General features: G+C 61.8%; 34 protein-coding genes, 1 pseudogene and 2 riboswitches. Of the genes and pseudogenes, 15 read left to right on the top strand and 20 right to left on the bottom strand.

The annotated features are described in order from the left end of the window. The 5 genes from AC3WJM_RS10080 to glyA form a co-directional block, all read left to right on the top strand. A partial coding sequence (locus tag AC3WJM_RS10080) for an AMP-binding enzyme (protein WP_492271824.1) occupies window positions 1–704 on the top strand: 704 nt, incomplete at its 5' end. Window positions 705–748: 44 nt separating this feature from the next. Beyond that, window positions 749–843, top strand: a riboswitch (glycine riboswitch). 1 nt (window position 844) lies between these two features. Further along, window positions 845–962: riboswitch (glycine riboswitch) on the top strand. 42 nt (window positions 963–1,004) lie between these two features. Further along, window positions 1,005–3,908 (top strand): aminomethyl-transferring glycine dehydrogenase, encoded by a 2,904-nt coding sequence (gcvP, locus tag AC3WJM_RS10075; protein ID WP_492271823.1) that lies wholly within the window; start codon window positions 1,005–1,007, stop codon window positions 3,906–3,908. Between the two features lie 11 nt (window positions 3,909–3,919). Further along, window positions 3,920–5,041, top strand: a complete 1,122-nt coding sequence (gene gcvT / locus AC3WJM_RS10070; protein ID WP_492271822.1) for a glycine cleavage system aminomethyltransferase GcvT — start codon at window positions 3,920–3,922, stop codon at window positions 5,039–5,041. A 54-nt stretch (window positions 5,042–5,095) separates the two neighbouring features. Continuing rightward, window positions 5,096–5,479, top strand: coding sequence for a glycine cleavage system protein GcvH (gene gcvH, locus AC3WJM_RS10065; RefSeq protein WP_492271821.1), 384 nt, complete (start codon window positions 5,096–5,098; stop codon window positions 5,477–5,479). A gap of 20 nt (window positions 5,480–5,499) precedes the next feature. Continuing rightward, window positions 5,500–6,798 carry a serine hydroxymethyltransferase gene (gene glyA / locus AC3WJM_RS10060; protein WP_492271820.1) on the top strand — a complete coding sequence of 433 codons (1,299 nt, stop codon included), beginning with the start codon at window positions 5,500–5,502 and terminating at the stop codon, window positions 6,796–6,798. A 1,273-nt stretch (window positions 6,799–8,071) separates the two neighbouring features. Here glyA and AC3WJM_RS10055 read toward each other — a convergent pair. Then, complete coding sequence (locus AC3WJM_RS10055) at window positions 8,072–9,040, bottom strand: TauD/TfdA family dioxygenase (protein WP_492271819.1); 969 nt, start codon at window positions 9,038–9,040, stop codon at window positions 8,072–8,074. Between the two features lie 410 nt (window positions 9,041–9,450). On the opposite strand from AC3WJM_RS10055, the gene AC3WJM_RS10050 reads away from it, so the two are divergent. Both AC3WJM_RS10050 and AC3WJM_RS10045 read left to right on the top strand, forming a co-directional pair. Further along, complete coding sequence (locus AC3WJM_RS10050) at window positions 9,451–10,230, top strand: HpcH/HpaI aldolase family protein (RefSeq protein ID WP_492271818.1); 780 nt, start codon at window positions 9,451–9,453, stop codon at window positions 10,228–10,230. 255 nt (window positions 10,231–10,485) lie between these two features. Further along, a complete protein-coding gene (locus AC3WJM_RS10045; RefSeq protein WP_492271817.1) occupies window positions 10,486–11,580 on the top strand; it encodes an alpha/beta fold hydrolase in 1,095 nt (364 codons plus the stop codon). Between the two features lie 515 nt (window positions 11,581–12,095). Here the strand turns inward: AC3WJM_RS10045 and AC3WJM_RS10040 are convergent. From AC3WJM_RS10040 to AC3WJM_RS10015, 6 genes are all read right to left on the bottom strand, one after another. Beyond that, window positions 12,096–12,875 carry an HpcH/HpaI aldolase family protein gene (locus AC3WJM_RS10040; protein WP_492271816.1) on the bottom strand — a complete coding sequence of 260 codons (780 nt, stop codon included), beginning with the start codon at window positions 12,873–12,875 and terminating at the stop codon, window positions 12,096–12,098. 12 nt (window positions 12,876–12,887) lie between these two features. Beyond that, complete coding sequence (locus AC3WJM_RS10035) at window positions 12,888–13,982, bottom strand: ABC transporter ATP-binding protein (RefSeq protein WP_492271815.1); 1,095 nt, start codon at window positions 13,980–13,982, stop codon at window positions 12,888–12,890. A gap of 19 nt (window positions 13,983–14,001) precedes the next feature. Continuing rightward, window positions 14,002–15,285, bottom strand: a complete 1,284-nt coding sequence (locus AC3WJM_RS10030) for an ABC transporter substrate-binding protein (protein ID WP_492271814.1) — start codon at window positions 15,283–15,285, stop codon at window positions 14,002–14,004. 39 nt (window positions 15,286–15,324) lie between these two features. Continuing rightward, entirely contained in the window at window positions 15,325–16,080 is a 756-nt protein-coding gene (locus AC3WJM_RS10025; protein WP_492271813.1) for a carbohydrate ABC transporter permease, read from the bottom strand. 149 nt (window positions 16,081–16,229) lie between these two features. Continuing rightward, on the bottom strand, window positions 16,230–17,162 hold the full coding sequence (locus tag AC3WJM_RS10020) for a carbohydrate ABC transporter permease (protein WP_492271812.1): 933 nt from the start codon (window positions 17,160–17,162) through the stop codon (window positions 16,230–16,232). A gap of 72 nt (window positions 17,163–17,234) precedes the next feature. After that, window positions 17,235–18,362: an aminotransferase class I/II-fold pyridoxal phosphate-dependent enzyme gene (locus AC3WJM_RS10015; protein ID WP_492271811.1), complete on the bottom strand. Its 1,128-nt coding sequence runs from the start codon at window positions 18,360–18,362 to the stop codon at window positions 17,235–17,237. A 326-nt stretch (window positions 18,363–18,688) separates the two neighbouring features. On the opposite strand from AC3WJM_RS10015, the gene AC3WJM_RS10010 reads away from it, so the two are divergent. Beyond that, the gene (locus AC3WJM_RS10010) at window positions 18,689–19,573 is read left to right on the top strand and encodes a MurR/RpiR family transcriptional regulator (RefSeq protein WP_492271810.1); all 885 of its coding nucleotides are present in this window, start codon (window positions 18,689–18,691) and stop codon (window positions 19,571–19,573) included. Window positions 19,574–19,584: 11 nt separating this feature from the next. Then, window positions 19,585–20,253, top strand: coding sequence for an HAD family hydrolase (locus AC3WJM_RS10005; RefSeq protein WP_492271809.1), 669 nt, complete (start codon window positions 19,585–19,587; stop codon window positions 20,251–20,253). A gap of 643 nt (window positions 20,254–20,896) precedes the next feature. Here AC3WJM_RS10005 and AC3WJM_RS10000 read toward each other — a convergent pair. Continuing rightward, the gene (locus AC3WJM_RS10000; RefSeq protein ID WP_492271808.1) at window positions 20,897–21,952 is read right to left on the bottom strand and encodes a PDDEXK nuclease domain-containing protein; all 1,056 of its coding nucleotides are present in this window, start codon (window positions 21,950–21,952) and stop codon (window positions 20,897–20,899) included. A gap of 772 nt (window positions 21,953–22,724) precedes the next feature. Here AC3WJM_RS10000 and AC3WJM_RS09995 point away from each other — a divergent pair. Continuing rightward, a complete protein-coding gene (locus tag AC3WJM_RS09995) occupies window positions 22,725–24,647 on the top strand; it encodes an AAA family ATPase (RefSeq protein ID WP_492271807.1) in 1,923 nt (640 codons plus the stop codon). Window positions 24,648–24,773: 126 nt separating this feature from the next. Here the strand turns inward: AC3WJM_RS09995 and AC3WJM_RS09990 are convergent, their stop codons facing one another. From AC3WJM_RS09990 to AC3WJM_RS09975, 4 genes are all read right to left on the bottom strand, one after another. Then, on the bottom strand, window positions 24,774–25,937 hold the full coding sequence (locus AC3WJM_RS09990) for a HEPN-associated N-terminal domain-containing protein (RefSeq protein WP_492271806.1): 1,164 nt from the start codon (window positions 25,935–25,937) through the stop codon (window positions 24,774–24,776). A 231-nt stretch (window positions 25,938–26,168) separates the two neighbouring features. Continuing rightward, complete coding sequence (locus AC3WJM_RS09985; protein WP_492271805.1) at window positions 26,169–26,441, bottom strand: IS1096 element passenger TnpR family protein; 273 nt, start codon at window positions 26,439–26,441, stop codon at window positions 26,169–26,171. 18 nt (window positions 26,442–26,459) lie between these two features. Beyond that, a complete protein-coding gene (locus tag AC3WJM_RS09980) occupies window positions 26,460–26,600 on the bottom strand; it encodes a hypothetical protein (RefSeq protein WP_492271804.1) in 141 nt (46 codons plus the stop codon). A 270-nt stretch (window positions 26,601–26,870) separates the two neighbouring features. Continuing rightward, the gene (locus tag AC3WJM_RS09975; protein ID WP_492271803.1) at window positions 26,871–27,122 is read right to left on the bottom strand and encodes a hypothetical protein; all 252 of its coding nucleotides are present in this window, start codon (window positions 27,120–27,122) and stop codon (window positions 26,871–26,873) included. 369 nt (window positions 27,123–27,491) lie between these two features. On the opposite strand from AC3WJM_RS09975, the gene AC3WJM_RS09970 reads away from it, so the two are divergent. The 3 genes and pseudogenes from AC3WJM_RS09970 to AC3WJM_RS09960 form a co-directional block, all read left to right on the top strand. Then, window positions 27,492–27,767, top strand: a complete 276-nt coding sequence (locus tag AC3WJM_RS09970) for a type II toxin-antitoxin system Phd/YefM family antitoxin (protein ID WP_492271802.1) — start codon at window positions 27,492–27,494, stop codon at window positions 27,765–27,767. Next, entirely contained in the window at window positions 27,764–28,057 is a 294-nt protein-coding gene (locus AC3WJM_RS09965) for a type II toxin-antitoxin system RelE family toxin (RefSeq protein WP_492271801.1), read from the top strand. Before AC3WJM_RS09970 ends, AC3WJM_RS09965 begins: the two co-directional genes overlap by 4 nt. A gap of 140 nt (window positions 28,058–28,197) precedes the next feature. After that, a pseudogene (locus tag AC3WJM_RS09960) lies at window positions 28,198–28,392 on the top strand (transposase); the annotation flags it as partial. A 141-nt stretch (window positions 28,393–28,533) separates the two neighbouring features. Here AC3WJM_RS09960 and AC3WJM_RS09955 read toward each other — a convergent pair. Beyond that, entirely contained in the window at window positions 28,534–29,400 is an 867-nt protein-coding gene (locus tag AC3WJM_RS09955) for a hypothetical protein (RefSeq protein WP_492271800.1), read from the bottom strand. A gap of 109 nt (window positions 29,401–29,509) precedes the next feature. Here AC3WJM_RS09955 and AC3WJM_RS09950 point away from each other — a divergent pair, with 109 nt between their 5' ends. Further along, a complete protein-coding gene (locus AC3WJM_RS09950) occupies window positions 29,510–30,436 on the top strand; it encodes an ABC transporter ATP-binding protein (RefSeq protein ID WP_492271799.1) in 927 nt (308 codons plus the stop codon). Window position 30,437: 1 nt separating this feature from the next. Further along, on the top strand, window positions 30,438–31,706 hold the full coding sequence (locus AC3WJM_RS09945) for an ABC transporter permease (RefSeq protein WP_492271798.1): 1,269 nt from the start codon (window positions 30,438–30,440) through the stop codon (window positions 31,704–31,706). 241 nt (window positions 31,707–31,947) lie between these two features. Here the strand turns inward: AC3WJM_RS09945 and AC3WJM_RS09940 are convergent, their stop codons facing one another. The 7 genes from AC3WJM_RS09940 to AC3WJM_RS09910 all read right to left on the bottom strand — a co-directional run bounded on the left by AC3WJM_RS09940 (window position 31,948) and on the right by AC3WJM_RS09910 (window position 40,288). Further along, window positions 31,948–32,913 carry a hypothetical protein gene (locus AC3WJM_RS09940; protein ID WP_492271797.1) on the bottom strand — a complete coding sequence of 322 codons (966 nt, stop codon included), beginning with the start codon at window positions 32,911–32,913 and terminating at the stop codon, window positions 31,948–31,950. A 519-nt stretch (window positions 32,914–33,432) separates the two neighbouring features. Further along, entirely contained in the window at window positions 33,433–34,275 is an 843-nt protein-coding gene (locus AC3WJM_RS09935) for a zeta toxin family protein (RefSeq protein ID WP_492271796.1), read from the bottom strand. After that, window positions 34,232–34,702 (bottom strand): hypothetical protein, encoded by a 471-nt coding sequence (locus tag AC3WJM_RS09930; RefSeq protein ID WP_492271795.1) that lies wholly within the window; start codon window positions 34,700–34,702, stop codon window positions 34,232–34,234. Before AC3WJM_RS09930 ends, AC3WJM_RS09935 begins: the two co-directional genes overlap by 44 nt. Before the next feature lie 545 nt (window positions 34,703–35,247). Then, entirely contained in the window at window positions 35,248–36,609 is a 1,362-nt protein-coding gene (locus AC3WJM_RS09925) for a M20 family metallopeptidase (protein ID WP_492271794.1), read from the bottom strand. A 53-nt stretch (window positions 36,610–36,662) separates the two neighbouring features. Continuing rightward, window positions 36,663–37,958 (bottom strand): fumarylacetoacetase, encoded by a 1,296-nt coding sequence (gene fahA, locus AC3WJM_RS09920; RefSeq protein WP_492271793.1) that lies wholly within the window; start codon window positions 37,956–37,958, stop codon window positions 36,663–36,665. 129 nt (window positions 37,959–38,087) lie between these two features. After that, window positions 38,088–38,957, bottom strand: coding sequence for an SDR family NAD(P)-dependent oxidoreductase (locus tag AC3WJM_RS09915; RefSeq protein ID WP_492271792.1), 870 nt, complete (start codon window positions 38,955–38,957; stop codon window positions 38,088–38,090). After that, complete coding sequence (locus AC3WJM_RS09910) at window positions 38,954–40,288, bottom strand: aspartate aminotransferase family protein (protein WP_492271791.1); 1,335 nt, start codon at window positions 40,286–40,288, stop codon at window positions 38,954–38,956. Before AC3WJM_RS09910 ends, AC3WJM_RS09915 begins: the two co-directional genes overlap by 4 nt. Between the last annotated feature and the right edge of the window lie 88 nt (window positions 40,289–40,376).

Genomic DNA, 40,376 nt, shown 5'->3' with positions numbered 1-40,376 from the left:
TCGTGGACGAGGCCGGCGAGTCCGTCCCGGACGGGCACGGCGGCTACCTCGTGGTCCGCGAACCCTGGCCCGCGATGTTGCGCGGCATCTGGGGGGACCCGGAACGGTTCAAGGACACCTACTGGTCCCGCTTCGAGGGCATGTACTTCGCCGGGGACGGGGCCAAGAAGGACGAAGACGGCGACGTGTGGCTCCTGGGCCGGGTGGATGACGTCATGAACGTCTCCGGGCACCGGCTCTCCACCACCGAAATCGAATCCGCGCTCGTGTCCCACCCCTGGGTGGCGGAAGCCGCCGTCGTCGGGGCCGCCGACGAAACCACCGGCCAGTCCGTGGTCGCGTTCGTCATCCTGCGTGAATCCGCCCCGTCGGGACAGGACAGCGGCGACGCCACCGTCGCCGAGCTGCGCAACCACGTGGGCAAGGAAATCGGCCCCATCGCCAAACCCAGGCACATCCTCGTGGTCCCCGAACTGCCCAAAACCCGATCGGGCAAGATCATGCGCCGCCTCCTGCAGGACTTGGTGGAAGGCCGCGACACCGGGGACTCCACCACCCTCTCGGATCCCGGCATCATACAGCGGATCGGTATGGAGCTTCCGAATCAAACGAGCTCAATCTACGAAGGTCAAACCCCATCTAGCTTGAGCGAAAGGAATCCTCATGTGCAGCTAACAAGCGGCGCGTCGGCACGTAGCCGGTAGGCCGCCCTTGCTGATTCGTAAATATGTAACATGAATACTGCCATTAAGCCGCAGCGGGAGAGTTCAGCACACCCAGGCTGACGCCGTAGGAGCAAATCCTCCCCAGGAATCTCTCAGGCCCATGTACCGCTGCAGCACGGCAACTCTGGAAAGCAGCACCCGCCCTCTCGCCTGAGATGAATGGTGCTCACCGACGGTGCAAGGGACTTCTAACACGGACGTCCCGGAAACTCTCAGGTCCAATACAGAGCGGGGAGGACCCCAAATCCAGGCCGCCCTGCTCAGGGATAGGCCGCTACCTTGGAGTTCTCTGTGACCATTCAATCCCACACATCCGTCTTCGTTGACCGGCATATCGGCGCCCGCCGCCAGGCCGACATTGACATCATGCTCAAGGCAGTCGGCTACGACTCCGTTGACGGCCTGGTGGATGTCGCCGTCCCCGATTCCATCCGCCAGGAAAAGTCGCTCAGCCTGGACAGCGCCCTCAGCGAGGTGGAGGTCCTGGCCGAGCTGCGCAAGCTGGCGGCCAAGAACAAGACGGCCGTGCAGATGATCGGGCAGGGCTACTACGACACCGTCACTCCGCCGGTGATCCGCCGCAACATCCTCGAATCCCCGGCCTGGTACACGGCGTACACGCCGTACCAGCCGGAAATTTCCCAGGGCCGCCTCGAGGCGCTGCTGAACTTCCAGACCATGGTCCAGGACCTCGTGGGCCTGCCGATCGCCAACGCGTCCCTGCTGGACGAAGCGACCGCCGTCGCCGAAGCGGTCCTGATGATGCGCCGGGCGAACAAGAACAAGACGGCCCATGACGGCAAGACCGTCCTCGACGCCGATTGCCTGCCGCAGACCATCGCGATCGTGAAGGGCCGCGCCGAGGCGCTGGGCTTCGAGGTGGAGATAGCGGACCTGTCCGCCGGCCTGCCCGAGGGCGAGATCAACGGCATCGTGCTGCAGCAGCCGGGCGTTTCCGGCCGGGTGTTCGACCACTCCGCCGTGATCGCCGCCGCCAAGGAACGCGGCGCCCTCGTTACCGTCGCCGCGGACCTCCTGGCCCTGACGCTGATCACGCCTCCGGGGGAGCAGGGTGCCGACATCGCGGTCGGCTCCACCCAGCGCTTCGGCGTTCCGTTGTTCTTCGGCGGCCCGCACGCCGCGTACATGGCCGTCCAGAAGGGCCTTGAGCGTTCCATGCCTGGCCGTCTGGTGGGCGTTTCCAAGGACGACGCCGGCACTCCCGCCTACCGCCTGGCGCTGCAGACCCGTGAGCAGCACATCCGCCGCGAGAAGGCGACGTCCAACATCTGCACCGCGCAGGCCCTGCTGGCCATCGTTTCCTCGATGTACGCCGTCTACCACGGCCCCGACGGCCTGAAGGCGATTGCCGAGACCGCCCACAACCACGCCCGCACCCTGGCAGCGTCCCTCAAGGCCGCGGGCCTTGAGGTCCTGCACGGCAGCTTCTTCGACACCGTCACCGTCCGCGTCACGGGCAAGGCTGCCGAGATCGTTGCAGCCGCCGAGGCCAAGGGCATCAACCTGCGCGGCATCGACGCCGACACTGTTGGCGTCTCCGTTGACGAGACCACAACAAAAGAAATCGTCGGCGGCGTCCTTGACGCTTTTGGTGTCGTCGCGGTGTTTGATGCTGAGCCACTTGAGTCCGGTGAGGGGTTCGCGCTGGACGCCGCCGTCGAGCGTTCTTCGGACTACCTGCAGCACCCGGTGTTCAACACCCACCGTTCCGAGACCCAGCTGCTGCGCTACATCCGCAAGCTTTCGGACCGCGACCTGGCGCTGGACCGCACCATGATCCCGCTGGGTTCGTGCACCATGAAGCTGAACGCCACCGCCGAGATGGAAGCCATCTCCTGGCCGGAATTCGCCTCGATCCACCCCTTCGCCCCGGATTCCCAGACCGAGGGCTGGCGCGAACTGATCGAAGATCTGGAAGCTGACCTGACGGAGATCACCGGGTACGACCAGGTCTCCATCCAGCCCAACGCCGGTTCCCAGGGCGAGCTCGCGGGCCTGCTGGCCATCCGCGGTTACCACCACTCCCGCGGGGACCTCCAGCGCAACGTCTGCCTCATCCCGGCTTCCGCCCACGGCACCAACGCCGCCTCGGCGGTGCTGGCCGGCATGAAAGTGGTCGTGGTGGCCACCGCGGCCGACGGCACGATCGACCACGCGGACCTGCAGGCCAAGATCGACGCCAACAAGGATGTCCTTTCGGCCATCATGATCACCTACCCGTCCACGCACGGCGTGTACGACGCCGACGTGCGCGAGATCTGCGACTCGGTGCACGCAGCCGGCGGCCAGGTGTACGTTGACGGCGCCAACCTCAACGCGCTCGTGGGCCTGGCCCAGCCGGGCAAGTTCGGGGGCGATGTCTCCCACCTGAACCTGCACAAGACCTTCTGCATCCCGCACGGCGGCGGCGGACCGGGCGTGGGCCCGGTCGCGGCCAAAGCACACCTGGCACCCTTCATGCCGGGCGATGCCAACAAGGCAGCGCACGAAGACGGTCATGGCGTGGCGATTTCCGCTTCGCGTTACGGCTCCGCGGGTGTGTTGCCGATTTCCTGGGCCTACGTGAAGCTCATGGGCGGCGAAGGCCTCACCGAGGCCACGAAGTCCGCGCTGCTCGCTGCGAACTACATCGCTTCGCGCCTGAACGAGTACTTCCCGGTCCTCTACACCGGGGAAGGCGGACTCGTGGCCCACGAGTGCATCCTTGACCTGCGCGAACTGACGGCCAAGACCGGCGTCACCGCCGAGGATGTTGCCAAGCGCCTCATCGACTACGGCTTCCACGCACCCACCCTGGCGTTCCCGGTAGCGGGCACACTGATGGTGGAGCCCACGGAGTCCGAGGACCTTGGGGAGATCGACCGCTTCATCGAAGCCATGATCACCATCCGCAAGGAAATCGACCAGGTCGCGGACGGCGACTTCACGGTGGAGAACAGCCCGCTGCGCCACGCACCGCACACCGCGGCCGCCGTCGTCTCCTCGGACTGGAACCGTGAATACTCCCGCGAGCAGGCCGTCTTCCCGGTCCACCACCTCAAGCAGGACAAGTACTTCCCGCCCGTAGGCCGCATCGACGGCGCCGCAGGCGACCGCAACCTGGTCTGCTCCTGCCCTCCCCTCGAAGAGTTCGAGGAAACCACCGAAACGTTCGAAATCTAAGGACTGACGCAATGACTGAGAACTACACAGCTCTTTACGAGCAGCACAAAATCGCCGGGGCGTCCTTCACGGACTTCGGTGGCTGGCAGATGCCCCTGAAATACGACTCGGAACTCGCCGAACACCACGCAGTACGTAACGCCGCCGGCTTGTTCGACCTTTCCCACATGGGCGAAGTCTGGGTCACCGGTCCGGAAGCCGCGGCTTTCCTGGACTACGCACTGGTCGGGAAGCTGTCGGCGATCGCGGTAGGCAAGGCCAAGTACTCGCTGATCTGCAACCCCGACGGCGGAATCATCGACGACCTCATCTCCTACCGCCGAGCCGAAGACACGTACCTCGTTGTGCCCAACGCCGGCAACGCCAACACCGTCGTCCAGGAACTCGCCCAGCGGGCCGCCAACTTCAACGTCACGGTGCAGGACGCATCCGCCATCACATCCCTGATCGCCCTCCAGGGCCCCAAAGCGGAAGAAATCCTCCTCCGCTTAGTCCCGGCCGAACAGCACTCCCTCGTCACCGGGCTGAAGTACTACGCGGCCGTTGAGGTCGAGATCAACGGCCAGGAGCTCCTCTTGGCCCGCACCGGGTACACCGGTGAAGACGGCTTCGAGATCTACGTTCCCAATGAAGACGCGGCAGGACTCTGGGACGCACTCCTGGAATCCGGCGAAGGCCACGGCCTCATCCCCGCCGGCCTCGCGTCCCGGGATTCCCTCCGCCTGGAGGCGGGCATGCCGCTCTACGGCAACGAACTCTCCCGCTACGGGAACGCCTACGCCGCCGGCCTGGGTCCCGTTGTCTCTCTCGCCAAGGAAAGCGACTTTGTAGGCAAGGACGCGCTGACGGCGATCAAGGCCGCGGGCGTTGGAACGACCATCGGCCAAAGACTCGTGGGACTCAAAGGACTGGGCCGCCGTGCCGCCCGCGCCCACTATTCGGTGCTCAAGAACGGGACGCTGATCGGCGAAGTCACCTCGGGCCAGCCAAGCCCTACGCTCGGTTACCCGATCGCTATGGCGTATGTGGACGTCGAGCACGCCAAACCAGGCGCAATTGTCGACGTCGACCTGCGCGGGAAACTGGAAACCTTTGAAGTCGTTGCACTGCCTTTCTACAAGCGCGCCAGATAGCCCGGCGCCGCGCCGCCGATCACCACAGATTTTCACAACGTAAAGGACAAAAAGATGAGCAAAGTAGCTGTCGAGTTGAAGTATTCGGCTGAACACGAGTGGGTTGCCTCGGATGGGGCAGGGCCTGCCGGGATTGGGATTTCCGCGGTTGCTGCGGATGCCCTTGGCGACATCGTGTATGTTGATCTGCCGGAGGTCGGTTCCGCTGTGACTGCGGGGGAGACCTGCGGCGAGGTTGAGTCCACCAAGTCCGTCTCGGACCTGTACTCCCCGGTGACGGGCGAGGTCACGGAAGTGAACTCCGCCGTCGTCGATGATCCTGCCTTGATCAACATCGATCCGTACGGTGCGGGCTGGCTCTTCAAGGTCGCCGTGATCGAACATGGCCCGCTGCTTTCCGCGGAGGAATACGCTTCCAAGAACGGTGGCGAGCTGTGAGCGCCGCGAATGGAACCGCTGTGTTCGAGCAGGTAGTTTCGCCGTCCCTGGACACCGTGTTGTCCGAGCTGGATCCGGAGATCGCGGCGAAGATCGACGATGAGCTGAACCGTCAGCGTTCGGGCCTGGAAATGATCGCGTCCGAGAACCACACCGCCGTGGCCGTGATGCAGGCCCAGGGCTCGGTCCTGACCAACAAGTATGCCGAAGGCTACCCGGGCAAGCGCTACTACGGCGGCTGCGAGCACGTGGACGTCATCGAGCAGCTCGCGATCGACCGCGTGAAGGCCCTCTTCGGCGCAGAGTACGCGAACGTGCAGCCGCACTCCGGTGCCCAGGCCAACGCCTCGGTGATGCACGCCCTCATCAAGCCCGGCGACACCATCATGGGCCTGAACCTGGCCCACGGCGGGCACCTGACCCATGGCATGCGGATCAACTTCTCGGGCCGCCTGTACAACGTGATCCCGTACCAGGTCCGCGAAGAGGACCACCGGATCGACATGGCCGAGGTCGAGCGCCTGGCACTCGAGCACAAGCCGGCGCTGATCGTGGCCGGCTGGTCCGCCTATGCCCGCCAGCTGGACTTCGCCGAGTTCCGCCGCATCGCCGACCTCGTGGGCGCCTACCTCATGGTGGACATGGCGCACTTCGCCGGCCTCGTGGCCGCCGGCCTGCACCCGTCCCCAGTCCCGCACGCGCACGTCACGACGTCCACGACGCACAAGACCCTCGCCGGTCCGCGCGGCGGCATCATCCTGAGCAACGACGCCGACATCGCCAAGAAGATCAACTCCGCGGTCTTCCCGGGCCAGCAGGGCGGCCCGTTGGAGCACGTGATCGCCGGCAAGGCCGTGGCCTTCAAGATCGCCGGCTCGGAAGAGTTCAAGGAACGCCAGGAACGCGTGCTGGCCGGTGCCCGGATCCTGGCCGAGCGCCTCGTCCAGCCCGACGTCACCGCCAAGGGGATCAACGTGATTTCCGGCGGCACCGACGTGCACCTGGTGCTCGTGGACCTGCGCAACTGCGAACTCGACGGCCAGCAGGCCGAGGACCGCCTCGCCGCGATCGACATCACCGTCAACCGCAACGCCGTCCCGTTCGACCCGCGCCCGCCGATGGTGACCTCCGGCCTGCGGATCGGCACCCCGGCCCTGGCAACCCGCGGTTTCGGTGAAGCGGCGTTCCGTGAAGTTGCGGACATCATCGCCGAAGCACTGATCGCCGACGCCGACGCGGACCTCTCCGGCCTGCGTCACCGCGTGGAGGCACTCGCCGCCGCGCACCCGCTCTACCCGGGCGTCGCGAACCTCGCCTAGGAGAAACCAATAACATCAGATAGGCAGGAGCCGGGCATCCGCGACGAGCAGCCGCCCGCCCCACAACAACGGCAGCACCCACTGCGAATCATGGACGCCTGCCCGGTGAGGAGCGGCAGTAAATCCGGCTCGCCTACTCGGGCATCGACGTCGCCGACCTCCGCGATGGCCTCGGCCGCCCGCACCGGTCGATGAGGGCATGGGCCACGTCGTCGTCACGGGCCGTGTGCCCGACGCCGCCATCTTGAAGCTTCGCGCCGGTCACGAGGTCAATGCCTGGACCGTCCCGGATCGATTTGTCACATGGAGCTCCTACGCCGACCAGCACACGGCAGCGCGCACCCTGGTGCTGTTCGAGGTGCTGTCAGGGCTCCACATCCCTTCGGAGGCCACGGCGGGCAGCTCATCTTCTGCGAGCTGTTGTTGGGCATCGGCGCAATCACCATGTGCTGCTGCAGACCTTTGCCAACTGCGGCCTTTGCACGAGTACCCTTCTTTCCTCTCCTGGGCCGGAAGAGTAGTAGCATCCTGGCGGGCAGTCAGCCGCGGCGGGCGTCTCGCCGGATGCCAGAGGCTAGCTGCCGGGAGATCTGTGGCGCCAGACGCCTCCGATGACAGGACGTATCCGACTTCCTCAAACCTGCGCCGGGCTGCGAGCTCCTGGACGGGGTATACCCTATAGGGAAGGAGTTTGGGCCGGCGTTAACCTTGGAGACAGCGGTGTAGTTGGCAACAACGCCCCCGAGGTCGTCCGTGACCTCCGATAGCGCTTGTAGGTGACAGCCGAAAACACTCTTGGGAGAACCACGTCGATATTCGTGAGACCCGAGAGCACTCGCTGATGTGACACCGACCGAGCCGGACTGTGCGGGAGCAGAGCCATTATGGAAGTCACTGGAGTCTGAGTCGACCCGGGGGACCGGAGACCGGTTTGTGCTCCCTTGGAGCCCGTAATGCGCTGCTTTGGACTTCCTGCAGCCTCTCGGCTGGGATTCGAGACAATTTCGGAGCATCCTCTCCAGGTTGCGCTTGACGCGCCCTCCGGCGTTGACGGCAAGAGCGGATTCCCGGCGGTGGCTCTGGCTTAAGGGTGGATGTCCGGAGATGGGTCCTGCTGTCCAGCCTTGACCTTTGGCATTCTCCGAGTCCTCGAAATCACACCATTACTTCAGGAAGTCGGTCTCGACTTAAGATAACCGCGTCGGGACCGACTTCCTTTTGCCCAGTCAAGGTTGGGCCCCCGCGTCCCTACACGGTCTCTGGGCGAGCAAGGTCACCAGGATGCGCTTGCAACAGGTGTCGGGGCGAGGGTTGTGAGGTTGCCGGCGTAGAGCCGGCGCATGTGGCGCGTCGCATTAGGGCCGATCGCGGTTCTACCGTGGAGGACCAGGCTGTTGTCGTTGAGGAGGATGTCCCCGGTTTCGAGGCGCAAGGCAACCTGGACCGCGGTGCTGTGAATGGCTTCCTCGAAAACACCGAGGGCCTCGGCATGGGCCGGCGATGGTTCGATTGTTTTCGTTGATGCTCCGCGGCCGTCGCGGAGCGCCTTGCTACGGTAACGTACTCCGATGCGCCCGTCACGGCGGTGGAAGAGGATGGAGGTCGCCGTGGGTACCTTCCCGCTGTCGCGCGGCAGGTTCAGCGCCGGGTATACCTCGTCGAAAAGGAGCTGGGTGGTCTCCTGACCGGCCTTGCCGTCGATGTAGCCGGTCACGTCGTCGACGTGTGCGAGGGTGCTCTCTCCACCGCCGGCCGGGTCGGTGTTGAAGACACAGCCAAGGACGAGGTAGTCGGGTTGCCGGCTGTTGGTGCTGAAGTCGGTGTGCAGGTCGAGGGATTCACGGCTGTAGCCGACGGGGGTCTCGCCGGTGAAGTTCACGGCAGGTTTGAGTTCGTCGACCAGGTCCATCTCCTTGCGCCCCTTGACTACTGGTCCAAGAATGCTGCTGAGGACGACCATCATGCTGGGCGACTGGCAGGGTGCGGACCGCAGCACCGCCACGCCTGTGGCATAGACGGCATCGCGAGCCTGAACGAGCAGTTTGTCCAGACCATCAGTCTCGTCCAGGACGGTCTCGAGTGCTTCTGCTTGCACCGAGGCGTCGCGGAGCTCGTCCTGTGTGTATTTCTGATCCAGCATGGTGCCTAGTTCGGCGAGCGGGGCGGCGTGGGGGGCAAGGTCGACGGTAACGGGACCTTGCTCGCGGAGGGATCCCTCGGGCAGGGCTGATGTCTTCGTCATGGTTCGGTTCCTTTCACGGAGCGGAATGTCAGGCTTTGATGCGATCCACGCGCCCACCAGGCGGGCGTCGTCCGCAGTTTCTTCGGCCGCCGGAGTGTAGGCCACCCACGGCCACGCGCGGCCGGCATCGCAGCCGGTTGGACCATCACACACGGCGAAGTTGAACTGGAAGCAAAGCGTGGATTAACAATCCAGACTCAATGCAACTTACTGGATAGATTTCCCTGGGAGACTTGCGATGGAATATCCCAAACATTAGTCTCAACTGGAACGGACATCCCGAAGTGCCTCCCAAACGCATTTTCCAGTTCGGACGCGCAGTGGAAGAAACGCATCCCAGACTTGCGGCTTGAGCCTCCAGCCACATCTGAACTGGAAGCTCAGGGCGCACCATGACGGCAAGGAACGACATGAAGAAACGTATCTACGAGAAGTACCGGCAAGGCCAGACTGCGTTCGGGATCTGGGTGACCCAAGCTTGCCCTGCGATCACCGAAATCGCTGCTGAACTGCAGCTTGACTGGATCTGTGTCGACATGGAACACGGCCACCTGGACTATTCGGACATCGCGGAGCACCTGCGCGCTGCCCGTGGAAGTGATCTTACCGTCCTCGTCAGAGTCGCCACCCTCGCCGAGGAGCCAATCAAGCGCGTTCTCGACCTCGGTGTGGACGGCATCCTGCTCCCCAGGATCAGATCACGGCGCGAGCTCGAAAGTGTAAAGGAAATGGCGCTGTACCCGCCCGAGGGGCATCGGGGCATCGGCGGCGAACGGGCGCAGGGCTGGGGACTCACGCTCGAGCGATATGTGGCCGAGGCCAATCGCGAGATCATGATCATTCCGCTGATTGAAACCGCAGAGGCAGTAGAGGAAATAGCCGAAATCCTCGACCTCGACGGCATCGGGCCGATTTTCTTCGGCCCGGCGGACCTCTCCGCAAGCTATGGCTACTTGGGAGAATGGGAAGGCGGTGACACGGCCAAGAAGATCCTTGAGATCCAGGCAATGGCCTCGGATCGCGGAATACCATCAGGAGTTATGGCTACAGGCACCCCCGATGCCATACGCAGACGCGATCAGGGCTTCGCCATGGTGGGCATCGGCTCCGATATGGGCCTGCTCATCCGCCAGCTCGGGGAAACCAAAAAGGCGCTATTCGGCGACTCGCCGGACCACCGATGGTTTTAGACTACGGCCAGGAAGCCCCGGAGACTTCTTCTGCCAACTAAGAGCGCCAGTAGCTCGTTTCTGGCCGGTTAGTTGGCTGCCCGCGGCTTAAGCTTCAGGGCCGCACGGGCTACGGTTCTGTCTGTGAGGGATTGATGCTCGTCCGGCGGATGCACAGCGCCAAAGTACTCAGTTGGACGTCCCTCGCAAGCTCAATTGGTGAGCCGTCAGTTGCCTCAACCGATTGCTTCATACGACAGAAAGACATCGCCGGCAATGTCAATGCGCCCATCGGATTCAAAGGCTCAGCAGTGGGTGGAGGGTGAGTCGCTCGAGAGTTGGGAGGGGTTGCCAGTCCTGACGTATTTGCGTGTTGGCGATCCCGCCAAACCCCTCGTCCTCTTTTTGCCAGGTGGTGGTCATCTGGCCCGGATCGCTTACGGGCACCCCGGGGCCCGCGGGGACGACTTTCTCGCCCATTGGTTGGGGGAACGGGGATTCAGCGTGCTCGCCTTGTCGTATCCGTCGGACCACCCGGTGTTTCCGGCAGCGCACGCGGAACTTACTGTCGACCAATGGGCTGAAACAGCGGTGGTGCTTACCAAGCGGATCGTCGCTGAGCATCGAGTCCAGGCCGGAGTTGTTCTCTGCGGCTGGAGCATGGCCGGCCGGGTGGTCCAACCGTTCGCCCAGACTGCACGAAGAGTTGATCTCGACTTGCGCTGCTTCATTTCGCTCGCTGCCACGGCAGCGCTGCCCGGACTGATGCCGATCCTTCCGGGAGGGGAACCGCTGACCATCGATGGGCTGTGGGAGCCCCTGCGGCATCCACCAACACGGCTGCAGGACTGGTACGAACAGATCAGGGCTCAAACGGAACCGGGCCGGCCGATCATGTCGCTGGACGAATACACACGACACTACTTGTGCCGCCACTCGGTCGCTCTACGAGGTGAGGCCCAGCATTGGGACGGCCAAGCCAGTGTACACAAGGTTGAAGCGGCGATCCGGGAGACGGGATCCGGGCGGTGGGCAGAATTCCCGATATGCACAGCCATCGTTCCAGAGGGCGCTCACGACGCCCGACACGCCCTGTCCGATCACCTCACGTGGCCCGCCATCACCGCTTACGCTCTGGCATGGCGGCTTTCAGACGCGCCATCACTACCAGAAGGAGCCTGGGCGCACCTGCAAGCGTGCACACGCCAGCTTTCGACAGAACTTGTCCGTTTCACCCCCGGCAACCATTTCTTCTTCCTGGGCCACTCAGGAGCACGGCGCACGGCGGGCCATATCGAGGAACTCTGGCAAGCGGCAGAAAGCCTCCGTGCTGAGGTGACCGCTGCTGACACTGGAATCGTATTCAAATAACCGCCCACACCCATGCTCCGCCTCACCCCGAGCAGTCCACAAATGGGGCACGTCGAGGTGAGCTCCTGCACGTTTGCACGTCGCTTAGAGCCCGGCGGTGTGCGATGGAATTCTTGTTGGGTGCGGCTGCCGCGCGGTGCTCGAAGATCACGGATACCTGGTCAACGGTGACATCCGTTACCGAATGGGCCCGGGACAGTCCGACCGGACCAGCCCTCGAGGCGCCAGCGATATCCAACGCCAAGTCTTTGACTTCACCGTTGTGCCCCTGCCTCGTTGAGTGAATTAGCTAGATTCTGCCCCCGAAACCTGCGAAATCCCCGCCAGTGCGGGGATTTCGCAGGGGACCTCGGATGTAACTGCGGACTCGTGGACGTCTCTCGCCCGGCTGAGAGACATCAAGCCAGCCAAAGCCGGCAAGAGAGCCCGGCAACCATGCATCGAAGGATGCAGGAGACTGTTCCGGGCCTTCAGAACAATTCGCAGTGGCCATCCATTTTAATGATCTTGCTTCATCAGACCCCGAGCTCCGCCCGGGTTCGTGCGACAGCGTCAATCATGAGGGGAGCGGGAAGGAACTGAAGGACCCGCACGCCGGCCTCCACATAGTCGGCAGCCCATTCAGCACTGCGGGAGCCGCAGGAGATACCGGCGGCCTTTCCCTCGGCCCTGACTTCCTTGATGCCTTTACGTAGAGCGTTGCGGAGCTCGGGGTGGGTCGTGTCGCCGGGTTGCCCGATGGCCGCTGAAAGGTCGTTCGGGCCGAAAGTGATGACGTCGACACCTGGCACGGCCGCGATCTCGGCGATGTTCGAAAGGCCGATCGGATCCTCGATCAGGCAGACGACCAGGGTTTCACGATTCGCGAACTCGAATGCTTCTTGTGAGTCGAGTCCGAGGGCCCAGCGGGCGTGCATGCCGTGTCCGGACGGTGAGGTGAAGGTACGGTCACCTTCGGGTGCGAATTTCACGTTCCGTACAGCGGCCGCTGCGTCTTCTGCTGTTTGTGTGTGGGGGAAAGTGAGTCCGCTGACGCCGCGGTTCAGAAGCTGTGTGACGAGTTCTGGCTTAATGCCGGAGAGCCGAGCGGTGGGAATAATGTCGGCTGCTTCGGCCGAACGGACGGCGTGCTCGATGCTTTCAAGGGTGTAAGGGCCCTGTTCGCAGTCGAACCGCACGAAGTCCAGCCCCGCCAGGGCTGCATATTCGACCATCATTGGATCAGGTGAATCCAGGCCCAATCCGAAGACCATCTCGTCGCGGAGTATTTTTTCCTTCATGGTGTTCTTTTTCATTTGTGCTTCTTCCTAGGGCGTGAGGAGGGACCATGCTGCTGTCGGCATGATTGCTTCTTGGTTGGGGTTCAGCTCAATGCGTCTTCCTTCGGTGTCGAACAGATGCAGACGTTCGATGTCGACCGAGAGGCGAATGGCGTCCTCTCTGACGGTTCCAACCGGTAGCCGGGCCTTGATTTTGTGCCCGTTGGTGAGGGTGACGTGGGCGAGCTCCTCGCTGCCGAGCATCTCGAGAAGGCTGACCCGGCCGGTGAGTGTGAGCTGCGGGCAGACCGTGCCTGAGTCTTCCAGCCGAAGTTCCTCCGGTCGGATGCCTATGCATGCGGTCGCGTCCGCCGCTGACGAACGAAGCTCGAGGATCGGTGTCCCGTCGGACGTTCGGAAGTATCCGTTCTGCACCGTACCGTCGAGAAGATTCATGGCTCCCAGGAACGAAGCGGTGAACCGGTTAGCTGGTCGGCTGTAAACCTCGTGGGGAGTAGCCTGTTGCTGCAGCCGTCCCTCGTTCAGGACGGCTACCTGGTCGCCGAGAGTGAGTGCTTCGGTCTGGTCGTGGGTGACGTAGACGACGGTGGCGCCCAGCCGTTGAAATAGCTCGTGCAATTCGGTGCGCATATCAACGCGCAGCGCGGCATCGAGGTTCGAAAGAGGCTCATCCATCAGGAGCACCGATGGCCGCCGGATCAGGGCCCGGCCGATGCCGACGCGCTGCCTCTGCCCGCCGGAGAGCTGGGCTGGTTTTTTGTCCAGATGCGGAGTCAACCGCAGCAATCGAGCGATCTCGGTGATCCGTTCGGCGCGCTCTCGTCGAGGCACCTTGGCCATTGCGAGTGGAAACTCGAGGTTGGCCGCTACCGTCTTTGCCGGGTACAAGGCGTAGTTCTGGAATACCATGGCCGTGTTCCGGCGCTGCGGGGCTGCATGTGTCACGTCTTGGCCGTTGATCCGGATCACCCCGCCGCTGGGATTTTCCAGCCCGGCGATGCAGCGTAGCAGTGTGGTCTTTCCGCAGCCGCTGGGACCGACCAGCGTCAGGGTCTGCCCTGCCCCGCACGTAACGCTCACTCCGCGCAGGACCTGATCATCCTGCCCGAAAGTTTTGGTCACATCGACGCACTTGACTCCCTCAGCCATGGTTCTTCAGAATCGCGTTGGTCGCACTCTCCGCTTCGGTGAGAGCTTGCGTGGGAGTCTTACTGCCGTTGAGCGCCTGGACGACGTTCTTCTCGATCGCATCATTGACTTCGACGTCGCGGGCGCCGGGGTAGGTCTGCCACTGGCTGAGATTCGGAATAGCATCCTGGGGGGTCCGCCGGTTGGGTTGTTCGCTGAGGTACTTCTTCAACTCCTGACTATCCACGGCGGTCGAATTGACGGGCAGAAAGCCGGTCGCCAGCGTCAATTCGGTACTTGCCTTCTGGCTGACCAACTGCTGAATGACTTTGAGGGCTGCCGCCTGTCGTTGAGGGTCTTTTGTCAGCAGCACGATGGCCGCGCCGGACGCCGGAGCGCTCCGTGTCCCACCGTCTTCGATCGGTACCTGGCCGGTGACCACATGGAATTTCGCGCTGCTGTTGATGGTGCCGAGGTTGCCGTTGGACTGGATCAACATTGCCGCGTCGCCGTTGACGAATGCCTGGACGTTGGGGCTCGTGTCCGCCGTACGTGCACGCAAGGGCATGATGCCATCCTTGACCAAGCCGCGCCAGTAGTCGAGAACGCTTACGCCCTGGGGGCTGTTGAAGGCCGCTGCGGATTCGTTGGAGTTGAGCATCGCGCCCCCAGCGCTCGTTAGTTGCTGCTGGAAGTCCAGGTTATTGGTGACGGTCCAGTCCATCGCGATGCCGGACTTGCCCGTGGCCGGGTTCGTCAGCTTCGAAGCAACCGTCCGCAGCTCACTCCAGGTGGTCGGAAGGTGGGCAGGATCAAGGCCTGCTGCCGTGAACATGTCTGCATTGGCGTACAGGATCCTTGTCGCAACACCATAGGGGATCCCATATTGCTTTCCATCGTATTTAGTGAGTCCCAGAAACTTCGGATCGATGTCCCGGGTGCTCATGCTGCCATCGGCAATGGCGGCATCCAGCGGTTGGGCGATGCCTAGATCGACCAGCCCCCGGAGGTTGTTCAGCCCGACCAGAGCCACATCCGGCAGCTGACCGGTACCGGCCTCGCGCAGGAGCCGCTGCTGCACGTCGTTGTAGTTCTGGCCCCCGAGCACGAGGTTCACCTGAGTGGCCTGCGGCTGTTTCGCGAGCGGCTCGAGTGCGGATTTCAACGGGTTGGTGAAAAGACTTGGTTGCGTGTAATAGACAGTGACTGCAGATTCTTGGGCCTTTGCCGGTCCGCAGGCAGTTAGCGCGGCCAAAAGACCAAGGGACGCTACGGCTGCTGTGATTCTCCGTCGCATAATTACTCTCCTTAAGATTGAGGTTGAAATGGTGTGCGCCTAGTCCGGCGCGTTAGATAGGACAAGCCCGCGAACGAAGTGCCGTTGGGCGATCAGGAATCCGACCACGAGCGGAAGCACCGCCAGTGTCGCGGCCGCCATCTGGGCGGCAAAGTCATTGCTTTCGGAGTTGGCGAATGCGGCAATTCCGTAGGGCACGGTTGCCGCTTGGTTGCCCGACAGCACCAGGCTCGGCCAGAAGTAGTCGTTCCAGTGGGACACGACACTGAAAACCGCGAACGCAACGAGCGCCGGCCGGGCCATTGGAAGGACAATCCGCCAAACCGTGGTCCAATTGCTCGCTCCGTCCAGCCGGGCAGCATCCAATACACCTTGCGGGATTCCCAAGAAGAACTGGCGAAGCAGGAAAACACCGAAGGCACTGGCAAGAAATGGTGATACCAGTGACAGGGGGGTGTTCAGAAGGCCAACCTTGGCAAATATCAGGTACAACGGAACCGCTATGACCTGCATGGGCAGCATTGTTCCCACCAGAACCACCGCTAGCGCCAACCTGCTACCGCGAAACCGCATCCGGGCCAACGCATATGCGGCGGGCACGGCGAGGATCACTTGACCGAGAAAGATCAGCCCGGTAACGGCCACACTGTTGAAGAAGTACCACGCCATTGGCACCGTCTCGAAAACGCGAACGTATGCATCGAAGGTGGGATGCTGCGGCAGGGGGTTGGTGTTGTAGATCTCATCGGCCGGCTTTAAAGAACTGCACACCATCCAGACGAACGGCAAGAGCATGAGGATTCCGCCCGCAGCCAGCAGCGCGTGGCGGGGTACGTCGCTCTCGAGGACCCACCGCAAGACCTTCCTTCTGACGCTGTGGGTATCGTCCGGTGTCCGCTCCGGCAACGGAACGTCGGCGGCGGGACGTGAATCTGTGTTGACGGTCATCGCGCGCCCACCTCACTGAGGCGTCTACCGAAGGAGCGCATCTGCACCAGTGTGACCAGCAAAACCAGGACCAGCAGCACAATGCTGATCACTGACCCGCCGCTGATGTCCTGATAGAAGACTCCTCGTCTGTACAGTTCGTAGCTGAGGGTCGTGGTGCTGCCAACGGGCCCGCCCTCCGTCATCAGTGCCACCGTGTCGTAGACCCGAAGGGCGCTGATTGTGCTGATGACGACGGCAAACACGGTGGTGGGTCCGAGGGCGGGCCATTGAACATGCCAGAATCGATGCCAGGCGTTTGCCCCATCGAGTTGGGCCGCCTCGAGATGCGCGGCCGGAACGTTTGCCAGCCCCGCCAGGAACAGCACGACGGCGTACCCCAGCTGGTGCCATACGCCCACTAAAGCAACCGCCGGAAGGGCCAAAGACTCTGAACTGAGCCAATTCGTTCCGAATAGCTGGCCCAAAGTGGAGTCGATCAAACCCCGCTCGGGATAAAACATCCACTTCCAGACGATACTCATCGCCGCGAGCGTGCTCGCGAACGGCAGAAAGTACACCGTCTGCCAAAAGGCCTTGCCACGCCGCAGGCTATGAATAGTGAGGGCTACCAGAAGGCCGAGCGCCGTAATGGCGGGCACGGTGAAGACGGAATACAGCAAGGTGTTGATGAGGGCCTGGCGTAATTCTTCACTGCCTAGGATCCGCCAGAAGGCGTCAAGGCCGGTGAAGCGCGCATTCCCACCAACAATGTGCCACTCGAAGAGAGCAAGCACCAGTGTGGCTGCAGCCGGAAGCACCGAGAACAAGCCGAGAAAAAGCAGGAACGGGCCACACAGTATATAGGCGCCCAGGCGTTCCCGGAATGCTGCCATCCGGAAGGTGCCTGTAAGCGCACTACCTACCGGTCGAGGAAGGGGAAAGGTCATATTTGTGTCCTTGAGAGAGGCGGGGATTCTCGGCGGCGCCGATCTTATGACGCTCCGCGTGGATCGATCGCATCAGGCTGCGAAGTCTTTGAGTATTTTCGCCATGGTCAGCAGTCCGCGGTGAAGCTGTTCCTCTTCGATGGCGAAGCTCAGCCTCAGATGTCCGGGTGTGCCGAACGACGAACCCGGGACGGTGATGATGCCTGAGTTTAGGAGGCGTTCTGCCACCGTGACGTCGTCAGGGCCGAACTTTCGAATGTCGGGGAAGATATAGAACCCGCCGTCAGGAGGTGACCGAAACAGCCCAAGCGGCTCCAGGATCGACTCGCACAGACTCAGTCTTCGGTGGAGGATCGTCCGAAAACCGGTGGTCACGTCCTGTCCGGTGAGGGCGGCGAGGGCTGCCGCTTGGGCTATTCGGCTGACATTGGAGGTCGTGTGGGACTGGATGGCGGCGGCCGTGCTGATGACCGTTTTGGGGCCTGCCATCCATCCGACCCGCCAGCCCGTCATGGCGTAGGACTTGGACACGCTGCCGACTGTGATGAGACGCTCAGTCACCTGTGGTGCGACTTGGCTTGGGGCCGGGATGGGCTGGAACCCGAGGTCGACGTAAGTCTCATCTGAGACGACCCAGATATCGTGATCTGCCGCCCACGAGAGGATGCCCTGGAGTTCCAAGCGGTCGTAGACGAGGCCGCTTGGGTTGTTCGGTGAGCACAGGATAATTGCCCGGGTGACGGGCGTGCGGGCTGCCTCCAAGTTCTCCGGAGTCACTTTCAGGCCCTTGGATGGCTGGACGATCACCGGTCTACCGTTGGCCAGCCGGACCGACGATGGGAAGGTCACCCAGTAGGGCGCAGGTATCAGCACCTCGTCTCCGGGCTGGAGCACAGCCAGGAACGTGTTGAAAAGAGCCTGTTTGGCGCCGTTGGTGACGAGCACGTTCATGTCGTCGAGGGGCGCCGCTGCCCGGGAGGTGAGCCGCTCCGCGATCGCTTGACGCAGGCGATCTTCGCCTGCTGTCGGACCGTAGTGGTGGTTCTCCGGCTTGGCCGCTGCGTCGATGGCTGCGGCGACGATGTGAGCTGGGGTCGCCAGGTCGAGTTCACCCAGCGAGAAGTTGAAGACTTCTACGCCCTCGTGGCGTAGGTCGGCGGCTCGTTGGCGCAACGCGGCGGTCGGCGAAAGATTGACCACTCTTTGTTCCTCGTTTTCCCTATTGTTAGGCCGCCCGTGCGGCGGAGTCATGAAAGGTCCTGGGGTTGAAGGCGTTGTGCTGAATGAGACTGCGTGGCGTCTCTGGTGTCGCGCCTTCCATGGCCCTTCGGTTCGGACCGTTCACTGCGCCGGCACATCGTGTTGGCAACACCAACCTTCGGCGACGGGGGTTACGGGTAGGCTACGCCGAGGTAAATTTGGGACTAACTATCCAGATGATCCATCTCCGCTTGGATGATTAGTCCCATCTCGGCTACGCTGTCCACCGGTAGATGACCTGCAATTGTTCAGCGAAATGAGGTTCAGTGGTTACAACCAAGCCCTCGCTAGTGAGTGGCGAATTCGTCACACGTGCGCAAGCCGCGCTTCCCGGCCTGAAAGATACCGACAAGCGGGTCATCGAGATAATTCTCAGTGACCCCCACGCCGTCTTACGCGGCTCTGTCACCGAGCTCGCCCAAAAGGCCGGCGTCGCGCAGTCTTCCGCCGTTCGCGCCTGCCAACGGATCGGGTACCGGGGCTATCAAGAGGTCAAGCTTGTGGTCGCACGTGACCTTGCTCACCAGGATCACCAAGGGCAAGAACTCGTCCATGAAGAAGGAATCGACGGCAAGACGCCCGCCGGCGAAATCCTGGACCGCATCCTCCGCCGCAGCGGAAGGGCACTGGTGGACGCGGCGCAGACCGTCGACCCCGATCTGCTCTCACTCGCGATCGATCGCATTGCCGTGGCCAGCCGGGTCCTTGTCATCGGCAATGGAACCTCCGCGGCCCCAGCCCACGATGCCGCCTACCGGCTCTCGGCCCTAGGCCTCGTCACGCTCTTCCCCGCCGACGTCATGGCCCAAGAACTGGCGGCACGCCACCTCGACGAATCCTGTGTCTGCCTTGTCATCAGCCACACCGGCGCCAGCCGCGAATCTCTCCGGAGCGCCGAGGCTGCGCGCGCCGCGGGTGCGTTCGTCCTGGCCATCACAAGCTTCACCAACTCACCCCTGACCCGCAGCGCTGATGCCTCACTTGTGGCGGGAGGACCCGAATACGGCTTCCGCCTCGAGGCGATGGCCAGCCGGCTGGCTCATCTGGGCGTGGTCGACGCGCTCTTTGTCGGGATCGCAGTGCGCCGCCCGCAAGCATCCACCACGGCACTGGATCTCATGGCCGACATCACCATCGAACACTCCCTGTAGGAGGAAACCTCATGCCCAACCAAGACAACACCGTGATCGACTTGGCCGTCATCGACATGGCCGGCACCACCATCGCGGACAACGGCGTCGTCGAGCGAGCCGTTGACGAGGCCCTGCTTCGCGCCGGACTCGACCCCATCACCCCGGAAATGCTCAGACCCCTTCGCGGCATGGCCAAAACCGACATGTTCAACCGCCTCGCCCCCGACCCCCACAAAGCCGCCGAAGCACACCGCACCTTCATCGATCTCATGCTCAACGCCGTTTGGGCAGGTGAACTACCGGCCAAGGACGGCGCCGAGACCGTCCTTGCCGGCCTGCGGGAACGCGGAGTAAAGACATGCCTGATGACCGGCTTCGACGCCGCAGTCCAGGACGCCCTCCTCGACTCCCTCGGCTGGCGGGACTTGATCGATCTCACGATCGCCCAATCCGGAACACTGCGTGGCCGCCCGTACCCAGACCTGATCCTCACCGCTGTCGTCGAACTCGGGATCGACGCAGTCCAGCGCGTACTCGTCGCCGGCGACACAGCCAATGACTTGCTCGCTGGCACCCGCTCAGGAGCCGGGCGCGTCATCGGCGTCCTAGGCGGAGCCCACAACCGCGAACAACTCGAAGCGGCACCACACACCGCCATCGCCGCCAACCTCGACGAAGTGCTTGTAAACCTCAGCTAGTGGATTGTCCATTATCGTCCCGTAACTCTGGTCGATAATGGGCGTCCCAGCTCGAATCGTCAATGCTTTGTGCCAACCAGGACTGGAGAGGCCCCCAACCTGGTCGGCGACTCCGTCGCGAGTAACCGAACGCCAGGCCTTTTGCGGGAGTCAGCAAGCCCCAATCGCATGAACCGTACTTCACTCCATGAACTTGGCGGGCTCAGGAACACGTCGACTGTTGATTAGCCTAAAGCGCGTGTGCAGCCCAATTGTCCAAAGCGCTTTGGACAATTGGCTTTTGAAGGGTCAACACCCTGGGGAGCTGAGCAACCTTGGGGACACGGCCCACCCATCCAGCACCTGATCGAGGCTTGGGCAGCAGCCCCTAAGACTGACCGGACGGCATCGAAATTTCCAGCTGCCAATCCCTGGGCGCTGCGGGAAACGGCTAGCAGCAAGGCACGCATCCGAGAGCTGCGTCGCAATACCGCCACAGCCTGTGGCAGAAAGACGATGGTGTGCCGAGGCCTGCTGCTTTGGCCTGGTACAGCAATATAGGAAGATTCCCATACCCGCCGATATTTTCTTATGCCTCAACGCCCTGCGTGGACCGGGCAGTCTCTTAAGCCGCCGGTCTGACGAGATAGCGATCCCGCCGGGATCATGCGTCATCGATGGATTCCTGGTTTCCGACGGTCCCTTGTTCCAAGGCAGCTGTGATCGCGGCGGGGGAGGGGAGCGCCTCACGTTCCTTGTCCGGGAGTGTCTCGTACGTATACGAGGTGACGGCGATTGGCTGGGACGAGCCGTCGAGGGCGTAACGAACGGTGGGGTCGTGTTTCGACCCGCACACGAGGATCCCGACCGAAGGCGCCATGCCGGGGAATTTCACGAGGTCGTTGACCGCAGCAACATAGAAGTTTAACTGCCCCAGCTGTTCCGGACGGAACCTGCCGGACTTAAGTTCAACGACCACGAACCTGTTTGTTGGTACGTGTACTAGAAGGAGGTCTATGTAAAAGTCCTCGCCTTTAACGTCCAAATGATACTGGCGACCGTAGAACGCAAAGCCACGGCCAAACTCGGCCAACGTCTGGGACATGCGTTGCGTCATGGCCTCCTCGATGGCCAATTCTTCTGCTTCGGTGGTTAGTCCCAGGAAATCAAGGACGAGCGGATCCTTGGCGACGTTCTGAGCCAGCTCGGCACCCCCTGTTGGCAGGCGTGATTCGAGGTTGTTGGGCGCGGCCCCGATCCGCCGGTGCAAGCCGGTAGCGATCTGGTGCTCGAGGACCGTGAGTTTCCACTTTTGTTCGCTGGCCATTTGGGCGTACCAGTCGCGGACTTCAGGGTCCTTCAGCTTGAGCAGTTCGATGATGTGTCCCCAGCCCAGTGTCCCGATGCGGTCCCGCACGTCGGCGTCGGAGAAGTCCCAGGCAGAGGCGAAAGACCGCATGTAGAACAGGTTCGAGCGGGAGAAACCACGCATGTGCGGGAATGAAGCCTTCAGATCTGACGCGAGGCGCTGCAGGATCTTCGAACCCCACGGTTCCTGCGTCTGTCGCTGCAGAATCGTGGCGCCGATGCCCCAATACATCTCCACCATTGCAGAACTGGCTGCCTGCTGGGCACGTAGCTGTGCGGCGGTCACCAGCTCCTTCAGTGAAGCAAGTGTTCCTATATATCCGCTGGGCAGGTCAGGTTCGATCGTGGGCACGCAACCACACTATCGGCTACCTCAGCCCTCGGCGGCCGGAGTCAGGCGCTTCAATTGTCCAAAGCGCTTTGGACAATTGCGACGGATGACCTGACGCGACTAACCGCGCCACACGTCGACTGTCGACCTCGCAACCACAGTGGTTATCTTGGCGACGCGTAGAAGCGATGGAGCGGCCGACGCAGCCTGGGGCGTGTCATATGCGCTGTTATCGGCGTTCGGGTGGGAACCATGCTGAATCGACTACCGTCTGAACAGGGCCGGGCGCGCATGACATCGAGAAGGAAGGCCGTCAGGTTGAGACCTATGTTCTTCTCGGTGCTGTGTCCAGAAACAGCGGTTGGAACCGGAAGGTATGCCAGACAGCCAAGACGCTCCTACGCGTTTATTGACCAACTTTGATATCGCACTCGAGTTCTGACTCAACCGATCCGAATTCTGCCCCCACTGCCATTCGGCCGCTGGCGTCTGTCTGCAGGCCACTACGGTGGATTTCCGTCTACCCTGCTGGCCGGGGCATGTCAGTAGAGGGTTGTTATTGACTGTTTGGGCGAGGCCTTTGAGCCAGCACCTGCACGGTCAACGACCGGTTGCTGCGTTCGGCGTTAAGTGATGGGCAGGAGAGCAGAGCTTGTCCAGGAGATAGGGGGCGCTTGCCTTGGGCGGCCACGCACCATCCCTCGCCGCGCCGAGACGCACATGGCGGACGTCACCGGTAATATCAGCACGAGGGGCGGTCGGCCCCGAGACACGTAGGGGAAGGGACCGCTCGATGAAACTCATCACCGCTGAACTGCGACGGTATAGGAGCATCGACGACGGTGGAGAATTCGACGTCGAACCGGATGTGACGTGCCTAGTAGGCAAAAATGAGTCCGGAAAAACCGCGGTCTTGCAAGCCATGTTCAAGTCCTGCCCCGTCGACAAGGCGAAGTTTGACGAAGGGTTGGACTATCCGAGCCGGCTGACCCGTGAGCGCAAGGGTGCGGACCCGATACCTGTCAGCACTCTGACGTACGAGCTCGACGACGACGACGTGAACGCTGTCGAGGAAAAATTCGGGACTGATGTACTTCGGAGCCGCCGAATCTCGATGACGACGGGCTATCGCTTCACAGCAAGCACCTGGAGTGTGGAAACCGACGAATTGGCTGCTGTACGTCGCCTGCGTGAGGGTCTGGACCTGCCCAAGGCAACCCAAGAGCTTGTCGATCAGGCCGACTCCGTGCAGAAGTTGGTTAAGGCGCTGGAGGCCATGGAGGCACCCACCTCAAGTGCCACGGCCGTGATCTCCGAGGTCTCTTCGTGGAGAAAGCAGCGTCTAACACTCGCCGTCATTGACGTACTTTCTTCGCGACGGCCGAAGTTTGTATACTTCGGGGACTACGATTCAATGCCCGGAAAGGTGTCGATCCCGCATTTGATCTCGGCACGGGACGCAGGAAGCCTAAGCCGCGGCGAAGAGGCCGTTCTAGCGCTGCTCAGCATGGCCGGCGTGGAACCGGAAGACTTCCACGAACCGGAGTCGCACGAGCACCTGATACGGGATCTCGAAAACGCTTCCAACAGCATCAGCAGCGAGGTGTTCGAGTATTGGACCCAGAATAAGAATCTCTCTGTCCGACTCGATATCATCGGAAAACCTGAGCTCGGCGCTGTGGCGCCTTTCGACGCGGCGCCGTTGCTCCAAATCCGCGTGGTCAACCAACGACACAACGTCAGTGTCCCGTTTGACGAACGGTCACGAGGCTTCGTTTGGTTCTTCTCCTTCCTTGCCTACTTCACGCACCTGGAGGAGAACGTAGAGCGGCAACTGATTCTGCTCCTGGATGAACCCGGCCTGAACCTTCATGCCACGGCGCAGGCCGACCTGCTCCGATTCATCGACGAGCGACTCGCCCCTGCGCATCAGGTCGTTTTCTCCACGCACTCGCCTTTCATGATCAACGCCCACAAGTTTGGTCGTGTCCGGACCGTTGTGGATCATGAAGTGCAAGGAACGATCGTCTCGGCGGACGTGCTGAAGGCAGACGCGGAGACAGCATTCCCTTTGCACGCCACGCTCGGCATTGAACTTAGCCAAACGCTGTTTGTCGGACCAAACGTTTTGCTTGTCGAAGGGCCAGGCGACGTCTTGTACTTAGAAGTGCTATCCGAAGCCCTCAAAGCAAAAAACCGCGCCGGTCTGGACGACAGGCTCGTCATCACGCCAGCTGGCGGTATCGCAAAACTGCCTGCCTTCATAGCCCTCCTTGGGTCGAACAAACTAAATACCATTGCGCTCGTGGACTCCTCGAGCAACGACGGGGTGTCTGTCAGGCGTCTCAGGGAGGCTGGCCGCCTCGGCAACGGCGGAATCGTCGAGATCGGCGCAATCCTGGGCAAGACAGATGCCGACATCGAGGACCTCTTCGAGCCGGGTTTTTATGTGGAACTGATAAACGATGCATACCAGGGCGTGTTGGTGGGCAAGAAGCTTACCGTCGATGAGTTACCGGACGACTCCAGACTCGTCAGGCGGGTTGAGAGGGCGTTCGAAGCCCGGGGACTCAACAGCGGGCGGATAAATCATTTCTCTCCGGCTGCGGCTCTGAACAGGAGGCAGGCACACTTCCTTCCAGAGATCAGTGCAGCGACACTGGATCGTGCAGAAAAACTCTTTGCCGAAGTCAACGCCTTCGTCCGCCAGAATTAGCGGAGGGCATCATTACTAACTCGCCCCAAGCGCTGGGCAGCCCCTCCTTGGTGGGGTTCGCCGGGCAGGCGAGTACCCGTCGACGGGCGCTTCACCTTGGCCAGGGCCGTTCAGGGGTCGGCTTCTTCAGATGGTCTTCGTGGCAACAAGGCGAAGGCTCAGCTTGCCTTCAATGTTGGCCCTGTCGTTCAGGCAAGCCGTATGGGGAAGATTTATCACCCAGCAAGGCTGGCCAGTTAGCGACGACAGGAAGCGGATAGCGTCAACATTAACGGCCCGGTGATCTGAACCGAAGAAGAACTCCGCGACTACCTGGGTGGGCGTGTAGCCGACTTCTGGACTCACGGCGGCATCTTTGAGCGGTTTCGAACACTCGTCGGCGAAGGTGTGCAAGAACATGATGTCGCGCCTCCACGGCCCAAGTTCGCGGTCATAGACTGAAGGCACGGGCGGTAGGGATGTCAGATCAAGGAACTGCAACCCGGCATCCACTGAGAACCGACCGAGTACGCCGCCAATAGCTGAGTCCAAACGAATCTCCATTGCACAGGTGTCCTCGTCTTCGGCACCGTAGAACATCTCAGTACCTGCCCCGCTAAATCGGTTTGCCTTGGCGTATCTGCCTGGGGCGGTGCCGAGCTCGCCGGCCTTCCAAGTTTCCCATCCAGCTTCTTTTTGACGTGCACGCATGGTGACAAAATGGGGGCCCGTTGAGCGAATTAGGCCGAGCGGCTGAAGGCTGTCGGCGACATGTTCGAGGATTTCCCGGGGAGACAGATCGTCGGGGTCGGATGCCTCCGATTCAATGGCTAGCCAGTCATCCATGCGAGGGGATCGGTGGACCTTTTGGACGAACACATCCCAGGCATCCTTGAGCCACTGATCCTTCGGCAATCTCCATCCGTCAAGCACGGCCCACATCTCCATTGGGAGGCAGGCCCTGACTGCTTCGAACAACGCTTGGTTTCCAATATCGTCCGAGTAGCCTCGGTCAAGGAGGTCCCACGTGTCCCAGTGCGGCCACTGGTATTCAGCGCCATCGCGAGCGAGCCCTTCATCATCGGCTTTTTGGTAGTCGTTGCGTATCCCGTTTATGAAGTCATCAAGCAGAACGTCAAGCTTGGCTGCCCCAGAACGATTACAGAATGAGCAGTCTCTTTCGAGTTGTAAGGATTCGGAGATATAAGCGGCAAGGGTAGGGTCCGCGATGCATTTCTCGCACACGAACTGGTCGCTCGGGATCCATCCCTGTTCATCAATCCGAATTTGCAGTTCCTTGAAGTAGCCCATGGCGCCATCATATTTGCTGAGGCAGGACCAAAGCTGCAGGCCAGTGGCACAATGCATGTGAGGCAGCCTGCCTACGGCCTGACGGTTAGGTCATATCTAGTTTCGGGTAGATGTTGTTCTAATTTGTCCTGTCATTCTGATAACTTACATAACGTCGATTTATTCGACGGGAGGCGGTTGGGGGAGCGTGCGGGGAAGGGCTGTGCCTGGCGTTAAGGAATAGGCCTTTTTTCACCCCAAAAGCCGGGGGTTTAGAACTCCTCGGCCAGCGCCAGGTTCACGGCCGGCGATCTCCAGGAATGCAGGGTCGAAAGGTTTATCGGAGCCGGTCATGTCGGCCACCCGGGTGGAATGTTCGGCGTAGCCAGGACGGGACGGGTCGGCGAGGGCGTCCATGACCTCCTCGTAGCCCGGAAATCCTCCGGGGTCTTCCAGCGGGCCGCGCCGGCCGCCGTCAATCAGCAGAGCTGGTGGAGTGTCGTCGTGTGCGGTCCGGCGGGACATCAGTTCGATCCGGTGCAGCTAGCTGTCGCCGAAGTCGTATTCGTGGAAGGCTGCGGCTGAACTCAGGTCGAGCAGCTGGTCCAGGGAGCATTCCTCTTCAGGCCTGCCTCCCGGTTCTTCGCATTCCTGCCTTGGTAGCCACTGCAGGGCTTCCGGCATCTCGCCGTTTACCGGCCGCAGCGGGGCGAAGGGACGACGAGCTCCACACGGACCTCCAGGACAGCGTCCGGCCCGTCTATGTTCCTGGCTGCAGACTTATCCATGGGGTCCATACTCTCAAGCAACGCTGGATGGGGACGTCGCTACTGTCGGCGTTGGCAGAGTCCCCGGAAAATAGGGGAGTGAGGCGCCATGCGGTGACCGTGTCGCCGGATCATGCGGAGACTCGCTGGCGGTTTTCCACCCTGATGTCGGGGATTGCTGTTGGGGTCAGGCCGCCTGGGTAGCTAATGGTCCCGGGGGCGCGGCGTGATCGGGTGCGAGGATGCTCAGCCGGTATTCGGACTGGAGCGGATCGACGTGGGCAGGCAGATGGTGGGACCGCGAGCAAGTCCGGAGTTCTTCCAAAGTGTCGGGCTCGATCGAGGCCCGGGTCATGTCGAGCTCCAGCGTCATGCCCGCGGTGAGCGAGTTGGCACGCTTCATCACGTCATACAGGCCATGGACGCTTTGGGACGTCACGCGGCCTTGGGTGGCAACCTGGGCCTTTTGCGCAGTCGAGGTCCACGCGGACCAGCACTTGAAGCTTGTCTGTCGTCACGAAAATTTCTCCGCTCTCAGTTGGGTGCCACGACGCTGTGGCGCCCCGGACAACCTTAGGCGAAATGTGATCCATGCAACATATCCGCCGGTGCTGGATATTTCCGCCGGCCAGGGACGCCCGGAAATGCGTAGGCGGCCAGGTAGATTGCGAAAATGGCCAACTAAATTGAGACAGGACATTCAACACGGAATTTAGTTGAAGCTTCAAGCAATTTACTTGACATAAGGTCCATTATCGGCTAAAAGTCAGGCTAGTTGAGGGCCTGATATAAGGCTATAATTTCCTTCATGAGAACCGTACCGCTCAGCGAAGCCAAGGACAAGCTGTCCGCCCTCGTGGAGGAAGCAGACACGACGCACGAGATCATCCAGATCACCCGGCACGGACACCCGTCAGCGGTGCTGATGTCCGCCGACGACCTGGAATCCCTGCAGGAAACCATCCACTGGCTCTCCCAGCCGGGCATCCGCGAAGACCTGGACCAGGCCCGGCGCGACATCGCCCAGGGTGCGACCACCAGCGGCGCAGACCTGCGCCGTGAATTCGGGCTGCCGCCGCGGTGACCGACGCAGAATCCGCCGGTTCCGCCCTCTGGAACGTCAAGGTCACCAGCCCGGCACTGAAGGGTTTCCGACGGCTGCCGCAGAAAGCAGCAACCGCCATCGTCGAATTCGTCACCGGCGCACTTGCCGAGAACCCCCACCGGCTGAGCAAACCCCTCACGAACGAACTGCTCGGACTCCGCACCGCACGGCGCGGCGACTACAGGGTCCTGTTCACCCTCGACATCGAAGAGCACATCCTGTACGTCCACCGCATCGAACACCGCTCCGACGTCTACAAGCCGCGTTAGCCGAACTCCTCGAGGAAAAGATGAGCCATTGGGCGGCCTCTCCCCAGCTCAGGCCGACGAAATCACTATTATCGGCGTAAAGTTGATAGTTGACTATCACCTAAAAAGGGTCGGTTCGAGCCTACCTTCGTCTGTTTAAGTACCGCACGGTCTGCCGGTGGTGGAAAGAGATCGAGGTGCTGATTATTACCGGGGCCACGACGGGCAAGGTCGAAGCCAACAACACCGCCATAAAAAAATCAAACGAAAATCAGTTAACCGCCCGCGGTTACCGCAACCCGGCCAATTACAAATCGGTTATTCTCTTGAGAAGTGCCGTCCGGACGGCGGCATGACACTCATCCGGGAATCCCTGTCCCCACTAACCACCAAGAGCCGGCAAACCGTCAATGACAGTTTCACATCGTCGCGAACTCGTAAAGGTTCGATGACCTCTCTGGTTTCAGCTTTAGCGTGAGACATTTACGCCTTACTGGCTACTCAGCCCGACCACGATGAAGATCTGGTTCCTGGACGGCGCTGAAGAAGGCTTCGTTCTGTCCTCTAAGGGCTGCCATTTGGTTCTCGGTCTTATAAAGCTCAAGCGTGTCTTGCTTAGATCGGGGTTCCATGGCTTTGAGTGCGTCGGCGTATGCCTGGAGCGCCAGATATTGCTCTTCCAGGCCCCTTCCCCTTGCCGGGAGCAGTCCGGAGTCATGACCTTGGCCGACACTGGCCAGCCGCAATCCGGCTCCATTCCCTCCGAGTTGTCTTTCCATCCGGGAAAGCCGGGACACAACTTGCTCCAAGACTTCCGCCACTGCGGCCCCGCCATCTCCATGATCTGCCCTGATCTGATTGAACATCTCGAAACTCTTTAATGGAGTAACCAACTCGTCTGCGTGCTCCAGCGCATATGCCGCATACTCCCGGAGAAGCTCCACGGCCTGTTCGACCGAAGCCAAATCAGTGATGTCGTAGAAAATTGTCCTCTGATCCACAATGTCAAATGGAACCTTCTCGCCGGCGGCAATCAAGTGCACCACTGGCTTGCGCCAACCGTGCGCAATGGCCAGTTCGTAAAAGACATTTGGGTTGTGGCCGGTCAGATCGGCAATCACGAGATCGGCGTCGTGGAGTCTCTTAATAACATGTTGCCCTATCGAGTCCGGACTCTTGCCCTCGTCGGCCCGATGGACCTCCCACTCATCTCCTTTCAAGGCTTCGCGGAAGATGTATTTCAAGGCATATATGGCCTTTTGGTGAACTTCCGATCCCGGAACCCCAATTGGGGAAACAACAAATACCGACTTGGGTTTGGGCTGTACCGGTTTTCGGGCTTGCCGCGCCGAATTGGATGTCATGGCTCAAATGCTACTGGAGCACTAACGACATACCGGTCCCTACTGGGACAGTGTGGTTCGGACCGGATCGTGACGCGAAAACTGCCAAGAACTTATATAGGGTGTTGGCATGACTGCTGGGGGTGCGGCTGTTGAGCCGTTGGTGCACATCAAAGATTTCAGGATGGACTTCGGGGACACGAAGGTCATCAAGGACCTGTCCTTCGATGTCCGAGCCGGGGAGACATTCGGGTTCCTGGGCAGCAACGGCTCGGGCAAGACCACCACGCTTCGGGCGCTGCTGGGCATCTACCAGCCCACCGCCGGGATCCTGCACATCGGCGGGAAGACCTTCGACCCCCGCGACGGGATCCGGCTCGGGTACCTTCCGGAAGAACGCGGCCTGTACAAAAAGGAACAGGTCCTGGACATCATGGCCTACTTCGGCCGGCTCAAAGGCCTCGGCAAAACACAGGCCCGCGCCTGGTCCCTGGAGTACCTGGACCGGGTGGAGCTCACCGACAAGGCTAGTACCAGGCTGGACAAGCTCTCCGGCGGGGAACAGCAGAAGATCCAGCTGGGCGTGACCATCATGAACGAACCCGAACTGCTGATCCTCGACGAACCCACCAAGGGCTTCGACCCAGTGAACCGACGCCTACTGATGGACATCATCGAAGAGCAGAAACTCGCAGGCTCCACCGTCATCATGGTCACCCACCAGATGGAGGAAGTCGAACGCCTCTGCGACCGGGTGATCCTGCTCAAGGACGGAACCTCCCGCGCCTACGGCACCGTCGCCGAGGTCCAGGAACAATTCGGCGGCGCCGTCTACCGGATCGCCTACACCGGTGTCCTCCCAACATCGGAGCTATACGAGATCACAACCCTCGGCGAGGGATGCGCCGACCTGGCCCCGCAGCACGGTGCAGATGAGACCGCGGTTCTACGGGAGCTGATCAACGCCGGCCTGGCCGTCCGCAGCTTCACCACCGAGCGGGTCTCCCTGGAAGAAATCTTCATCTGCGTCTACGGCAAAGAAACGGCGGCGGCCTGATATGACCACAACACCCACCCGGTCCTCCCTGCTCGGCCGGCACAACCTCGGGACCGTCGTCAGCTTCGAGTTCATCCGCACCATCAAGAAACGCAGGTTCTGGATCGCCACACTCGCGATCCCCGTGGTCATGGCCATCATCTTCGGCCTGGTCTTCGCCAGCAACTCCTCCACCCGCGCCACCGCCGAGGCGCAGAAGAACACCGCACTCACCTTCACCTACACGGACGCGTCCGGGATCATCCCCGACAAGGCCGCCTCCATCATGGGCGGCACGAAAGCAGCCGACCCGGGCACCGCCCTGGACGAGGTGAAAGCCGGCCGGATCGACGCCTACTTCGCCTACCCGGCGAACCCCGCCAAGGAACCCGTGAAGGTCTACGGCGCCGACAAGGGCATCTTCGCGAACAACACCTACGAAGCCGTCGCCAAGCAGCTCCTCACCATCTCGGCACAATCCAGGATCGGCTCCCCGGAGCTGAGCGCCGCCGTCGGCGGGAACGTCACCGGCAACACCGAAACGTTCCGCAACGGGCAGGTCTCCGGCGGCCTCGGCACGGCCATCCCGCCGCTGATGTTCCTGCTCGTCTTCTACGTCAGCCTCATCCTGCTCTCCAGCCAGATGCTCAACAGCACCCTGGAAGAGAAGGAAAACCGGGTCACCGAAATGATCCTCACGACCCTGAACCCGACGACCCTGATCGTCGGGAAAATCATCTCGCTCTTCCTCGTCGGCATCGTCCAGATCGGCGTATTCCTCACCCCAATCATCATCGGCTACACCTTCTTCCGGGACCGACCCTCCCTGCCCGACGTCGACCTGAGCACCCTGGTCTTCGAACCCGGGCCCCTGATCACCGGTGCCCTGCTCCTTCTGGGCGGCTTCACCCTGTTCACCGCCGTTCTCGTGGCCATCGGCACGGTCATGCCCACCGCCAAGGAAGCCGGGGTGATCTTCGGCCCGCTCATGGCGTTGATCTTCGTCCCGTTCTACGCGATCAGCCTGATCCTCTCCGACCCGCACTCCCCCGCCGTCCAGGCCTTCACCGACTTCCCGCTCTCGGCCCCGGTGACCGCCATGCTCCGCAACGGATTCGGAACACTCAGCATCCCCGAAGCGATCATCGTCATCGCCGAACTGTTCATCCTCGGCATCCTCGTCCTGCGCCTGGCCGTCCACCTCTTCCGCTACGGCTCCATCCAGTACTCCGGCAAACTCTCCATCACCAAAACCTTCCGCCGCCGCCCACCGGAACTCACCGGAAAATAGGCAGTGAAACCGCAGACCGGACCCTGCCGTCCGTGACCTGGTTGGGCGGACCCGTCTACCTCCGGGACTCTGAGTGGGACCGTTGCCAGCCCGGGTGGTGCACCCGGCTGAAAGCAACGCCCGTCATGCCGCGGGGCAGCGCCTTCGCCCCCCGCCGTCTCTGGGGTCTGGGCTGGTCCAAACCAGCGATAGCCAGAACCGACGTACGGCGCGCCTAGCCGGCACCGATCGGGCGCCGTGTTTACCAGCCCCAGCGTCGACGCGTTGGGACTTCACGCACCGGGATCTCCCATGGCGCCAGGGGCCTGTCAGGAACGGGGCGCACGTTGTACGGCGTAATCCGTCCTTCTTCGTGTTCCCGTTCAAAGGCCTCCGCAGTGCCTGCCGCATCCCTGCTTTTCAACACGTCAATGGTTCTTGCGAGCACCTCGTCCAGGCGCTGGCATTCAGCTTCGGCCGCAGCCAGGCGTTCGTGGACCGACACCGCCCGGTACCCGCACCATTGCCGCAGCAGCTCATGCCTTGGTTTGTCGTAGCGGACATAGAAGTCGTACTCACGTTCCGGGGAGCTGAAAGCCTCAGTGCCATCAATTGGGCTGATGTAGTCGCGTCCGCGCTTGCAGTGCTCCCGGGTCCTGGCTTCTTCTTCCATGATTTCTGTCAAAATCGCGTGCGGGTTGAAGCGGCAGGCATTCTCCGCGATCGCCAATGTTCCCTCCGGTGACAGGACGAGGTTGCCGTTGAGCTCGAACGAAGGAAACATCTCAGCAAGTTGCGCTGGCGGCAGTCCAATAAGGTTCTCGAGTTCATCCGGTTTGAACACGATGGTGGTGTTGGGGACCCGGCCGCCATTAGGGTCGGCTACGTCTTCGGGAATGAGGCGGCCAAAGGCGATTGTCACAGCGTAGTCTTCCACCTCGTCAAGTCTCTCCGCACCGAGCCTTCGCCAGTTCGCCATGGTCAGGTCGTAGGCGGTTGCTTCGCGCCACGGTACTTTCAACCGGCCGCCCGGCACACTGGTGCGTGTGCCTGACTTCTCTCCGTCCAGGAACTCGATGTCCGCCCGGCTTTTTCGTTTGTCGCGTGTGAGCGCGTGGACGAGCACCCGTTCCGAGGGGTCGAATTCCTTCAGACGGTAAGCCCACTCCTCCCCCAGGCAGGGAAACCCCGGAGCAGGCTGGCCGGGATGATCTGTTGTTTCGGGCACTCTGGAAATCCTTTGGGCAACGGTTGAAGCACTCGGTACCCCGATCATGACACGCCCCGCAGGGCGACGATCGCGTCGGCACTCCAGCCCAGGTCTTCGATGCGGCGGCCGCCCGCTCGACACTGCCGGCAGCCAGCCCCCATAGACTACGGGTGGACAACCGCCCCTTTGCTGCCAACCGCCGAGGATGCTTTCATGCGAAAGATCGAACCTTAGTACCTGTCCTTCAAGTACGAGCTCGACTACCGGGGTGCCCCGGGCATCGGCCGGACCTGCCCGCTCGTCATCCTGCAGGCCGCGCCGGTCCTTGAAGAGGAAGACGCGGAAGGCACCCTGGCGCACCACGGAGCGAAGGCAGCCCTGAGCAGGTACTGGCAGCAGTACGGCTTTGTACCGGACGCCGGCGACTACCTGGTGTACGGCGACTTCAAAGTGCCGAAACCGGCCCTCACGCTGCGGGTTGTTTGATCACAAGTTGTCGTCCTGAAGTGCCGGATCCGAATCGACCCTTCGTTCGGGTTATTCGAAGGTCGTGATGCCGGTTGCTTGGACGTCCCCCGTGACGTCGTCGACGTCAAATCGCCGGAGTGTTCCGCGACCGAGCGCATCGCCCGCCATCCTGGCAAGGCTGAGCGCGTTAGCGGCGCATTGGGATTCGGTGCCGCCGCCGTAGCAATTGTCGATGACGGCGTCGGGAACGAACCGGCCGCCCATCGCGGAATCGCTGACCCTGCCCATCCACCAGCGTTGTCTGGCCCGCTCGATGGCGTTGGTCCGCGTCGTTTCAACGTCAACCACCTCAACCTCCTCGTAACGGGACATGAAGAGCTCGTCGATGTACTGGGCCGGCAGCCTTTCCCATGACAAGGTCCCGTCGATGATGACGTTCTCCCCTGCCGCCAACGCCATCTGGCGGACGAGATTGGTTGTCCTCGTGGAGATGCCGTGGACGTGGGACGCGAGTTCCCGCACACCCACCGGCCCGCCGTCAGGCAGCGTGTAATCGTGGCGGTAACCGAGCAGGCCGTGCCGTTCGGCGTCGTCAAGGATCATGTCCTTGGCATGGTCAGGATCGATGAGACGGTAACCCCGGAGATCCAGCGTTTTCAGCGCTTCAGTCTTGCCTGCACCCGGCGGACCCGCGGCGACCACAACGGCACGGCCGCCACTGGCGACATCCCGCTGCCTGTCCATGTACGCCTTGGCCAACCGGACGACCGCTGCATCGTCAAAGTAAGCAAGGAGCAACTCCGGCGCCTTCTCCAGACCACCGCCAGCCGAGTACAGGCTCGTCAGCGCGGCGTGGACACCATCCCTTTCAGCGGCCAACGGCCGCCCTGACCTCATTGAATTCGGCCTCATCGAGCAGGCCTTGGGCGAACGCGCCGACCACCTGGTCCCACGTGCCCGGGATCCGGCCCTCATGCGGGTAGGGCGCGTCTTCGCCGTCGGTAAACGTCATGGACTTCAGCTTTGTCACCAGCTCCGGCCGCGGTGTGTCATAAGCGAAGGCGCGAAGGATGACCTCCTCCGGTTCTTGCGACGTGAGGATGGCGGGCCGGCGTTCAATAGCTTTGAGCAGCCGATGTACTTTGGCTTGGTTCGTAACGAGAATCTCGGCGATCTGGCGCTGGTTCATTCCCCTGGAGGACGCGTTGTGGACAGCGCGGAGCTCATCCAAAAGATCCACTCGCTGGCGCGCCTGGCGCTGCAGCGCCCCCCGGTGCAAAGCCGCAAGGTCACTGTTGTTCATGACGATCATGGCCATTCCCCTCTCTTCACCTCGCATTGTACTCCCTTGATTCAAAATGAATCAAAGGATTGCCGAAGGACGAGCCCGGCCGTGCCTCCATGCCACGACACCCTGGAGATTGAATATGGCCAAGTTGTTAAGGGTCTTTGGCTGATCTGTTGGGCCAGTTCTGACTATTGCGCAGCAAGTTGGTGCGCAACGTTCGACGGGGCTACCCCGGTCCGCTAGAGGCTCTTATTCAGTGCCGGCATGGACAGCTTGTTCCATACGGCAGCCCGGAAGCATCCACGAGCGATCTGGGGGCTTACGTGCCCGGGTATCCCTCGGCGTCACCACTGAAAGTCGGCGCGGTAATTCGCGAGGCAGCAGACGGAAAATAGTACGCACTCGATCGGTGGCTGGTTCCGCGCGTGGGCCAAGGAGCTAGGTGTAAAAGTCGAAGCAATTCCTCGCAGCTAGAGTGAACTTCGGAACCACGAACGAATGCTGCACACACAATCTGATACATCCCTTTATGACATCTCCGTTGGTGCTTCCAAAGGCCTAACTCAACTCGTATCAGCCGTGGAAGAAAATCAGTACTAGGACCCGACGATGCCGCAGTACTCGAGGGCCGCCACTGCAATTACCTTCGCCACGTCGACGATTGAATTCGTATCGACCCACTCATTGGCCCCGTGAGCGTCGCCACCGAGCGGCCCGAAGACGACAGGTGCCCCGCCCGAATCAACATAGAATGCCCCATCGCACACACCGATGAAACCTGTGACGTCACTGGACCTGCCCAGGGCGTTGCACTGCCGTCGGATGGCCTGCACCAAAGGCGACTCGGGGTCTGTTTCGAACTCGGGGAAGTGTGCGCCGTAAAGGTCCCACGTTATGATCGGCGGATGCGCAACCGTCCAGGGATCAAGCATCGACCAGTGGTGGACAAACTGCTCAAACTCGGCCCGTATCTGGGCTGAAGTCTCAGTCGGCAAATACTTCAAATCAAAGTCAACAGTGACAACATCCGGGGTTGTCGCCGGGTTGGTCATGGTCTCTGGTAGTCCGTCCACGCCAATCCCGTAGCCACCGTGCACCACACTCGGACTGATTGTTGTGATCCCGGGAGGCAAGAGTGGGTGATGCTTGGTGAGGCCCCACGATTTTTCCAGCTGCTGAACGGCGTCAAGAAACCGCTTGAACAGCTCGATGGCATTGACGCCTGGGCGGATCCTGTCGGGGGTGTTGACTTGAGGGTAAATGTCGTTCCAGCGGCAGCCCGTGTGTGCTTGCGCGCCGCGGAGCGTCACCCGCACCCACTCTAACCCTCCCTGGCAGACAACGATCCTTCCTTGAGACGGTTCGGGGACGATTACCCCTGACGCATGGTGCCCACGCCCAACGACTTGACGTGTCCCGAACCCCCCCGCTTCTTCATCGACAACGCTGTGTACGGCCAGCGAACCCGCCAGTTCGATACCGGACGCCGCGATCGCCTCAGCCGCTACGACCGCCGCTGCCAACCCAGCTTTCATGTCGAAAGTTCCCCGGCCATACATGCGCCCCCCGCTGACATACGGCTCATAAGGATTCTGACGCCAAAGGGAGAGATCACCGGCCGGCACAACGTCGATATGCCCGTTAATCGCCAAAGTGGGTCCGCCCCCAGCGCCTTGCCTCAGGCCCACCACGTTGGGACGGCCGGGAGTGAGGTCAAAGGTCTCAACCTGCATCCCCGCTGATCGCAGCCTGTCCGCCACCACGCTTTGAGCGTCAGCCTCGCGATTGAGTGACGGCTCACTCTGGAACTTTGGATTGACCGTCGGGATAGCCACCAGTTCTTGGGTGAGGTCGATGATACCGTCACGATGAGCGTCGAGGTACCTAAGCACATCTGCCCGTGCCCCTTCAATTGCGCCCGTTGTCTCCGTAACAGCTGCGGCAATGTTTTCGTTCAAAGCTCCTCCTTCAGAAAAACTTGCTGGAATTGAGTCCGCTCTTCGCCCTGATCTCAGTACACCGCGCCGGGCCCCGTTTCACACAGCCCCAGATCATTGGCAGTGGAAATATCCCCGTTGCCATGCCTCTGCGCCGCGGCGGTGGAGGTGCTGGCAGGATTGACCGTCCCGGTGACCCGTCCGAATCCGATACGTGTGCCTTCGGGACCTGCGGCCGTGGCGCTGAGTGACACCGTGTCCCCGTCATGGAGGAAAGCCCTGAGGCTGCCATCGGCGAGGGTCAGCGGCTCGCTTCCGTTCCACGCAAGTTCCAATAAGGAACCACGCTGGTTACGTTCGGGCCCGGAAACTGTGCCCGAGGCGAACAGGTCGCCTGTGCGCAGTGAAGCCCCGTTGACGGTCATGTGGGCCAACTGCTGAGCGGCGGTCCAGTACATTTGCGCGAACGGTGGCCGTGCGACGGTCTCGCCGTTCAGCTCGATCTTCAAGCGAATATCCAGGCCCCAAGGTTGCTCTTCGCGGAGGTAGGGCAGTTGCTCGATCTCGGGAACCGGCGGCAAGCATCGTGCCTGCTCGAGGGCATCGAGCGGTACGACCCATGGAGACACGGAGGTGGCAAAGGACTTGCCGAGAAAAGGGCCAAGGGGAACGTATTCCCAGGACTGAATATCTCGGGCGCTCCAGTCGTTCACGAGGACAACCCCGAAGACGTGCTCGGCAAAGGCAGAGGTAGGTACCGGTACCCCCGGAGAACTAGGAACGCCGACCACGAAACCAATCTCTGCCTCAATGTCCAGCCGTTGTGACGGGCCGAATATGGGCAGTTCCTGGCCGGGTAGGCTGTACTGGCCGCAGGGCCTGATTACGGGCGCGCCGGAGACAACAACAGTCCCGGCCCGTCCGTGATACCCGGTGGGGAGGTGCTTCCAGTTGCGGGGCACCGGCTCCTGGCCGGGGCGAAACATCGCCCCGACGTTAGCGGCATGGTGCTTGGAGGAGTAGAAGTCGACGTAGTCGGCCACATCGAAGGGCAAGTGGAGTTCTGCTTCGGCCAGCGGCACGAGATGCGGCTCCACGATTGTGCGGTTCGTTTCGTCGGTGAGCAAATTGACCAGAGCGGCGCGGGTTTGACGCCAGGCGACACGGCCCAGGGCCATGAAGTCATTGAGTGAGTTCGAAGCGAACTCGGCAGCGTGCGGCACGATCGCGATCTGGGAAACGTCCAAGACGTAGTCGCCGATGGCCACACCTACCCGCGGCCTCTCCCCCGTCCGGGAGAAGACGCCGTATGGCAAATTTTGCAGGGGAAAGTCACTGTCCTCGGGTATCGGGAGCCATGCGCTGTTCATGCTGTATGACCTTTCTCCGCTCGATTTTGATCTCGTAGTGTTGCCCTCGCACCAGGACGCGAATTTTCACTGTCAAATAGCGCCGGGCTAAACGTCCCTGTCGGGCTGGCAGGTATTAGCAGGGGCGACTTAATCGTCACGACGAACACCAAGGTTGGTGGCGAGAGCACTTAGCCCCCCGTCGACGGGGAGGATCGCACCGGTGATCCACCGGGCGGCCTGTGAGGCGAGGAAGGCTGCCGCCCCGGCAACGTCCCAAGCCGTACCCTCCCGGTCGACCATACCCGCGCGCCGACGGTTTTCGCGCTGCTGGAGGGTCAGGCCGCGCTGAGTCACCATTGGGGTGAGAACCAGGCCAGGAGCAAGCGCGTTTACAGTGACTCCGCTTGGGCCGTGGTGCGCAGCCATGGTCCGAGTAAGCCCTACCACGGCTGCCTTGCTCGTCGGGTAGGCGAGAGCGTGATGACCGCCCATCAGCCCCGCGACTGATGACATATTGATGATCGATCCATGCCCAGCTCGGACCATCGAGGGGAGCGCAGCCCGAGACATCATTACCATTGACAAGACATTGGCAGTCATGGCGGAAGTCCACATGTCCAGATCGACCTCGGCTGCAGACCCCGGTGGGCCGGCAATCCCGACGTTGTTGACCAGGGTGGTCACTGTCCCGAAGGCCCCGAGCGTGTGCTGGACGGTCCGTTTGCAGTCTCCGAGATCCGTTACATCAGCCACAGCGAGTTGGACTCGCGAAGGCGCGTCATTCGTGCCGATCTCCTCAGAGATGCGCCGGATCGTACGCTCCGCCGCATCATAGTCTCTATCCACGACCACAACATCAGCGCCGGCGAGAGCGAAATAGTAGGCAATTGCGGCCCCGATGCCGAGGAGATGAGTGTCTGAGGGCGAGCCGGCACCGGTGACGATCGCGACTTCCCCCGTCAGATCGACCGCCGCACGGGTCGGGCAGAGACTGTGCGCAGGCTCCGTGACGGTCACCGTGCCATCTCCCTCAATGCGCTGTCAACGGCAGTCAGCGTGTGGGCCACGTCCCCGTCGGTGTGCGTCGCTGATACGTACCACAGCCCGGTCTCTCTGGTGTGCACGCCGCTGCCGAGCATATGTTCGGAAAGTTCTCGCAGCGGTTCAGCGCGCCCGGCGAGCACATCTGCGTAATCGCGCACCGGGTCGGGTGCATCCCAGAGCAGTCGGATGACTGCCCCGACGGCGGTGGCACGCAACGGTGCACCGTGCCTGGCGGCAACATTGTTGACGCCAGTGGTCAGCTCGCCGGACAGGCGCTCCAGGAGGGGGTAAATGTCGTGCTGCTTTGTCTCCAGAACATCGAGGGTGGCGTTGGCGGCGACCACTGACAGGGCGTTGCCGTTGTACGTTCCGGCTTGGGCCACTGGGCCCTCGGCAGCGCGCAAGACCTCAGCGCGGCCCGCGACTGCACTGATCGGGAAGCCCGAGCCGAGTGCTTTGGCCAGCACGGTCAAATCCGGCATAACTCCGAGCCGCTGCTGTGCTCCACCGGGCGCTAGCCGGAAACCGGTCACCACTTCGTCGAACACAAGCAGACAGCCGTACTGATCGCACAGCTTGCGCGCCTCAGCCAAATACCCGTCGGCGGCGAGGAGGTTGCCGCCATTTACTGGGACTGCCTCCATGATTACCGCGGCGATCTCGGAGCCGTGCCGTGCCAGCAGATCGGCCAGCGCCTGCGTATCGTTCCAAGGGCACACCAGTAAATCCGGCCCGACCACGCTGTGGTCGGGGACAATCACTCGGCGCGGCGCCGGTCCCGATCCGACGGGGCTACCCGGCCCGTTGGCTGTGACGGGATCCAGCCAACCGTGGTAGTGGCCTTCGAATTTTACGACGCCCTTTCGCCCGGTGGCCGCCCGAGCTATCCGTAGTGCGAGTTGCACCGCCTCGCTTCCGGTCACGCTAAGCAGGACCATTTCGGCACTGGGCACCAGCCTTATGATCCGTTCGGCCAACTCGGCTTCTGCCTCGTGCTGGCCGCCGAAGAGCACCCCCGCGGTGAGTTGTTCCCGCACCGCGGCGAGCACTGCGGGCGGCTGGTGACCAAGCAACATTGGTCCGAAGCCTGCCACGTAGTCGACGTAGTCGTTGCCGTCAACGTCTACGATGTGGCTGCCGCTGGCCGAAGCGAAGGCCAGGGGTGTTGGGCGGAGAACCGCGCGACGCGCGGAAGTCACCCCGCGGGGAATAACTTTCCTGGCCCGGGCCATGTAGCTGAGCGAGTTTGCGTACCGCTTGTCGCGTTCAGTTTCCGATGACGCCGTGATGGTTTCGCTTGTCATTCGGCTATCTCCCTGTGGTCAATCCCGGCCGAGAACGGGTCGAGATCCCAAGCGCCGGGGTTGGTAGTGGGTTCTTCTGTCATAGTCT

The sequence above is a fragment of the Arthrobacter sp. FW306-1B-G06A genome, assembly GCF_058781765.1.
This window is presented reverse-complemented; position numbering and strand designations above follow the sequence as displayed.

Bases quoted from the DNA above. Each gene is read 5' to 3' on its own strand.
- gcvT (WP_492271822.1), top strand. From the start codon at position 3,920: ATGACTGAGAACTACACAGCTCTTTACGAGCAGCACAAAATCGCCGGG.
- gcvH (WP_492271821.1), top strand. From the start codon at position 5,096: ATGAGCAAAGTAGCTGTCGAGTTGAAGTATTCGGCTGAACACGAGTGG.
- AC3WJM_RS10055 (WP_492271819.1), bottom strand. From the start codon at position 9,040: ATGACGAAGACATCAGCCCTGCCCGAGGGATCCCTCCGCGAGCAAGGT.
- AC3WJM_RS10050 (WP_492271818.1), top strand. From the start codon at position 9,451: ATGAAGAAACGTATCTACGAGAAGTACCGGCAAGGCCAGACTGCGTTC.
- AC3WJM_RS10045 (WP_492271817.1), top strand. From the start codon at position 10,486: ATGTCAATGCGCCCATCGGATTCAAAGGCTCAGCAGTGGGTGGAGGGT.
- AC3WJM_RS10040 (WP_492271816.1), bottom strand. From the start codon at position 12,875: ATGAAAAAGAACACCATGAAGGAAAAAATACTCCGCGACGAGATGGTC.
- AC3WJM_RS10030 (WP_492271814.1), bottom strand. From the start codon at position 15,285: ATGCGACGGAGAATCACAGCAGCCGTAGCGTCCCTTGGTCTTTTGGCC.
- AC3WJM_RS10025 (WP_492271813.1), bottom strand. From the start codon at position 16,080: ATGCTCTTGCCGTTCGTCTGGATGGTGTGCAGTTCTTTAAAGCCGGCC.
- AC3WJM_RS10020 (WP_492271812.1), bottom strand. From the start codon at position 17,162: ATGACCTTTCCCCTTCCTCGACCGGTAGGTAGTGCGCTTACAGGCACC.
- AC3WJM_RS10005 (WP_492271809.1), top strand. From the start codon at position 19,585: ATGCCCAACCAAGACAACACCGTGATCGACTTGGCCGTCATCGACATG.
- AC3WJM_RS09995 (WP_492271807.1), top strand. From the start codon at position 22,725: ATGAAACTCATCACCGCTGAACTGCGACGGTATAGGAGCATCGACGAC.
- AC3WJM_RS09990 (WP_492271806.1), bottom strand. From the start codon at position 25,937: ATGGGCTACTTCAAGGAACTGCAAATTCGGATTGATGAACAGGGATGG.
- AC3WJM_RS09985 (WP_492271805.1), bottom strand. From the start codon at position 26,441: ATGTCCCGCCGGACCGCACACGACGACACTCCACCAGCTCTGCTGATT.
- AC3WJM_RS09980 (WP_492271804.1), bottom strand. From the start codon at position 26,600: ATGCCGGAAGCCCTGCAGTGGCTACCAAGGCAGGAATGCGAAGAACCG.
- AC3WJM_RS09970 (WP_492271802.1), top strand. From the start codon at position 27,492: ATGAGAACCGTACCGCTCAGCGAAGCCAAGGACAAGCTGTCCGCCCTC.
- AC3WJM_RS09955 (WP_492271800.1), bottom strand. From the start codon at position 29,400: ATGACATCCAATTCGGCGCGGCAAGCCCGAAAACCGGTACAGCCCAAA.
- AC3WJM_RS09950 (WP_492271799.1), top strand. From the start codon at position 29,510: ATGACTGCTGGGGGTGCGGCTGTTGAGCCGTTGGTGCACATCAAAGAT.
- AC3WJM_RS09945 (WP_492271798.1), top strand. From the start codon at position 30,438: ATGACCACAACACCCACCCGGTCCTCCCTGCTCGGCCGGCACAACCTC.
- AC3WJM_RS09935 (WP_492271796.1), bottom strand. From the start codon at position 34,275: ATGAGGCCGAATTCAATGAGGTCAGGGCGGCCGTTGGCCGCTGAAAGG.
- AC3WJM_RS09930 (WP_492271795.1), bottom strand. From the start codon at position 34,702: ATGCGAGGTGAAGAGAGGGGAATGGCCATGATCGTCATGAACAACAGT.
- fahA (WP_492271793.1), bottom strand. From the start codon at position 37,958: ATGAACAGCGCATGGCTCCCGATACCCGAGGACAGTGACTTTCCCCTG.
- AC3WJM_RS09910 (WP_492271791.1), bottom strand. From the start codon at position 40,288: ATGACAAGCGAAACCATCACGGCGTCATCGGAAACTGAACGCGACAAG.